This window comes from Salipiger bermudensis (assembly GCF_020171625.1).
GTDB lineage: Bacteria > Pseudomonadota > Alphaproteobacteria > Rhodobacterales > Rhodobacteraceae > Salipiger > Salipiger bermudensis_B.
Window position 1 is genome coordinate 1 of sequence record NZ_JAIUZY010000009.1, and the last position, 54,596, is coordinate 54,596.

Annotated in this window: 54 protein-coding genes and 2 pseudogenes (1 of these 56 running past the window's edge); 30 read left to right on the forward strand and 26 right to left on the reverse strand. The window is 66.4% G+C overall.

The window, feature by feature from the left end:
- Nucleotides 1–149 precede the first annotated feature (149 nt).
- A pseudogene (locus LCM15_RS15740) lies at nt 150–965 on the forward strand (IS110 family transposase); the annotation flags it as partial.
- Nucleotides 966–1,507: 542 nt separating this feature from the next.
- Here LCM15_RS15740 and LCM15_RS15745 read toward each other — a convergent pair.
- From LCM15_RS15745 to LCM15_RS15775, 7 genes and pseudogenes are all read right to left on the reverse strand, one after another.
- Entirely contained in the window at nt 1,508–2,563 is a 1,056-nt protein-coding gene (locus LCM15_RS15745) for an HlyD family secretion protein (protein ID WP_224858085.1), read from the reverse strand.
- A gap of 14 nt (nt 2,564–2,577) precedes the next feature.
- Nucleotides 2,578–4,371 carry an MFS transporter gene (locus tag LCM15_RS15750; RefSeq protein ID WP_224858087.1) on the reverse strand — a complete coding sequence of 598 codons (1,794 nt, stop codon included), beginning with the start codon at nt 4,369–4,371 and terminating at the stop codon, nt 2,578–2,580.
- A complete protein-coding gene (locus tag LCM15_RS15755) occupies nt 4,368–4,814 on the reverse strand; it encodes a MarR family winged helix-turn-helix transcriptional regulator (protein ID WP_224858089.1) in 447 nt (148 codons plus the stop codon). Before LCM15_RS15755 ends, LCM15_RS15750 begins: the two co-directional genes overlap by 4 nt.
- A gap of 435 nt (nt 4,815–5,249) precedes the next feature.
- Nucleotides 5,250–5,573, reverse strand: a pseudogene (locus LCM15_RS22905) (DUF4145 domain-containing protein); the annotation flags it as partial.
- A gap of 20 nt (nt 5,574–5,593) precedes the next feature.
- Nucleotides 5,594–6,010 carry a hypothetical protein gene (locus tag LCM15_RS15765; RefSeq protein WP_224858091.1) on the reverse strand — a complete coding sequence of 139 codons (417 nt, stop codon included), beginning with the start codon at nt 6,008–6,010 and terminating at the stop codon, nt 5,594–5,596.
- 88 nt (nt 6,011–6,098) lie between these two features.
- Nucleotides 6,099–6,308 (reverse strand): hypothetical protein, encoded by a 210-nt coding sequence (locus tag LCM15_RS15770; protein ID WP_224858093.1) that lies wholly within the window; start codon nt 6,306–6,308, stop codon nt 6,099–6,101.
- A complete protein-coding gene (locus LCM15_RS15775; protein WP_318246066.1) occupies nt 6,305–6,895 on the reverse strand; it encodes an Lrp/AsnC family transcriptional regulator in 591 nt (196 codons plus the stop codon). Before LCM15_RS15775 ends, LCM15_RS15770 begins: the two co-directional genes overlap by 4 nt.
- On the opposite strand from LCM15_RS15775, the gene LCM15_RS15780 reads away from it, so the two are divergent.
- Entirely contained in the window at nt 6,894–7,853 is a 960-nt protein-coding gene (locus LCM15_RS15780; protein ID WP_224858095.1) for a pyridoxal-phosphate dependent enzyme, read from the forward strand. The genes LCM15_RS15775 and LCM15_RS15780 overlap by 2 nt on opposite strands.
- Before the next feature lie 517 nt (nt 7,854–8,370).
- Here LCM15_RS15780 and LCM15_RS15785 read toward each other — a convergent pair.
- On the reverse strand, nt 8,371–8,514 hold the full coding sequence (locus LCM15_RS15785) for a hypothetical protein (RefSeq protein WP_224858097.1): 144 nt from the start codon (nt 8,512–8,514) through the stop codon (nt 8,371–8,373).
- Here LCM15_RS15785 and LCM15_RS15790 point away from each other — a divergent pair.
- Nucleotides 8,513–9,643, forward strand: coding sequence for a hypothetical protein (locus tag LCM15_RS15790; RefSeq protein ID WP_224858099.1), 1,131 nt, complete (start codon nt 8,513–8,515; stop codon nt 9,641–9,643). The two genes, LCM15_RS15785 and LCM15_RS15790, sit on opposite strands and share 2 nt — an antisense overlap.
- A gap of 506 nt (nt 9,644–10,149) precedes the next feature.
- On the opposite strand, the gene LCM15_RS15795 is transcribed toward LCM15_RS15790, so the two are convergent.
- Nucleotides 10,150–11,313, reverse strand: a complete 1,164-nt coding sequence (locus LCM15_RS15795; protein ID WP_224858101.1) for an ROK family transcriptional regulator — start codon at nt 11,311–11,313, stop codon at nt 10,150–10,152.
- 182 nt (nt 11,314–11,495) lie between these two features.
- Between LCM15_RS15795 and LCM15_RS15800 the strand changes: the two genes are divergently transcribed.
- From LCM15_RS15800 to LCM15_RS15810, 3 genes are all read left to right on the forward strand, one after another.
- Nucleotides 11,496–12,512 (forward strand): substrate-binding domain-containing protein, encoded by a 1,017-nt coding sequence (locus LCM15_RS15800; RefSeq protein ID WP_224858103.1) that lies wholly within the window; start codon nt 11,496–11,498, stop codon nt 12,510–12,512.
- Nucleotides 12,513–12,593: 81 nt separating this feature from the next.
- Nucleotides 12,594–13,658 carry an ABC transporter permease gene (locus LCM15_RS15805; RefSeq protein ID WP_224858105.1) on the forward strand — a complete coding sequence of 355 codons (1,065 nt, stop codon included), beginning with the start codon at nt 12,594–12,596 and terminating at the stop codon, nt 13,656–13,658.
- Nucleotides 13,655–14,431 (forward strand): ATP-binding cassette domain-containing protein, encoded by a 777-nt coding sequence (locus LCM15_RS15810; protein WP_224858107.1) that lies wholly within the window; start codon nt 13,655–13,657, stop codon nt 14,429–14,431. The genes LCM15_RS15805 and LCM15_RS15810 overlap by 4 nt, the downstream gene beginning before the upstream one ends.
- A 368-nt stretch (nt 14,432–14,799) precedes the next feature.
- Here LCM15_RS15810 and LCM15_RS15815 read toward each other — a convergent pair whose 3' ends face one another.
- The gene (locus tag LCM15_RS15815) at nt 14,800–16,875 is read right to left on the reverse strand and encodes a methyl-accepting chemotaxis protein (RefSeq protein WP_224858109.1); all 2,076 of its coding nucleotides are present in this window, start codon (nt 16,873–16,875) and stop codon (nt 14,800–14,802) included.
- A 565-nt stretch (nt 16,876–17,440) separates the two neighbouring features.
- Entirely contained in the window at nt 17,441–18,892 is a 1,452-nt protein-coding gene (gene xylB, locus LCM15_RS15820) for a xylulokinase (protein ID WP_224858111.1), read from the reverse strand.
- 283 nt (nt 18,893–19,175) lie between these two features.
- Here xylB and murJ point away from each other — a divergent pair, with 283 nt between their 5' ends.
- A complete protein-coding gene (gene murJ / locus LCM15_RS15825; protein ID WP_224858113.1) occupies nt 19,176–20,723 on the forward strand; it encodes a murein biosynthesis integral membrane protein MurJ in 1,548 nt (515 codons plus the stop codon).
- A gap of 35 nt (nt 20,724–20,758) precedes the next feature.
- Nucleotides 20,759–22,246: a phospholipase D-like domain-containing protein gene (locus LCM15_RS15830; RefSeq protein ID WP_224858114.1), complete on the forward strand. Its 1,488-nt coding sequence runs from the start codon at nt 20,759–20,761 to the stop codon at nt 22,244–22,246.
- A gap of 55 nt (nt 22,247–22,301) precedes the next feature.
- Here the strand turns inward: LCM15_RS15830 and LCM15_RS15835 are convergent, their stop codons facing one another.
- A complete protein-coding gene (locus LCM15_RS15835) occupies nt 22,302–22,988 on the reverse strand; it encodes a rhomboid family intramembrane serine protease (protein ID WP_224858116.1) in 687 nt (228 codons plus the stop codon).
- 77 nt (nt 22,989–23,065) lie between these two features.
- Between LCM15_RS15835 and trpS the strand changes: the two genes are divergently transcribed.
- A complete protein-coding gene (trpS, locus tag LCM15_RS15840) occupies nt 23,066–24,100 on the forward strand; it encodes a tryptophan--tRNA ligase (RefSeq protein ID WP_224858118.1) in 1,035 nt (344 codons plus the stop codon).
- Nucleotides 24,101–24,256: 156 nt separating this feature from the next.
- Here trpS and LCM15_RS15845 read toward each other — a convergent pair whose 3' ends face one another.
- Nucleotides 24,257–24,883, reverse strand: a complete 627-nt coding sequence (locus LCM15_RS15845; RefSeq protein WP_224858120.1) for a hypothetical protein — start codon at nt 24,881–24,883, stop codon at nt 24,257–24,259.
- A 78-nt stretch (nt 24,884–24,961) separates the two neighbouring features.
- Nucleotides 24,962–25,936: a DMT family transporter gene (locus LCM15_RS15850; RefSeq protein WP_224858122.1), complete on the reverse strand. Its 975-nt coding sequence runs from the start codon at nt 25,934–25,936 to the stop codon at nt 24,962–24,964.
- Nucleotides 25,937–26,175: 239 nt separating this feature from the next.
- Here LCM15_RS15850 and LCM15_RS15855 point away from each other — a divergent pair, with 239 nt between their 5' ends.
- From LCM15_RS15855 to LCM15_RS15875, 5 genes are all read left to right on the forward strand, one after another.
- A complete protein-coding gene (locus tag LCM15_RS15855; protein WP_224858124.1) occupies nt 26,176–27,108 on the forward strand; it encodes an ABC transporter ATP-binding protein in 933 nt (310 codons plus the stop codon).
- Between the two features lie 5 nt (nt 27,109–27,113).
- Entirely contained in the window at nt 27,114–27,875 is a 762-nt protein-coding gene (locus LCM15_RS15860; RefSeq protein ID WP_224858417.1) for an ABC transporter permease, read from the forward strand.
- 257 nt (nt 27,876–28,132) lie between these two features.
- Nucleotides 28,133–29,365: an MFS transporter gene (locus tag LCM15_RS15865; protein WP_224858126.1), complete on the forward strand. Its 1,233-nt coding sequence runs from the start codon at nt 28,133–28,135 to the stop codon at nt 29,363–29,365.
- Between the two features lie 291 nt (nt 29,366–29,656).
- Complete coding sequence (locus tag LCM15_RS15870; RefSeq protein ID WP_224858128.1) at nt 29,657–30,535, forward strand: 50S ribosomal protein L11 methyltransferase; 879 nt, start codon at nt 29,657–29,659, stop codon at nt 30,533–30,535.
- A 101-nt stretch (nt 30,536–30,636) separates the two neighbouring features.
- The gene (locus LCM15_RS15875) at nt 30,637–30,981 is read left to right on the forward strand and encodes a hypothetical protein (RefSeq protein WP_224858130.1); all 345 of its coding nucleotides are present in this window, start codon (nt 30,637–30,639) and stop codon (nt 30,979–30,981) included.
- Between the two features lie 130 nt (nt 30,982–31,111).
- Here LCM15_RS15875 and LCM15_RS15880 read toward each other — a convergent pair whose 3' ends face one another.
- A complete protein-coding gene (locus LCM15_RS15880) occupies nt 31,112–31,402 on the reverse strand; it encodes a DUF1127 domain-containing protein (protein ID WP_224858132.1) in 291 nt (96 codons plus the stop codon).
- A 324-nt stretch (nt 31,403–31,726) separates the two neighbouring features.
- On the opposite strand from LCM15_RS15880, the gene ruvC reads away from it, so the two are divergent.
- From ruvC to ruvB, 3 genes are read left to right on the forward strand one after another with little or no spacing between them, the layout of a single operon-like run.
- The gene (gene ruvC / locus LCM15_RS15885; protein WP_224858134.1) at nt 31,727–32,218 is read left to right on the forward strand and encodes a crossover junction endodeoxyribonuclease RuvC; all 492 of its coding nucleotides are present in this window, start codon (nt 31,727–31,729) and stop codon (nt 32,216–32,218) included.
- On the forward strand, nt 32,215–32,889 hold the full coding sequence (ruvA, locus tag LCM15_RS15890) for a Holliday junction branch migration protein RuvA (RefSeq protein ID WP_224858136.1): 675 nt from the start codon (nt 32,215–32,217) through the stop codon (nt 32,887–32,889). The genes ruvC and ruvA overlap by 4 nt, the downstream gene beginning before the upstream one ends.
- 17 nt (nt 32,890–32,906) lie before the next feature.
- Nucleotides 32,907–33,932, forward strand: a complete 1,026-nt coding sequence (gene ruvB, locus LCM15_RS15895; protein ID WP_224858138.1) for a Holliday junction branch migration DNA helicase RuvB — start codon at nt 32,907–32,909, stop codon at nt 33,930–33,932.
- Between the two features lie 19 nt (nt 33,933–33,951).
- On the opposite strand, the gene LCM15_RS15900 is transcribed toward ruvB, so the two are convergent.
- From LCM15_RS15900 to LCM15_RS15910, 3 genes are all read right to left on the reverse strand, one after another.
- Nucleotides 33,952–34,854: a DMT family transporter gene (locus LCM15_RS15900; protein WP_224858140.1), complete on the reverse strand. Its 903-nt coding sequence runs from the start codon at nt 34,852–34,854 to the stop codon at nt 33,952–33,954.
- A 403-nt stretch (nt 34,855–35,257) separates the two neighbouring features.
- A complete protein-coding gene (locus LCM15_RS15905; protein WP_224858142.1) occupies nt 35,258–35,797 on the reverse strand; it encodes a pseudouridine synthase in 540 nt (179 codons plus the stop codon).
- Nucleotides 35,791–36,246 carry a nucleoside deaminase gene (locus LCM15_RS15910; RefSeq protein ID WP_224858143.1) on the reverse strand — a complete coding sequence of 152 codons (456 nt, stop codon included), beginning with the start codon at nt 36,244–36,246 and terminating at the stop codon, nt 35,791–35,793. Before LCM15_RS15910 ends, LCM15_RS15905 begins: the two co-directional genes overlap by 7 nt.
- 78 nt (nt 36,247–36,324) lie before the next feature.
- Here LCM15_RS15910 and LCM15_RS15915 point away from each other — a divergent pair, with 78 nt between their 5' ends.
- The 8 genes from LCM15_RS15915 to LCM15_RS15950 all read left to right on the forward strand — a co-directional run bounded on the left by LCM15_RS15915 (nt 36,325) and on the right by LCM15_RS15950 (nt 43,426).
- A complete protein-coding gene (locus tag LCM15_RS15915) occupies nt 36,325–37,176 on the forward strand; it encodes a pseudouridine synthase (protein WP_224858145.1) in 852 nt (283 codons plus the stop codon).
- 85 nt (nt 37,177–37,261) lie between these two features.
- A complete protein-coding gene (locus LCM15_RS15920; RefSeq protein ID WP_224858147.1) occupies nt 37,262–37,462 on the forward strand; it encodes a hypothetical protein in 201 nt (66 codons plus the stop codon).
- A 17-nt stretch (nt 37,463–37,479) separates the two neighbouring features.
- Entirely contained in the window at nt 37,480–38,343 is an 864-nt protein-coding gene (locus tag LCM15_RS15925; protein WP_224858149.1) for a hypothetical protein, read from the forward strand.
- Between the two features lie 175 nt (nt 38,344–38,518).
- Nucleotides 38,519–39,409 (forward strand): 5-bromo-4-chloroindolyl phosphate hydrolysis family protein, encoded by an 891-nt coding sequence (locus tag LCM15_RS15930; RefSeq protein WP_224858151.1) that lies wholly within the window; start codon nt 38,519–38,521, stop codon nt 39,407–39,409.
- Nucleotides 39,410–39,446: 37 nt separating this feature from the next.
- The gene (locus tag LCM15_RS15935; protein WP_224858153.1) at nt 39,447–40,649 is read left to right on the forward strand and encodes a toxic anion resistance protein; all 1,203 of its coding nucleotides are present in this window, start codon (nt 39,447–39,449) and stop codon (nt 40,647–40,649) included.
- 3 nt (nt 40,650–40,652) lie between these two features.
- Complete coding sequence (locus LCM15_RS15940; protein WP_224858155.1) at nt 40,653–41,624, forward strand: DUF2927 domain-containing protein; 972 nt, start codon at nt 40,653–40,655, stop codon at nt 41,622–41,624.
- A gap of 65 nt (nt 41,625–41,689) precedes the next feature.
- On the forward strand, nt 41,690–42,115 hold the full coding sequence (locus LCM15_RS15945) for a globin domain-containing protein (RefSeq protein ID WP_224858157.1): 426 nt from the start codon (nt 41,690–41,692) through the stop codon (nt 42,113–42,115).
- Nucleotides 42,116–42,286: 171 nt separating this feature from the next.
- Nucleotides 42,287–43,426, forward strand: coding sequence for an SPFH domain-containing protein (locus LCM15_RS15950; protein WP_224858159.1), 1,140 nt, complete (start codon nt 42,287–42,289; stop codon nt 43,424–43,426).
- Between the two features lie 56 nt (nt 43,427–43,482).
- Here the strand turns inward: LCM15_RS15950 and LCM15_RS15955 are convergent, their stop codons facing one another.
- Nucleotides 43,483–43,770, reverse strand: a complete 288-nt coding sequence (locus tag LCM15_RS15955; RefSeq protein WP_224858161.1) for a cupin domain-containing protein — start codon at nt 43,768–43,770, stop codon at nt 43,483–43,485.
- Nucleotides 43,760–44,353 carry a hypothetical protein gene (locus LCM15_RS15960; RefSeq protein ID WP_224858163.1) on the reverse strand — a complete coding sequence of 198 codons (594 nt, stop codon included), beginning with the start codon at nt 44,351–44,353 and terminating at the stop codon, nt 43,760–43,762. The genes LCM15_RS15955 and LCM15_RS15960 overlap by 11 nt, the downstream gene beginning before the upstream one ends.
- Nucleotides 44,354–44,502: 149 nt before the next feature.
- Here LCM15_RS15960 and LCM15_RS15965 point away from each other — a divergent pair, with 149 nt between their 5' ends.
- The 3 genes from LCM15_RS15965 (at nt 44,503) to dtd (ending at nt 47,028) form a co-directional block, all read left to right on the forward strand.
- Nucleotides 44,503–45,588, forward strand: a complete 1,086-nt coding sequence (locus LCM15_RS15965) for a TFIIB-type zinc finger domain-containing protein (protein ID WP_224858164.1) — start codon at nt 44,503–44,505, stop codon at nt 45,586–45,588.
- A 103-nt stretch (nt 45,589–45,691) separates the two neighbouring features.
- A complete protein-coding gene (locus tag LCM15_RS15970) occupies nt 45,692–46,591 on the forward strand; it encodes a carbohydrate kinase family protein (protein WP_224858165.1) in 900 nt (299 codons plus the stop codon).
- Nucleotides 46,588–47,028: a D-aminoacyl-tRNA deacylase gene (dtd, locus tag LCM15_RS15975; RefSeq protein ID WP_224858166.1), complete on the forward strand. Its 441-nt coding sequence runs from the start codon at nt 46,588–46,590 to the stop codon at nt 47,026–47,028. The genes LCM15_RS15970 and dtd overlap by 4 nt, the downstream gene beginning before the upstream one ends.
- Nucleotides 47,029–47,094: 66 nt before the next feature.
- On the opposite strand, the gene LCM15_RS15980 is transcribed toward dtd, so the two are convergent.
- From LCM15_RS15980 to LCM15_RS16005, 6 genes are all read right to left on the reverse strand, one after another.
- Nucleotides 47,095–48,054, reverse strand: coding sequence for a 2-hydroxyacid dehydrogenase (locus LCM15_RS15980; RefSeq protein WP_224858167.1), 960 nt, complete (start codon nt 48,052–48,054; stop codon nt 47,095–47,097).
- Nucleotides 48,051–48,389, reverse strand: coding sequence for a tRNA-binding protein (locus tag LCM15_RS15985; RefSeq protein WP_224858168.1), 339 nt, complete (start codon nt 48,387–48,389; stop codon nt 48,051–48,053). Before LCM15_RS15985 ends, LCM15_RS15980 begins: the two co-directional genes overlap by 4 nt.
- Nucleotides 48,382–49,197 carry a pyrroline-5-carboxylate reductase gene (gene proC / locus LCM15_RS15990; protein ID WP_224858169.1) on the reverse strand — a complete coding sequence of 272 codons (816 nt, stop codon included), beginning with the start codon at nt 49,195–49,197 and terminating at the stop codon, nt 48,382–48,384. The genes LCM15_RS15985 and proC overlap by 8 nt, the downstream gene beginning before the upstream one ends.
- A gap of 340 nt (nt 49,198–49,537) precedes the next feature.
- Complete coding sequence (locus LCM15_RS15995) at nt 49,538–50,038, reverse strand: YbjN domain-containing protein (RefSeq protein WP_224858170.1); 501 nt, start codon at nt 50,036–50,038, stop codon at nt 49,538–49,540.
- A 305-nt stretch (nt 50,039–50,343) separates the two neighbouring features.
- The gene (locus tag LCM15_RS16000; protein ID WP_224858172.1) at nt 50,344–50,889 is read right to left on the reverse strand and encodes a DUF3859 domain-containing protein; all 546 of its coding nucleotides are present in this window, start codon (nt 50,887–50,889) and stop codon (nt 50,344–50,346) included.
- Between the two features lie 178 nt (nt 50,890–51,067).
- The gene (locus LCM15_RS16005; protein ID WP_224858174.1) at nt 51,068–52,666 is read right to left on the reverse strand and encodes a phosphoenolpyruvate carboxykinase; all 1,599 of its coding nucleotides are present in this window, start codon (nt 52,664–52,666) and stop codon (nt 51,068–51,070) included.
- 362 nt (nt 52,667–53,028) lie between these two features.
- Here LCM15_RS16005 and LCM15_RS16010 point away from each other — a divergent pair, with 362 nt between their 5' ends.
- The gene (locus LCM15_RS16010) at nt 53,029–53,730 is read left to right on the forward strand and encodes a response regulator transcription factor (protein ID WP_224858176.1); all 702 of its coding nucleotides are present in this window, start codon (nt 53,029–53,031) and stop codon (nt 53,728–53,730) included.
- A gap of 3 nt (nt 53,731–53,733) precedes the next feature.
- On the forward strand, nt 53,734–54,596 hold the start of the coding sequence (locus tag LCM15_RS16015; RefSeq protein WP_224858178.1) for a sensor histidine kinase. Its footprint extends 868 nt past the window's final position; only the first 863 of its 1,731 coding nucleotides appear in the window; the start codon lies at nt 53,734–53,736; the stop codon falls past the right edge of the window.

A 54,596-nucleotide genomic window follows, 5' to 3' on the forward strand; every position in this document is an offset into this window, starting at 1 on the left:
CTGACCGGATAGCCCCGCTCGGTGATCTGCGCGACGGCGTCTCTCTTGAAATCGTCGCTGAACTTGGTGCTGCTCATCATGGCCTCCTCGCCTCAAAATTAGCAAAGAAGGCGTCCACGATACACGGGGCTATTCAGTCCGCGGTTGAACTACCTGTCGTGCTGATGGAAACTCGGCAGGTGAAAGGCGCCTTGAAGGCCATGCCGATCAAGACGGACCGCCGGGATGCGGAAGGGATCGCACGCCTGCTGCACCTCGGCTGGTCCCGACCGGTTCACTGCAAATCAGTCTCCGCACAAGAGGTCCGCGCTGTGCTCAACGCCCGGAAGGCCGTGCAGCAAGGGTTCATCACGCTGGAAATGTCACTGCGCGGGCTGCTGCGGAACTTCGGCCTCAAGGTCGGCACCATATCGCGGAGCCGGTTCGAACAGCGGATCCGCGAACTTGCGGCAGGCAATCCGATGCTAGTAGCGGCAACCCAACCCATGCTTCGCGCACGGGCAGCGCTGCGGCGAGAACTGGCAGGCCTTCGCCATGTCCGCCAACTTGCTCATGACTATCCGGTCTGTCTGCGCCAAATGTCGATGCCCGGGATTGGCGTGGTCGTCGCACTGACCTACCGATCTGCGATCGTTGATCCCGGTCGCTTCACATCCTCGAAAAAGGTCGGGCCGTGGGTCGGTCTGACGCCATCTCGCAACCAGTCTGGCGAGCGCGACATCTCGGGCGGGCTCACCAAGGCGGGCGACGTCAACCTGCGTCGTGCCCTGTGTCAGGCTGCCACCGTCATGATGCATCGCGGGCGGGCAACATGGCTGCGAACCTGGGCGGCGAAACTCGCGCGCCGCCGGGGCACCAAGCGCGCAATGGTTGCGCTGGCCCGACGTATCGCCGTGATCCAGCACCGGATGTGGAAGGATGACACCGACTTCCGCTTCGATACGCCGGTGCTTTATGCCGGTTGACGACACAGCTTCCAGACTGCTGCCCGCCTAATCGCGGGCCTTCGAGGTCCCCACGGGACGCGGTTCCGGTGATGCCGTGCTCGGGACTGATACCGACCATGTCGAGCACGCCAATGAGATGGGCACACCGGAATTGCATTGAACCAGCATCATGTTGGCAGCCACCGCGCCGACCACGGACCGAAGCATGTACCCGGGTCGATCTCAAAAGAAGGCCGCCGAATAGGGAAGCGGATCAACGGCTCAAAGGACAAGTCCCCGGTTAAGCGGGACATTTGACATGTGCGAAAGACCTTGACTGGGACGCCCCTGCTACCGAAGTCCTGACCCTAGGTAATGGCAGGCTGCTCGATCGATCCGGTTCATGCGCAAATGCCTCTCGTTCGAGCGACGACATCAGCCATTCGCTCATCGTGCGGCAGTTGGAAGTTCCGGCTCACTCCCGACCTTCGCTGCGGCTCGCGCGCGTCTGACCCGCGGACGAACCCGGCTTTGAAGGCATGGCGCGATGGGGCTGAGGTGACTTGCCTCTCCACCAGCTTTCAAAAGCGCTCTTTCCCAGCGCCGGTTTCCACTCGGGCGACCACGGACATGCCCGGCACCAGACGCGCGGTGAAAGGTTGGTCCGGGTCGATCGCGATCCGCACCGGCAGCCGGTGGGCGATCTTGATGAAGTTGCCGGTGGCGTTCGAACTGCCGAGAATACTGAATTCCGAGCCGGTCGCGGGAGAGAAGCCGTCGATCCGCCCGGTGAGCCGCGCGCCGCCCAGGGCATCGACCGTGAAGCTGACCCTCTCTCCGACAGTCATCCCCGCCACCTGCGTCTCCTTGAAGTTGGCCACGATCCACTTGCGCTCGGGCACGAGCGAGGCCAACCGGGAGCCGGGCGTGACGTATTGTCCGACCCGCGCGGAAACTTCCCCCAGCTTGCCGTCAACCGGCGCGAGGATACGGGTGCGCTCGAGGTTGATCCGGGCCAGATTGACGGCGGCCTCAGCCTGTTCCACCGCGGCCGCGCGGGACTGCCGTTCGACGGCGACGGACTCGACGTTCTGCCGCGCGGTCTCGGCCTGCGCCTTGGCTTGACGCAGCGCGGCCCGGGCCTGGTCGAAGGTGAGTTGCTGGTGTTGCGCGTCACGCTCCGTGATGACATCCCGTCCACGCAATTCCGTCGCCCGATCAAGGTCGACGCGGGCCACGTCCAGTGCAGCCTGAGCCGAGTCTACCCCGGCCTCGGCGGATTCGACGTTGGCCTGCGCAGAGAGGCGCTCCTGCCGGGCGCTTGCGAGGCCGGCGCGCGCGGAGTCCAGTTGCGCCTCGGCTTGGGCGAGCTGCTGGGCATAGGTGGAATCGTCCAGCCGGATCAGCAGATCGCCCTTCTCGACGTCCTGGAAATCTTGGACCACGACCTCGGACACTTCGCCGGCCACTTGCGGCGCAAGAAAGGTCACCTTGCCACGGACATAGGCATCTTCCGTCATTCGGGCCGTGGGCTCGAACGGCGGCAAGCCCCAGGCATAGAGCACGCCCACCGTGCCCAGGACACCGACGGTGGCGGCGAGGACAGTGGCGATATGACGGGTGAATTTCGAAAGCATCTTGTAACCTCGTATCAAGCGGCCTGGGCCCGCGGCGTCTCCGCCAGCGGCGCGCGCTCTTCTGTTTCGATCTCTGCCTCTTCCGGAGCGGCAGTGGAGGCACGGACCTGCCATGCCTTGAGGGCCGCATGGCTCAAAAGCAGCGTCAACGCCCCGGCGGACGCGGCGGCGATGGTCAGGAACGCGTCGTTGTAGGCCATGACAGACGCCTGGGTCTGGACCTCCCCCGCCAACTGCGACGCAGCCTTGGCCGAGGCCAGGGCGGGATCCCCGAGCTGCGCCGACAGGGCGTTGCTCGTGGTCGCGAGGCGCTCGGCGACCAGCGGGTCGGTGACGGACAGGGATTCCGAGAGCCGCTGAACATGAAGCTGCTGGCGAACCCTCACGAAGCTGGAGAAGATTGCGCCGCCGAACATACCGCCGAGCTTCTGGGTCGTCAGGAAGACGATCACGAAAGTCAGGATGTAGTTCGGACCCTTGGCCAAGGCCGACATCAGGCCCGACAGCAATGCCGGTGGCAGGAACAGCGCCGAGGCCAGGCCCACCATCGCCTGCGACAGGTACATGTCCGAGGGGACGGTCTGTGCGGTCGAGCGCGCATCCATCAGGGAGCCCGCGATCAGCAGGGCAAGCGCGACGGTATGGAACTGAAACTCGCGCCCCGGCTTCAGCAGCACCGCGCAGATCGCGCCACCGAGCAACGTGGCCGCCATGACGACCAGCCAAAGGCCCTGCATTTCCTGGTTGAGCAGCCCCAGCGACCGGAACAGGCCCGCCGCGCCGGAGGTCTGTTCGCTCAGCACCAGCCGGAACAGCAGGATCGCAGCCGTGAAGTGCAAAATGGCGGGGCTGGCGAGCCAGCGGATATCCAGAAGCGGTTCGGCGCGGTTGAGCTCGATGCAGGCTGCGACGGCGAAGGCCGCGATGCCGCCGGCAAGCAGCAGGCCCAGCCAGGCGTGCTCCGTCCACCAGTAGATGGGGCCGGTCACGGCCGCCACGGCGAGACACCCGAAGCTTACCGCGATGAAGAGGAAAGAGATCACGTCGCCTGCCTCGATCTTCATCGGGGTGGGCGGGGTCTTCAGCGGCAGCAGGTAGATCAGGCCCAGCCCGATCGCGGCGAGCGTGACCTCCATGCTGGTCAGCGCATGCCATAGCCCGATCTCGAGAAGGTGCGGCGAGATCAACCGGGTGACCGGAGAGCCCATGAAGATGAAGGTCAGCGCCGCCGAGAGGCCGACATTCATCTTGCGCTGCGGCGGCAGGGGCTCGAGCATGTAGAGGAAGGCGAGCGAGGTCATCGGCGCGGCGGCGACCCCGGACAGGAACCGCACGGCAAGGTTGGGGCCGAACCCCTCGGCCGAGAAGTTCAGCAGCGCCGCAAGCACGAAGCAGACGATGGAGATTTCCGCGAAGCGGCGGATCCCGAACTGGCCGCGTATCTTGATCAGGGCCAGCGTGAGCGAGACGTTGGGCGCCATGTAGGCCGCGGTCAGCCAGGCGGTCTCGGCCTGGGTGGTCGCGAAGCTGCCCTGCAATTGCTGGGCATTGGCCGAGATCACCGACTGGCCGAAGCCCTGTGCCAGCGCGAGCACCACAGCGGTCGCGAAATAGCCGCAAGCGCGCCACGGCGGCATCGTCAGGCCTTGGGGCGGGGCTGCGGGCTCCTGAGCCTCGTCCGGGGTCTCCGGCGCTTCGCGCGGGACCTCTTCCGCGGCCCCCCCGCTCGGTTGCCGGTGCGCGCTGGTCTCATCTTGTGCAGCGCTGAGGGCCTGATCCCGCTGCGGGGTTTCGCTGCCTTCGGTCATGATCGCCCCGCCTTCGCGACGTTGTCGAGCATCCGGCAGACGACGCGATGCGTGATCGCAAGCTCCTCTTCCGAGATCCCCGCCAGGACCTCCGTACGCAACTGCGCAGTCAGAACCAGAACAGCCTCGGCCTGGCTTTGGGCCGCTTCCGTCAGGACGATGTGGCGCTGCCGGCGGTCGCCGGGAACGGCTTCCCGGCGCACCAAGCCGCCTGCCTCCATGCCGTCGATCAATCGCGCCATGGTCGGCGGTTCCACGTCCATCGCGTCGGCCAGCTCGCCCTGCGTCAGCGGACAGCTCTGCGTCAAGTGAAGCAGCAGCCGCGCCCGCGCTTCGGTCAGCCCGTATTCGCTTGCGCGGGCGTCGAAGAGGGTACGCACCTTGCGCGTCAGCGCGCCGAGCGTGCGGATGAGGCCTAGCTTGGGGTCTTCGGAACGGGACATCGCGATTCTATAGCCTGCTAATAGTTAGCACTGCATCTATATACGCGCTCCGAGGATTTCAATGCCAAAGCGAATATCAATGCTGCCGACCGTGGCTGCGCAGGGCATCCCACCAACCACGCCCGACTATCCGGTGCGAGGGTCCGAACCCCAAAGACGCATGGAAGGTCTCAAAGCCGCCTTGCGCCAGCGCGGCGCTCCGAGATGCCCGTCGAGAAGGTTCCGCCAACGCGCATGGCCCGAAGCCCACATTGGCCAGGATCACCGTTGCCGCAGCGCAGCTTCACCAAACCGAACCTTCTCGGCACCGCGTCGCACCGCCCATGGCGCCGAGGTCCGCAATGCGGACAAGGCGAACGTTGGTGTCACACTCATTAAGTTGCAATTAGACATACCGATCAACACTTGGGGGAACCCGCTATTTTTCGAAATATTTTAGGTTTCCGAGACGAGTGTCCCTCCGTCATCCGGAGCAGAGCACGCTGCGAGCTGAATGATTATTCTGCAACAAGCGGAGCTGAACAGCATTTTGATAAGAGATTCGAAGTCATCTAGCAGAAAATCTGGGAAGTAGGCGGACTGCAGTAGCTTCAAGTTTTCGTCCAACTTACGGACCTCTCCATTTTTACGGCTGAGGTCCCACTCGTGAGCACAAACATTTCGAATTTCTCGTATTGCATGAAGGTGTTTAACAAGATCTTCATCAATCATTTCTTGAGAGTAGGCGCCTTTTATCCGAGCCTCAAATGTTTCTCCGCATTTTGTACCGTTCCCATATGTTAGATTTTTTGCGGTGGATCTTTCTTTTTGAGCTGCTGCGCAATGAACAAATTCAACATGGTCTCAACCATTGATCCCCAGACAAGTGCGATTGCTCGGGGCGAGTTCCTGGCGTTTTCGGCGTTTGCTTCAATTATGAAATCATGGACTTCTGGCCATGCTGATACCCACTTAGGTAGTGTCAGAGATGTGCCGTGATCTTCTGTGTATTGTGACGCAGCGTAGGGCTGAATCTCACCGAATTCACCACTCACACACCGTCTAAAAACCTCACGACCATGCGCCTCCGTGTCGCTCGGCCTTGCCGTGAATGGCAGCTCTTTTGAGTAGGCTGTGGTGCGTAGCCTGCAATTTATTGCGCTATGTTCGACATCGGCCCAAGTGGGCTCTTGCACCGAAATGATATCGAATTCCATCTTTGAACCTCTCACGACACCCAGACCTCAATTCCTCGGCGTTTTAACAAGAGCAAAAAATCTGTGTGGCTCCACCGAAATGCGGCGCCTAGTCCAAGTGGTTGTTGAACGTTTGTTGAAAGTCGTTGAGATCAGTCATTTGCTGCGAAGCAGAAATTGGTAAATTGGGCTCGAACCGGACTTTCAGCAGTGCTGCGCGCCGAACACCGAAGCGGGATGAGCGGCTTTCCATACGCGTTTGGCCCAGCGGGTCATGCTCGCGCATCTTTTCCAAACCGCGACACTCGGCCTGCATCATCTGTCGATGCTTGGCCCATCGGTCGGCACGTCGAGAGTGCGCTTGTAGCTGGTCATCACCACCGAAGTTCGGAAGCGGCGCACGTTGGGCTGGTCGAAGAAAAGACGCCGGGTGAGAGCTTCAAAATCAGCCATGTCGCGGGCAACGCAAATCAGAACGAAGTCACCCTCGCCGGTCACGTAATGGCACTGCTGGACCTGGGGTTCGGCGCAGGCGGTGCGCGCGAAGCCGTCGATCTGGTCTGGCCGCTCGCGCTCAAGTTCGACCGAGACGACGAAGGTCATCGCCTGCCCAAGTGCGGCAGGATCAAGCACCGCGACGGTACCCGTGATGACACCGTTCCGGCGCAGCCGGGTTAGGCGCCTTTGCACGGTGGCGACTGACAGTCCCGTCTCTTCAGCGAGCCGGTCGAGCTTGACCTGCCCGTCGCGCTGGAGGTTCGCGAGCAGCGTGCAGTCGGCAGCATCTAACGTCGGCGTCATCATGAGGAGATGGTAGCACGGATGGCGGCTTGGACGGAAATCTTTCTCGTTTTCCGAGAAACGGTGCCACAAACCCAGCATATGACTATGGCAAACTACGCTCATGACCCTACTTGACCCCGCGCCCGTGCGCGCCCGCCTTGCCCGATGCCCCAACCATGCGCCGACCCCGCTCCACAGGCAGAGACCAGGCGGGCGACCGCTCTGGATCAAGGATGAAAGGACGCGCATGGGGCTCGGCTCGTTCAAGGCCTTGGGCGGGGCCTACGCAGTGCTGCGGCTGATCGAGGCAAGAGGACGGGCCGACGTGACCTTCGTCACCGCGAGCGCAGGGAACCACGGACTGTCGGTCGCGGCCGGCGCACGGGTCTTTGGAGCGAAGGCCCGCATCCACATCGCGCGCACGGTGTCAGAGCACTTCGCCGACCGCCTGCGCGCCGAAGGGGCCACAGTCGTCCGCTCCGGCGACACCTACGAGGCTTCCATCGCCGCAGCGATCGCGGATGCCGAGGCGACGGGCGCGATCCACCTCGCTGATGGATCCTGGCCCGGCTACACGGAGCCGCCTCGGCTGGTCATGGAGGGCTATACCGTGATCGCCGAAGAGCTGCGGGAGGCGTTCAAGACCGCCGGGCCTGGCGCTGACGCCTGGCCCGACATCGTCTACCTTCAGGCGGGCGTCGGGGGTCTCGCCGCCGCGATGGCGGCGCGCATCCGCGCCGCCTGGCCCGTGCAGCCGCGCATTGTCGTGATCGAACCTGAGGCGGCCCCTTGCCTGCGCGAGAGCATGCGCGCGGGTCGCATCATCACGGTCGACGGTCCTGTTTCCAAGATGGGCAGGCTCGACTGCAAAACGCCGTCCCTTCTGGCCTTCGACATCCTGCGCGAGACGGCGGATGCGTTTGAAACAGTGTCCGAAGCCGAGGCTGCGGCGGCCTTCGAGCTGATGGCAGCCGAGGGCCTTGCAACGACGCCCTCGGGAGCGGCGGGCGTGGCGGGCTGGATGCGGATGGGCGGAGAGCGCCCGCTCGTGATCCTCAGCGAGGGTCCGGTCGCTGGCTGACCCGACCTTCGGCGCGACCGCAATGCGTCCGAGCAGCCAAATCAACCTGATTGCGGCATTTATGGAAACGGGCGCGAACCGGACATCCGCTGCGCATCGCCCGAAGGTCTGCAGACCGCCGCGACCGATCGAACAGCCCCAGCCCAGAAAAAACCTGGCACGGAGGGCCGTGAGCAGACGTCGGCAGCGTATCGCTTGAGGGGAAGCAATGCGGGACGGAGTTGCCGCTCGCTGCGCCATAGAGAACGGCATGTCTGAAAACTGTATGATCACTGCACGTCGACCACGTCGATAGGACCTCGGCGAGATGTCTTGCCTGTCGCGCAACGGAGCCGGTTCGGCGGCCCCTCACCTCGCGTGCGACAGGCCAACGAAGCGCGGGGCCTGTGGCGCGCCCACCTGCCACCCAATCCAGCTGTCGAGAATGTCGGCAACCGGGTCCCCGCAATCCGATGGCCATGCCGTCGCGCCAACAGGTTTCCATGTATGACCTGGCCGAAAAAAACTGGAGAGGCCCCTAGCTTTGCTGTCCATGGCTCATGCGCCGCGCGCCTTCGAAAACCACGGGGTAAAAGAACCAGCCGGTTCCGATGGCAAGCAGCGGCAGGGAACAGCTTGCCTGCTTGTCGCGTTGAACGCCCAAACGAAAGGCGTCTGACATGAGTAAAATCCTAATCGGCAGCGCCTTTGCGCTTGCACTCTCCTCCACATCCCTGGCTGCGGCCCCGATCCACGCCGAGCGCGGCTTCGCTGAAGCAGTCAGCCCCCAACACCTCTGGCTTGCCAAGGGCAACAATGGCAACGGAAAAGGCAACGGCGGCAAGCCCGGCAAAGGAAACGGCCACTCGGGCAATGCCTCCGCGAAGCCGGGCAAAGGACATGCTCAGGCGGGCAACGGCAACGGCAACGGCAACGGCAACGGCAACGGCAACGGCAACGGCAACGGCAACGGCAACGGCAACGGCAACGGCAACGGCAACGGCAACGGCAACGGCAACGGCAACGGCAAGCCCGAACATGCAGGCGGCGGGAAGGCCAGGGCAAAAGGCAGCGATGTCACGCAGGCGGCCGGTGGCAAGGGCAATGGCGCCAAGGGCCGTCGCGGCTTTTCCGAAGCAGAGCGCGAGAGCGCTGTGCGCCGCCTTGTCTCGACACCGGCACCCGATGGACGTGATATGACACGTGTCTTGGGCGCGACGGCGCTGGCGTTGGCGACACCGCAGATGCTTGTATCAGACATCCCCGAAGATGAATTGATCACCTACCGCAACTGCCCCCCGGGCCTTGCCAAGAAAGACCCGCCCTGCGTGCCGCCCGGCTTGGCCAAGAAGGGCGTGACCTATGACGACTGGGCGTCTTACGACGAAGATCGGTACGATGATCTCTGGCTCGAGCGCCGCAACGATTGGCTCGGTTCAGATTTCGATGTCGAGCCGGATCCCGAGTACCTGTTGCTCCAGTCGGACCAGATCGCGGACCTCTTCGATCTCGAGCCCGCTCCGGATGGCCGGCGGTATGCTCTGATCGACGGCATGCCAGTCCTCCTTGATGACGACGACTACCGGTCTTTGCTTCTGGTGAACCAGCTTGCACAGGTGAGAGATATATCTGACGGTTCCAGCATTGCACCGGCTGCAGCCCTGACACAGCGTGAACTGATCGACCTTTATCGTCTGCCGCAGCTGGATACTGGCAGCAATTATGCGGTTCTGAATGGCCAGATCGTCGAATTGCAGGACTCGGAGTACGAACTCCTTCAGATGCTTCGTGTCGCGCGGGCTGTCTCGTAAGACCTTTCGAATCCTGTAGATCGGGGCGGAGACACGCTCGCCTTCGCCATTAGGAGCAGCCCCATCCGTCGGGCTGCTCCTGAGCTTTCGTCGACCATCGTCTCTCGTCTCACGTCTCAGTCCAGCGTCGCCGCGAGATCCTCGACGCCACAGGATCCGTTTAAGGCGCGCATATGCTGTGCGACCGCGCCGGGGTATTGGCCATAACTTCTGGTATTGCGGCCCTGACCCGACCGTCACGCCAGGCTCAGCTGATGACCGCTCCCAGCCTTTCGTGACAGTCGTGCAGAGCGCGGCGCACGAACACCCGCACGCCAAATCGGGCGGAGAGCGGTTGCTCGCTGCGCAGCCGAAGCTCCTTCGCGGGCCTGCCGAAATCGGCACGGAGCGGTTGGCAGCTCAGTTTCGCAGAGTGTCGCTTCAAAACCGCGTCGCACTCCGTTCGACCAGATCAATCGGATCGGTAGACACAGGCGGGCAGTCTACAATGCAATGACCGGAAGGCGTCACTCCACCAGGTGGCGTCCGACGATCGGACGATAGCCGGCGCCGAGCGCGCAAGCTTTGGTTCCCAGCGTGCCGGCGACGATCTGCGGGCGGTGGATACCCCTTGCGTCCCAGTCCGAGACGAGGGCGTTGACCCGCGACACCAACGTCTCCCGTACTTCGGAGGGAAAGCTGCCGTCGATGACGACGACGGGAAGATCGAGGACGGCCACGAGGGTCATGCTCGCCGCCGCGAGCTGGCGGGCCGTCTCTTCGATCCAGCTCGCCTTCAGATCGTCGAAACCGACCCAGGCGTCGGGCTTCAACAGCGACGCGCCCTCCCCGGGACTGCGCGCATCGAGGCGACGTTCGAGACTGTGGATCGAGGCGAGCTCGACCATCTGCGTCATGGCACCGTCCACCCCTGGCACGGGCAGCGACGCCAGCGCCCCGGCATTGCCGCGCGTCCCGAGATAGAGGCGCCCGTCGAGGACGATGCCGCCGCCCAGGAAGGCGCCGACATAGATGTAGCCGAAATCCGGCAGGTCTCGCGCCGCGCCGAAAAGATGCTCGCCGTGGCAGGCGAGCGAGCCGTCATTGCCGACGAAGGCGGGCAGACCGAGCGCCTCGGAGAAGGCCTCTTGCGCGGGGAAGTCGCGCCAGGCCCGCATCTCGGCCTGCGGGGCGTCGAGAAGATCCAGCCAGTTCCACAGGTCGAAGGGCATCCCGATCCCGATCCCAGCGATGCGCTCTTGCTGGTCCGGCGTGAGGATCTTGCCGAACGCCTCGAGCCCGCTCCGCGCGAGGTCGAGGCACAGGGAGGGCGTCGGATAGGCATAGGTGGCCGTGCGCTGGCCCAGCACCCGGCCCTCGAAATCGATGAGGATCAGGTCGGACCGCCGCCGGCCGATCCGCAGCCCGATCGAGAACGCGCCGTTCGGGTCGAGGCTGATTGGCCGCGACGGTTTGCCGATCCCACCCCGGACCGGCGCGCCGCGCTGGACGAGCCCCTCGGCCTCGAGCTTGCGGGTGATGACCGAGGCCGACTGCACCGAAAGGTCCATCCGCCGGGCGACCTCGGACGCGGGCGTCGGCCCCTCCTGCCGCAACAGGTTCAGGATCGCCCGTTCGTTGGCGCTGCGCTCCTGCGCGGCGGCCAAACGATCTTGCACAGCATCGTCCATATCGGCACCTCCCTCCGATCACTTTTGTAAACTAGACTTCGTAAATCAAGTTTAGAAAAGCATTGACGAGCGCTTTTTCGATGGTCCATGCTTTGTCTGCCGGCAGGAGGAGTCGGCCGCCTACGGCAGTTCGGCAGGTCTGACCCGTCGCACCCGGGCGCAAAACGTCAGGAGGAGACATCATGAAATACGCAACGGCACTCACGGCCATGGCGCTTGCCGTGTCCGGCGGCGCGGCGATGGCGCAGGACCAGACGACGGCCTGCCTGATCACCAAGACGGACACCAACCCGTTCTTCGTGAAGATGCGCGAAGGCGCGCAGCAGAAGGCCGAGGAGCTGGGCATCAAGCTGATGAACTTCGCCGGCAAGTATGACGGCGACCACGAGACCCAGGCCCAGGCGATCGAGACCTGCATCGCCGCCGAAGCCGACGGCATCCTGCTGCTGGCCTCGGACACCTCGTCGATCGTGTCCTCGGTCGAGCAGGCCCAGCAGGCGGGGGCCATCGTGATTGCCCTCGATACGCCGCTGAGCCCGGCCGATGCGGCGGACGCGACCTTCGCGACCGATAATTTCCGCGCCGGTGAGCTGATCGGGCAATGGGCCGCCGCCAAGCTTGGCGATGAGGCCGAGAACGCGCGCATCGCGTTCCTCGATCTGAACGTCAGCCAGCCCACGGTGGGCGTGCTGCGCGACCAGGGATTCATGCAGGGCTTCGGGATCGATATCAAGGATGCGGCCCGCTACGGCGACGAGGACGACCCGCGCATCGTCGGACACGACGTGACGCAGGGCAACGAGGAAGGCGGCCGCCAGGCCATGGAGAACCTGCTGGCGAAGGACCCCAACATCAACGTGGTCTACACGATCAACGAACCCGCCGCCGCGGGGGCCTATGAGGCGCTCGACTCGCTTGGCCGCGCCGATGACGTGCTGATCGTGTCGGTCGATGGCGGTTGCCCGGGCGTCCAGAACATCCGCGACGGGGTGATCGGGGCGACGGCACAGCAATATCCGCTGGACATGGCGGCCCTCGGGATCGAGGCGATCCACCAGTATGCGCAGGACGGCACGCTGCCGCAGCCGACCGAGGGCAAGGACTTCTTCGACACCGGGGTCGAGCTTGTGACCGACGAACCGGTCGAGGGCGTCACGTCGATCAGCGTGGACGAGGGACTGGAGCGGTGCTGGGGCTGACCCGGACCGCGAGACCCCAAGCCTGAAAGGGCCGAGGCGCACGCGCCTCGGTCGAAACGTCTGTCACGGGAGGGACGGCACATGAGCCAGGATGACGCTTACGAGGATGTCGTCAAAACGCGGCGTGAGGAGAACTTCGCCTCTTTCGAAAGTCGCGATAAAAGCTTGCTGCACAGGGTCCATGATGTCCTTCATGGCAATCCCGCGCTGGTGCCGCTGATCGTCCTGCTGGCGTCGATCCTCGTCTTCGGGGTGCTGCTGGGATCGCGGTTCTTCTCGCCCTTTGCGCTGACGCTGATCCTGCAGCAGGTTCAGATCGTCGGCATCGTCGCGGCGGCGCAGTCGCTGATCATCCTGACCGCCGGGATCGACCTGTCGGTGGGGGCGATCACGGTGTTCTCCTCTGTGGTGATGGGCCAGTTCGCCTTTCGCTACGGGATCCCCCCCTCCATCGCGGTCGTGGCCGGGCTTGCGTTCGGCACGCTCTGCGGCGCGCTGAACGGGCTGCTCGTCAGCAAGATGAAGCTGCCGCCCTTCATCGTCACGCTGGGCACGTGGCAGATCATCCTGGCGTCGAACTACCTCTATTCCCGCAACGAGACGATCCGCTCGCAGGACATCGAGACGAGCGCGCCCATCCTGCAGTTCATGGGCACGCGGTTCGAGATCGGCGGCGCGGTCTTTACCGTCGGTGTGGTCTTCATGATCCTTCTGATGCTCGGGCTTGCCTGGGCGTTGAAGAACACCGCCTGGGGGCGGCACGTCTATGCCGTGGGCGACGATGCCGAGGCCGCGGCGCTCTCGGGCGTCAATGTCCACCGCACCCTGATGTCGGTCTACATGCTGGGCGGCCTGATCTGCGGCCTTGCCGGATGGGCCCTGATCGGGCGGCTCGGGTCGGTCTCCCCGACCTCGGCCTACGAGGCGAATATCGAATCCATCACCGCCGTGGTGATCGGCGGCATCTCTCTGTTCGGAGGGCGCGGGTCGATCCTTGGCGCCTTATTCGGGGCGCTGATCGTCGGTGTCTTCTCGCTGGGGCTGCGGCTTCTGGGGGCCGATGCGCAGTGGACCTACTTCTTCATCGGCGTGCTGATCATCGTCGCCGTCGCCGTGGACCAATGGATCAGAAAGGTATCGGCATGACTGAGCCCGTTCTCTCTGCAAAGAACCTGACCAAGCGCTATGGCAAGGTCACCGCGCTGGACAACTGCGATTTCGAGCTCTACCCGGGCGAGATCCTTGCCGTGATCGGCGATAACGGGGCCGGCAAATCGACCTTGATCAAAGCGTTGTCGGGGGCCGTGACCGCCGACGAGGGCGAGATCTACGTCGAGGGGCAACCGGTCCGCTTCACGTCGCCTAACGACGGGCGCGAGGCCGGGATCGAGACCGTCTACCAGACCCTCGCCATGTCGCCGGCGCTGTCGATCACCGACAATATGTTCATGGGCCGCGAGATCAGGAAGAAGGGGTTCATGGGAAAGGTCCTGCGTCAGCTCGACCGAAAGGCGATGGAGGACTTCGCCCGGCAGAAGCTCTCGGATCTCGGATTGATGACCATCCAGAACATCGGGCAGCCGGTCGAAACCCTTTCGGGCGGCCAGAGGCAGGGTGTCGCCGTGGCGCGGGCAGCAGCGTTCGGATCGAAGGTGATCATTCTCGACGAACCGACGGCGGCCCTCGGCGTCAAGGAGAGCCGGCGCGTGCTGGAACTCATTCAGGACGTGAAAAAGCGGGGCATCCCGATCATCCTGATCAGCCACAACATGCCCCATGTCTTCGAGCTGGCGGACCGGATCCATGTCCACCGCCTCGGCCGTCGCCTCTGCGTGATCGATCCGAAGAAGTACAGCATGTCCGACGCCGTGGCCTTCATGACCGGCGCCAAGGAGCCGGACGACCCCCGCGCAGCCTGACGCGGGGGCGGGTGGCGCGACCTCCTGCCCCGAAAGGGCTGGATCTGCGAAATTGCGAGTTTCGCAAGCATGGGCCGTCCGATCGATTTCTTCGTCTCAGCAGGACAAGTCAGCGGTTACACCGGCGCGCGCTGCTCATCATGGCCTCCTTGCCTCAGAATTAGCGAAGAAGGCGTCCACGATACACCGGGCTATGCTGCCTTCGGCAGACCGCGCGCGGGACAGGCCGGCAAGAACAGCTGAAAGCGCTTCGGCTGCTCTCCGGTGAGCAAAAGAGGTCTTTCATGTCCGGCACTTTGCTCACTGCCGCCGACTCTCGAAAACTGCCCGAAATTCATAGGTCCCGAGTCCAAGCCATGCGGCGGCCTTCACGCCGCTTGGCGTTTGGCGGTGCCGGGAGCGATGCGGAACTGCGCAAGGAGACGTTCCAGGTCCTCTGCCCCGCCAGAAAGCGCTGCACAGGCCGCGCTCGTTTCCTCGAACATTGCGGCGTTGTGTTGTTGGGTTTTGTCGAGTTCGCCCACCGCCGTGTTGATTTCGACGATGCCGCCGGCTTGCTCGTCACTTGAGGATGCGATCCGGCTCACCTGGCCGGATATCTCGTCGATGCTGCCTATGATCTCCTGCAGGGCCCCACTTGCGCGTCCGACGAGTTCGACCCCGTGGCTGACTTGATCCCCCGAGTCGGAAATCAGCCCGCCGATCTCGCGCGCGGCGTCGGACGTGCGCTGCGCGAGGGTCCGCACCTCAGAGGCAACGACCGCAAACCCCTGCCCCGACGAGCCCGCGCGCGCGGCCTCGACCCCGGCATTGAGTGCCAGCAGGTTGGTCTGGAAGGCGATGTCATCGATCACGTTGATGATGCTGCGGATGCGGTCGGACGACTCCTCGATCTGACCCATTGCCTCCACAGCCTCCCCGACCACCGTGGAACTGGTGCGTGCCTTCTCGTTGACGCCCCCGACCAGCTTGTCTGTTTCACGTGCAGCGTTCGCCGCTGCGCGGACGAGGTCTGTCATCTCGGACAGGGCCGCAGCGGTTTGCTCGAGCGTGGCGGCAGACCGTTCCGTGCGCAGCGACAGATCCCCGGTCGCGCCGGTAATCTCGTTGACCGTATCCACGATGCTGCGGGTCGAATCGGTGATCTGCCCCACCAGCTCGGAGAGACGCCGCAACATCTCGTTGAAGTCCTGCCTGAGCGACTCGTATTCAGCGGGAAAGGCCTGTTCGATATGCGCCTCGAGGTCACCGCGGGCCACCTTGCCAAGGCCGCCGGCAAGCTGTGCGACGACGGCCGCTTGCACGTCCTGACGCTCCGCCTGCCGCGCCTCGAGCGCGGTTTTCTCGAGAAGCCCGTGCCGCAGGGTTTCCACCGAGGTCGCCATCGCGCCGATTTCGTCGCTGCGCCCCGTATAGGGCACCTCGTTGCCGTAGGTCCCCTGGGCCAGTTCGCCGACCGTCTCGAGCATCCGCGCCAGCGGCTTGCGCAGGAGCGTGCCTGTCACGACATGCAGCGTGAGCAGAGCAAGCGCCAGCGTCGCCAGCCCCTCGAGCCCGGTGCTGATCAGTTCCTGACGCACCGGTGCGACGAACGCGGCCTTCGGAACGTCGAGGAGGGCAACCCAAGTCGTGTTCATGCCGGGGGCCGTGAACGGATACACAAGACGCAAATCCCCGTTGGGCAGTTCGATCTGCCGGGGGGCGCCGTCCTCGAGCGCGGCGGTGACGAGATCCGCGCCGGGCCCGTCATACGGCGTGGTCAATCGCTCCGGATCCGGCGTTGCGAGCATCTGCCCGCTGCTGCTCACGAGTTGCGTGAGACCGCCGTCGAAGGCGCTCATTCCGCCAAGCATGTCCACCAGCGTATTGAGGGTGATATCGACCCCGCTGATCGCCACGATCTGACCGTCGATGCGCACCGGCACCGCCACGCTGGTGATGAGAAAGCCGCCCTCTGCAATATAGGGGTCGGTGATCACGCTGGCATCCGTCTCGAGCGGGGTGGTGAACCACGCCGCTTCCGGGTTCACCGGGAAGGGAATGTTGGTCAGGCCGTCGCTGCCGCTCTTGGTCCACCACACCGACAGAACCGAATCGTCATTCCGTGCGCGATCCCCGTCGATCCTGCGGTTGATCGCGCCGTCCGGCAAACCCGCGATCCACGCGCCGAAGATGCGCGAGTATTGCGACGGCACCGCCCGAATGGCCCGCAGCAGCCCGGTATCGGTGGCCTCCCCGGTCTCGAGGTATCCCGACAGGGCGCCGGCGAGCGCGGTCCCGGCGGCGGTTGCGACGGTGACTTCCACCGCGACCTCGCTGGCGATGTTCGCAGCCTTTGCCTGGGCCAGTTCGAGCACCTGCTCGCGCGCGGTGGTCGCGGCCTGCCAGCCGCTGAGAGCGGTCAATCCGAGGACGAGGGCCGCGATCGCGGACCCCGTTGCCATGAGGAGCCGGTTTGAAACGGAATGTCGCAGTCTGAGCATTTCTGTCCCCGAAGCCTGAAAGTCCCCGAGCACTACCGCGTGAAGTCTCAATACTCCCTTAAAGCGGCTGCGCATGGGCCCGGAGGTGCTCTCGCGGGTGCGATGCGGCGCCGCGTCGGGAGGGGGATCAGAGAGAGGGACGGTCCATCCCTGCGGGCAGACCTAGGTCGTCGCCAACGATGGCGGGTCTTAAACCGTTGGGAAGGTCTGGGCGCCATCCAGAGCAGAGGCCGGCGACACCTCTCTGCACCGCGGACACGGCGCTCATCGAGACACGCCGGTTGGCCGAGCTGGTTCTTGAGAGCAGACGCAACGCCGAAGAACCGGGGCAGGATCAACGTCGGGGGCCGATCGCCGATCCGGCATTATCAAACCAACGCTGCAACGTCTCTTCAGCCTTCAGGATCACCGCCCCGCGCGAGGGCGAAGTCCATCCTTCGGGCGAACGTCACCCACGAAACCCGGGCCGGCGACAGGCACCACCGGCCCGCCGACGCGGCGCGCCCGCCTCGGCAGACCTGCCGTGCTACTGGATCTCGCGCGTCGGGCCGTAAGCGGCGCGGAAGCGTGTGTAGGCCTCGTCGAACGCTTCGGTGAGCGCGGGCTCCGGCGCGATCTCTTCGCTGATCTCCGGAGCAGTCATCACCTCGCTGACCGAGGCCTCGCCCGCCGCCACCATGCCAAGCCGCGCCGCACCCAGCGCCGCGCCGAACTCGCCGCCCGCGGGCAACTCGAGCGTCACGTCGAGCACCGTTGCGATGAGCTTCAGCCAGTAGCGCGAGCGCGCGCCGCCGCCGATCGCCAGCAGACGCTCGAGCCGCAGCCCGGTGGCCTCGAGCGCGCGCTGGCTGTCGCGCAGCCCGAAGGCCACGCCCTCGAGCACCGCGCGGGCCATGTCGTCGCGCGTGGTGTCGGCGCCGAGCCCGGTGAAGCTGCCACGGATCCCGGCATCGTTGTGCGGCGTGCGTTCGCCCGAGAGATAGGGCAGGAAGCGCACGCGCCCGGGGGCCTGCAGGGCCTCGCCCAGCGGCGCGGTGAGCTCGGCCGGCGTGGTGCCGGTGATCCGCGCCAGCCAGTTCAGGCTGTCGGTGGCCGAGAGCATCACCCCCATCTGGTACCAGCGCTCGGGCACCGCGTGGCAGAAGGTGTGCAGCGCCGTCTCGGGCGCCGGGTGATAGCCGTCGCGTGCCGCCAGAAGCACCCCCGAGGTGCCCAGAGACACGAAGCCCTGCCCCTCGTTCATCGTGCCGATGCCACAGGCCGCCGCGGCGTTGTCGCCGGCCCCGCCGGCCACCACCACCGATGCGTTCACCCCCCAGCGCGCCGCGAGGTCCGGGCGCAGCGTGCCGCCGGCCTCAGAGCCCTCGACGAGGGCCGGCATCTGGTCGCGGCGCATGTGCCCGGCGGCGAGCAGCTCTTCGGACCAGTCGCGCGCGCCGGTGTCGAGCCACGAGGTGCCGGCGCTGTCAGACATGTCGGCGAAAAATGCGCCGGTCAGGTAGTGGTTGAGGTAGGCCGTGGGCAGCAACACCTTGTCGATGCGGGCGAAATTCTCGGGCTCATGGGCGCGCACCCACTCGAGCTTGGGCGCGGTGAAGCCGGGGAAGACGATGTTACCGGACAGCGCGCGCACGCCCTCGGTGGCATCGAGCCGCGCCGCCTCGGCATGGCTGCGGGTGTCGTTCCACAGGATGCAGGGCCGGATCACCGCGCCCGACGCATCGAGCAGCGTCGCGCCGTGCATGTGCCCGGACACGCCGATGCCGCGCAGCCCGGCGAACTCGGGATGCGCCGCGCCCAGCTCTGCGACCGCGCCTTCGAGCGCCGTGATCCAGTCGGCAGGGTCCTGCTCGGACCAGCCCGATTGCGGGTGCGCCGCGTCGTAGTGCCGCTCGGTGGCACCCAGCGGCTGGCCGGTGTCGCTGACCAGCAGGGCGCGCAGCCCCGAGGTGCCCAGATCGATGCCGAGATAGGCCATGAGTTCTCCCTTTTCGCCGGGCGGTCTCCGCCGGGTCGGCGCGCAGCCGCCCGTCCCCCTGCTCCGGTCCTGATGTTAGCGCCATCGCGGCGCCTGTCCTCCCGCGAAGTTCTGCCCGCCGAGGGGCGCATTGGTCAAGCAGGGATGTCTGGAGCGCGGCCCACGCTCCGCTGCCCGGTTCCCCGCCGAGCCGATATCTCCCCTCTTCCGCCAAGTGCCGCGATCAGCTACGCAGTGGCAAAGGCCGTCGTGGACGAACGGCCATGCGAGGACGCAAGCAGTCATGAAACCCATCCGCCTGATCTCGGGCATTCTCACCGTCGGCTTCTGGACGCTGGCCAGCCGTGTGCTGGGCGTCGCGCGAGAAATCCTGATCCTCGCCTATATCGGACCCGGCCCGCTGATGGACGCGTTTGTGGCCGCGTTCCGTCTGCCCAACATGTTTCGCAGGTTCTTTGCCGAGGGCGCCTTCAATGCCGCTTTCGTGCCGATCTTTTCCAAGAAATACGAGGGCGACGAGGACCCGCTGCGCTTTGCGCGCGACGCGCTGAACGGGCTGGCCTTCGTGCTGCTGATCCTGAGCGCGCTGGCGCTGATCTTCATGCCGGCGCTGGTCTATGCCACCGCCGGCGGCTTTGCCGGCGACGCGCGCTTCGAGCTGACCGTGGGCTTTGGGAGGATCATCTTTCCCTACATCCTGTTCATCTCGCTGGCGGCGCTGTTTTCGGGCGCCCTGAACGCCACCGGACACTTTGCCGCCGCCGCCGCGGCGCCGGTGCTGCTGAACATCTTCGTCATCATCGCCATGGTCGTGGCGGCGGTGATCGGCGGCGACGTGATCCAGTGGCTGGTCTGGACGATCCCCTTCGCCGGCGTGGCGCAGCTGGTGCTGGTCTGGGTCGCGGCAGAGCGCGCCGGGGTGAAGGTGCGCCCCGGCCTGCCGCGCCTCACGCCCGACATGAAGCGGCTGGTGCGCGTGGCGGTGCCCGCAGGGCTCGCGGGCGGGGTGATGCAGATCAACCTGCTGGTCGGCCAGCAGGTGGCCTCGCAATTCGACAAGGCGGTGGGCTGGCTCTACGCCGCCGACCGGCTCTACCAGCTGCCGCTGGGCGTGGTCGGCATCGCGGTGGGCATCGTGCTGCTGCCTGACCTGTCACGCCGGCTCAAGGCCTCGGACGATGCCGGCGCCCGGCACGCGTTTTCCCGCGCGGGGGAGATGGCGCTGGCGCTGACGATCCCGGCGGCGGTGGCCCTGACGGTGATCCCCCTGCCGATGGTATCGGTGCTTTTCGAGCGCGGCGCGACCTCGGCAGATGACAGTGCCGCCATCGCGCTGGCGGTGGCGATCTACGGGCTCGGCCTGCCGGCCTTCGTGCTGCAGAAGGTGCTGCAGCCGGTGTTCTTCGCCCGCGAGGACACCCGGACGCCGTTCCGCTACGCGGTCTGGTCGATGGTGGTCAACGCCGCCATCGCGGTGGGGCTCGCGCCGCTGATCGGCTGGATCGCCCCGGCCATCGCCACCACCGTCGCGGGCTGGGTCATGGTGCTGATGCTGGGCATCGGCGGACGCCGCCTCGGCGACGCCGCGCGCTTCGACGCCCGCTTCCGTCGGCGCATCTGGGGCATCCTCGCCGCCTCCATCCTGATGGGCGCGATTCTGTGGGGAACCTATCTGCTGCTCGACCCGTTGCTGCATAGAGACTACTGGCGCTACCCGGCGCTCGTTTTGCTGCTTGCCGTCGGCATGGTGTCCTACGGCGTCGCAGGACAGCTGCTGGGAGCCTTCAGACTGGCCGACTTCAAAGCGGCGCTGCGACGCAAACGGGCCTGAAAGGGTCCTGGCAACGGACCTTGCACGGACGGAAAATGACACTGACCTCTCTTATCACGGCTGCCGAAGGCTTCCCCGCGCTCGAGAGGCTCGCGGCTTCTGCGCAGCATGAGCTGGTGATGTCGTTCCGGATCCTAGATCCGGACACCCGGCTTCGCGCGCCCGAGCTGAAAGAGCGCGGTCTGGAGACATGGGCCGACCTCCTGGCGATGCTGGCGAAGCGGGGCGTGAAGATCCGCATGGTCCTGTCGGATTTCGACCCGATCTTCGCCTCGGACCTGCACCGGCTGGCCTGGCGCTCGGCCAGCGGCTTCGCCTCCGCCGTGGAGGGCGACGTGCAGATCGTCTGCGCCCCGCACGGGCAGATGGCAGGCCCGGTCTGGCGCCTGTTCATGCGCGGACGCATCGCCCGGATGCTGAACAAGCTGCGCTCCGAAGAGAGCGGGAAGCTCACCCCGGTGCAGCGCGCGCTGCTCAAAGGACCGGCGCGGCTGCGCCCGGTAACCATCCACCAGAAATTCGCCGTCGCCGACAACGCCCGCTGCATCATCGGCGGGCTCGACATCAACGAGCGCCGCTACGACACGCCCGAGCACGACCGGCCGCCGGAAGAGACTTGGCATGACGTCTCGATGCAGGTCGATGACCCGGATTTCTCTGCCGCGCTGCGGGTGCACTTCTCGGACACTTGGAACGATGCGTTGGCCTGCGGCGTCTCCTGCATCGGTGACGGCGCCGAGGAGATGCCGGCCAAGACCCGACCGCAGCCGCCCGCCGACCTGCGCCTGATCCGCACCGTCTCCTCGCCCTGCCCCGGCCCGGCCCGGCTTGCGCCGCGCGCCAAGGTGCAGGATCACGAGAAGGCGCTGATCGCGATGATCGGCGAGGCGCAGCATCATATCTATATCGAGACCCAGTTCCTGCGCCACCGACCCATCGTAGATGCGCTGGTCAAGGCGGCAGAGCGTGCGCCCGAGCTTCAGCTGGTGATCGTGCTGCCACCCGCCGCCGAGCGGGTGCTGTTCGACAGCGACATGGGCTGGGACGCGCGCCACGGCCACGGCCTGCAGACCGAAGCCGCGCACCGGCTGACCAAGGCCTATGCCGAGAACCTCGCCATGGTTTCGCCCGGGCAGTCGAAGCCCGCCAAGGACGGCGAGGCCGACGTGCTCCATTCGGGGCCGATCTACGTGCACTCCAAGGTCACGTTGGTCGATGACCGGGTCGGCATGGTGGGCTCGGCCAACCTCAACGGGCGCTCGATGCACTGGGACACCGAGGCCTCGGTGATGTTTCGCCGCCCCGAAGACGTGAAGGCCCTGCGCGATCGGCTTGCGGAAATCTGGCTTGGGCCGCGGCTCGGCGCGCAGAGCACCACCTCGGCCCGCACTTGGCGGCAGGCGGCTCTGGCCAACGCCGCGGTGGAGCCGGCCGAGCGCGAGGGCTTCGTGCTGCCCTACCCCACGGCCAGCGGCAAGGATTTCTCGCGCCGCGTGCCGGTGCTGCCCGACGACATGTTCTAATCGCGCTGCGCCGCCCAGTTGCGGCGCAGCGTCTCTTCCGACTGCGCTGCCCCGCTCAGTTGCGGCGCAACTTCTCGAGCAGCCGCGACCAGCCGCCCGGCACCAGCAGCAGCGTCAGCGTGAAGCCGGTGGCGAAGCCGGCGATATCGGCCACCCAGTCCTTGCTACCGCCGAAAATCAGCCCGAAGACCAACTGAATCGCCACCAGCATCCCGATCAGCGAGAACGCCCGCACCTGCTGGGCTCCCATCTGTCCCAGACGCAGCCAGAGCAGGTAGGTGAAGCCGCCAATCAAACCGTAGACCGCCGGAAAGGCCCCGATCAGCGGGACCTGCGTATCGACGATTAGCCCGTAGGCCAGCGCGCCGGCAAAAGTCGAGGCGAAGAAGATCACCACCGTGCGCAGCGATCCCAGCGCCTCGGCCACCATCTTGCCCATCGCCAGCAGCATGACCCCGGCAAAGAGCGCATGGGTGAAGTTCGCGTGGACGAAGGCATAGCTGAAGAAGCGCACGAGGTGCCCGGCGGGGAACTCTCCCGTCGACAGCATCCAGCGCAGCACCTGCCCGAAGAAGGCGAAGCGCTCCATCGCCTCGAGCCGCCAGCCCAAGGCCGAGGGCCCGCCGATCAGCCCGTAGGCGCCCAGAGAGAAGGCGGCCTCGACGCCCACGACGACGATGAACAGCGCCATGACCACCGGCGGTACCGGATTGAGGGGCGGTTCGTTATGCGGATGCACCATTGGCGGGCTCTTTCTTGACGGCATGTCGGGGCATGGGTAAGCCAGCCCCACCCGAATTTCCAGACGGAGTTGAGCCCATGTCCGAGGCGGCCCAGAACAATCCCGCCTTCACCCCGCGCGTGTTTTCCGGAATCCAGCCTTCCGGAGGCCTGACGCTCGGCAATTATCTCGGCGCGATGAAGCGCTTCTTGGACATGCAGGGAAGCGGCATCGAGACGATCTACTGCGTCGTCGACATGCACGCGATCACCGTCTGGCAGGATCCCGAGGCGCTCCGGAAGCAGACCCGCGAGCTGACCGCCGGCTATCTCGCCGCCGGGCTCGACCCGACGAAGTCGATCCTGTTCAACCAGAGCCAGGTGCCCGAGCACGCGCAGCTGGCGTGGATCTTCAACTGCGTCGCGCGTCTGGGCTGGATGAACCGGATGACCCAGTTCAAGGACAAGGCCGGCAAGAACGCCGAGAAGGCCTCGCTGGGGCTTTATGCCTATCCCGCGCTGATGGCCGCCGACATTCTGCTCTACCACGCCACCCAGGTGCCCGTGGGCGAGGACCAGAAGCAGCACGTGGAGCTGACCCGCGACATCGCGGCGAAGTTCAACCACGACTACGGCACCGAGTTCTTCCCGATGACCGAGCCGGTGATCGAAGGCGCGGCCACACGGGTGATGAGCCTGCGCGACGGCTCGAAGAAGATGTCGAAGTCCGACCCCTCGGACGCAAGCCGCATCAACATGACCGACGATGCCGATGCCATCGCAAAGAAGATCCGCAAGGCCAAGACCGATCCCGAGCCCCTGCCGTCGGAGCCGGCGGGTCTTGCCGAGCGTCCCGAAGCGCGCAACCTCGTCAATATCTACGCGGCACTCTCCGAGCAGTCGGTCGACGCGGTGATGGCGGATGTGGGCGGCAAGGCGTTCTCGGAATTCAAGCCGATGCTGGCGGATCTCGCGGTGGCCAAGCTCGCGCCGATTTCGACCGAGATGGCCCGCTACATGGAAGACCCGGCCGAGATCGACCGGATCCTTGCCGATGGCGCATCGCGCGCCCGCAAGATCGCCGCACCGATCCTGAAGAAGACCTACGAGATCGTCGGCATGGTGGGCGCCTGAGCCCACCTTTCTTCAAGCGGGCGGGCGCCTGAGCTCACTTGACCACGTGCGCTGGCGACAGGCGCTAACGGACCGCCCGAAGATTTTTCCTCCGAAAAATCTTCCCCCAGGGGTGATGCGAAGAGTTTTCGGACGAAAACTCTTCGTGCCCTGCCCTCAGCCCTGAACCGCGATCCGGGCCGAGAGCCGCAGCGCATGGCTGGCGTCGCGCGCCTGCGCCGGCATCACCGGATCGTAGGCAGCCCGCAGGAGCGCGCCGATCTCGGGGCGCAGCACGACGCGGCCATCCTCGAGCACGCCCAGCGCCGAGCGCTCGGCAAAGGCGCGCTCGGACCAGAGCAGCATCACCTGCACCACCTGCGCCAGCGCCAGTTCCTCGACGGGCTGCGCCGCCAGCGGCTCGTCGACCCGCAGGAACACGAACGCCGCCTTGATCGCGCCCTGCTGGTCGAAGCGAAAGGCCCGGTACTGGTTCGCATTCGCCGCCTGTAGCTTCTCCACCAGCGGCTCGAGATCCTCGATCAGCCGCCCGAGGTCGGGCACCTCGCGCAGCTCGGCCCAGTCGCGGAATAAGAACACCATGACATTCGCACCAAGCTCGGGATCGGTCTCGGCCATCTTGGCACCGGCCAGCGCGCAGACCGCCTCGAAGGCCCCCTTGATGACCGACAAGGTCTCGTCCTCGACCCCGAACACGATCGGCACCAGCGGCCGCCCCCAGCGGGCGCAGAGGTAGCTTCCGTCATTGCGGGTGAAGAGCGGTTCGATCTCCTGCGGCTGCATGTGGTCTCCTTGGATGGCAGTGGCGATGGCATTGGGCGCCGCGCTTATAGGGCAAGCGGGAGGGCGGTTGAACCCGGATCAGCGCCGGCCCCAGAGCCTGCGCCGTCCGGGCGCCGGGCGTCCCGTCCTGCGCTCGCGCAGGAAGACGAAAAGCCCTGCCCCCACGATCAGCGCACACCCGACCCAGACATTCGCCCCGGGCCATTCCCCGAAGATCAGCCAGCCCCAGAGAATCGCCAGCGGCAGCCCGATATACTCGAACGGCGCAATCGTCGCCGCCGCCGCCAGCCGGTAGGCGGAGCTTAGTGCGTAGCCCACGAAGCCCGACAGCGTCCCAAGCGCCAGCAGCACCAGCGCATCATGCCCGCTGGGCATCACCCACGGGCGCAGCAGAAAGCGCAGCGCCTCGCTCTCGACACGGTCGGCATAGCGCCCGTCGCCCGCCACCAGCCAGAAGCCGAAGGCCACGACGAGGAAGGTCGCCTGCAGGTAGACAGCCAGCGCCGAGGCCCGCGTGGTCAGCCCCAGCCGCCGGGTCAGCACCTGCAGCATGGCGTAAAAGAACGCCGCGATCACCGGCAGCAGCAGCACTAGGCGCGACACCTCGAGATCGTCCTTCCACGGCTGCTGCATCACCAGCGCCCCGAGAAAGCCGACCACCACCGCTGCCAGCCGCAGCGGCCCGACCTTTTCGCCAAGGAACGGGATCGAGAGCAACGTGATGAACAGCGGCGCCACGAAGAACAGCGCCGTGACCTGCGCCAGCGACAGCACCGCGAACGCGGCGTAGAAGGTCATGTTGGCAAGCACCACCAGCAGGCCGCGCAGCATGTGCAGCACCGGCGTCTTGGTGCGCAGGAGATGCCAGCCGCCCTCGAGCTTCACCAGCGTCAGGGTGATCAGCAGACCGATGCCCGCCCGCGCCGCGACGATCTCGTGCAGCGGGTAGTCGCCCGAGAGCAGCTTGATCAGCATGTCGTTGACCGAGATCGCGGCGACGCCGAAGCAGATGAAGGCAATGCCCAGCCCGGGACGGTCGGAAAGCGTGTTCATGGCCAGAGTGCTAGTGTGGCGCGGCGGGCGGCACCAGCGCAAAGCGCGCGCTCAGGGCCGGGATCTGCGCCCCGGGGGCATTGGCCTCCCGCCGCCCGCCAGAGGTTCGGGTCCTGACCTGCACGCAGAGCCGCACAGGATGCCCCAAACGCACAGGGGGGCCTGCGCGCGCGCACGTTGTGTTGCGGCGCGGACAGGCTAGGTTCCGCCCTCAGGACGACAGGACAGGAGGGACCGCGATGGCGATGGTCGAACTGCGGCAGGTCCGCAAGGTCTATGACAGTGGGTTCGAGGCGCTCAAGGGCGTCGATCTCGAGATCGAAAAGGGCGAGATCCTCGCCCTGCTCGGCCCCAACGGCGCCGGCAAGACGACGCTGATCTCCACCGTCTGCGGGTTGGTGATGCCGAGCTCGGGCAGCCTGAAGGTGGGCGGGCACGACGTGGTGAACGACTACCGCGCGGCGCGCTCGCTGATCGGGCTGGTGCCGCAGGAGATCAGCCTCGAGCCCTTCGAGAAGGTCGACAACGCCGTGCGCCTGTCGCGCGGGCTGTTCGGCAAGCCCCGCAACGACGCGTTGATCGAGGAGATCCTCCGCCGCCTGTCGCTCTGGGACAAGCGCAACACGCCGATCCGGGCGCTCTCGGGGGGCATGAAGCGCCGGGTTCTGATCGCCAAGGCGTTGAGCCACGAGCCCGACGTCCTGTTTCTCGACGAGCCCACCGCCGGCGTCGACGTCGAGCTGCGCCGCGACATGTGGGAGATCGTCGCCGACCTGAAGGCGCGCGGCGTCACCATCATCCTGACCACCCACTACATCGAAGAGGCCGAGGCCATCGCCGACCGCATCGGCGTCATCAATCACGGCGAGATCCTGCTGGTCGAAGAGAAGGCCAGCCTGATGAAACGTCTGGGCCGCAAGGAATTGCGCATCGAGCTGGCCGAGCCGGTCACGGCGCTGCCGGACGCGCTTGCGGGCCGCAGCCTGCGCCTCGAAGAGGAGGGCCGCGTGCTGGTTTATGACTACGACACCACCGCCGAGCGCACCGGTCTGGCGAAGCTGATGGCCGAGCTCAGCGCCGCGGGTCTCAGCGTGCGCGATGTCGACACCCGCAAGAGCACTCTGGAAGACATCTTCGTCGATCTCGTCAAGCAACAGGAGGGCGCGGCATGAGCGGCATGAACTGGCGCGGCATCTGGGCGATCTACCGGTTCGAGATGATGCGGTTCTTCCGCACCCTGCTGCAGAGCTTCGTCTCTCCGGTGATCTCGACCTCGCTCTATTTCGTGGTCTTCGGCACCGCCATCGGCGGCCGCATCGATCAGGTCGAGGGCGTCAGCTACGGCGCCTTCATCGTGCCCGGTCTGATCATGCTGTCGGTGATCACGCAGGCAATCTCCAACGCCTCGTTCGGGATCTACTTTCCGAAGTTCATCGGCACGATCTACGAACTGCTCTCGGCGCCGCTGAACTTCCTCGAGATCGTCATCGGCTATGTCGGTGCCGCCGCCACCAAGGCGCTGTTCATCGGGGTGGTGATCCTTCTGACCGCGTCGTTCTTCGTCGACATCCAGATCCTGCACCCGCTGGCGATGGTGGCCTTCCTGCTGCTGACCTGCCTGAGCTTCGCGCTGCTGGGCTTCATCCTCGGGCTCTGGGCGGGCAATTTCGAGCAACTGCAGCTGGTGCCGCTGCTGGTGGTGACGCCGCTGGTGTTCCTCGGCGGCTCGTTCTACTCGATCTCGATGCTGCCCCCGGCGTGGCAGACCGTGGCACTGTTCAACCCGGTGGTCTACCTGATCTCGGGCTTCCGCTGGGCCTTTTTCGGCATCGCCGACGTGCCGGTGGGGCTGAGCCTGCTGGCCATCGCGGGCTTCACCCTGCTCTGCCTCGGGGTGATCTGGTGGATCTTCCGCACCGGCTGGCGGCTGCGCTCATGACGCGGCGCGCCGGCCGCTGATCCGGCCGGCGCGCGCAAGCACCCACAGACATCTCCCGGACGCCGGCGCCCCTGCGCCCGGTCCGGAGGCCCGAACAGACCGAGCCTCGGCGCGGTGATACAGAACGGCCGGTCGGCCCCGCGTGAGGGCCCGGCCCGCTGCCATCATGGCGCTGACCTTGGACCGCACCGAGTGCTGTGCGCTGGCGCGCAACGCGCCGTCTCGCCAAGGGCCGCCAAACAGCCTATGGCTGTGACATGCCCCGTGTCGTGCCCCTTGCCGCGGCGGGCGCCCTGCCTGTCTGGCGGCGGCCCGTGACGCTTCTCTTCCTCATGGCCATCGCCATGCCGCTCAGCTTCGCGACATGGTCGGCGCTGCTCAACAACTTCGTCATCGACGCGGCACAGTTCGACGGCTCCGATATCGGCTGGCTGCACACGGTGCGCGAGATCCCGGGCTTTCTGGCGATCGGGGTGATCCTCGTGCTGCTGGTGATGCGCGAGCAGGTGCTGGCGCTCTCGGCGCTCACCCTGCTCGGCGCCGCCACAGCCGCCACCGCGTGGTTTCCCTCGATGGCCGGCATCCTGATCATCACCATGCTGAGCTCGATCGGCTTCCATTACTACGAGACGGTGAACCAGAGCCTGCAGCTGCAATGGCTGCCCAAGGACCGGGCGCCGCAGATGCTGGGCTGGCTGCTGGCGGCGGCCAGCGGCGCCACCTTCGTGGCCTACGTGGTCATCGTGATGACCTGGGAGTCGCTCGGCCTGTCCTACAACAGCGTCTACATGGCCTCGGGCGGGCTGACGCTGGTGATCGTGGCCTATTGCTCGGTCGCCTTCCCTCAGTTCGAGAGCCCCAATCCCCAGCGCAAGCGCTTCGTGCTGCGCCGGCGCTACTGGCTCTATTACGCGCTGCAATTCATGTCCGGCGCGCGGCGGCAGATCTTCGTGGTCTTCGCCGGCTTCATGATGGTCGAGCGCTTCGGCTTCGCGGTGCACGAGGTCACCGGGCTCTACCTGATCAACCTGATGGTCAACCTCGTGGCGGCGCCGCTGCTCGGCAAGGCGGTGCATCGCTTCGGAGAGCGCCGTGTGCTGATCTTCGAATATGTCGGCCTCACGCTGGTGTTCCTTGCCTATGGCGGGCTCTACTGGTTCGGCTGGGGCGTGCTGCTGGCCTCGGTGCTCTACGTCATCGACCACATCTTCTTCGGCCTCGCGCTGGCGCTGAAGACCTATTTCCAGAAGATCGCCGACCCCGGGGACATCGCCCCCACCTCCGCTGTCGCCTTCACCATCAACCATATCGCCGCCGTGGTCCTGCCCTTCCTGTTGGGCTATCTCTGGCTGGTCTCGCCCGGCGCGGTCTTCGGCCTTGCCGCCGGCATGGCGCTGATCTCGCTGAGCCTCGCGCTGATGATCCCGCGCCACCCCGCGCCGGGCAACGAAACGGTCTTCGCCGCCCCCATGCCGGCCCCTGCGGAATAACCGCGCCGCAAGCGCCACGCTCCAGGCTTCTTTGGTTCAAAAATACCTCGGGGGTGAATTGGCCGCAGGCCAAGAGGGGGCAGAGCCCCCTCCCTTTCTTCGTAGGCGCACCTCCGGTGCGACAGGGGGCAGAGCCCCCTCCCTTCTCTCAAAGACACTCCCCCGAGACAGCGGCGCAGCTCCCACACATCCCCGCGCCAACACGCCTCGAACGCATCGCAACCGATCCAACCTTCCCACCGCGGCCCAAACGCTGTATCCGGCTCCGCAGTCAATCCCGGAGCCCTTCCCATGCCCAAGACCTGGACCGCCTTCACCAAACTTCCCGCCAAGGACTCTGCCGAGGCGCTCGGCGAGGCGATGGAAGAGCTCGAGCCCGCGCCCTCCGGCGTCGGCGTGTTCGAGATCGAGGACGGCAGCGGCACCTGGGAGGTCGGTGGCTACTTCACCGAGGCACCCGACGATATCGAGCTGGCGCTGCTGGCCGCGGCCTTCGGTGCGCAGGACTTCGTCGTCTCCGAGGTTCCGGATCAGGATTGGGTCGACAAGGTGCGCCGCGAGCTGACCCCGGTCGAGGCCGGGCGCTTCTTCGTCTATGGCAGCCACGACGCGGACAAGATCCCCGAGGGGGCCGAGCCGCTGCTGATCGAGGCCGCCATGGCCTTCGGCACCGGCCACCACGGCACCACGCTGGGCTGCCTGCGCGCGCTCGACAGGCTCGCCACGGGCGGTTTCACCGGCCGCAACGTGGCCGATATCGGGTGCGGCACCGCGGTGCTCGCGATGGGCGCGGCGCGGATCTGGCCCGACCCGGTGATGGCATCGGATATCGACGAGGTCGCCGTCGAGGTGGCCGAGGCGAACGTGCGGGCCAACGGGCTCGAGGGCAAGGTGGCCTGCGTCGAGGCCGCGGGCTTCGACAACCCCGCGCTTGCGGACCGCGCGCCGTTCGATCTGGTTTTCGCCAACATCCTCAAGCAGCCGCTGATCGATCTCGCGCCGCACATGGCCGCGCATCTGCAGCCCGGCGGCTACGCGATCCTGTCGGGGATCCTCACCCGTCAGGCCGACGAGGTGGTCGAGGTCTATGCACAGAACGGCATCAATCAGATCCACCGCGAAGAAATTGGTGACTGGGTGACGCTCACGCTGCAGCGGGCTGACGGCTAAGCCGCGAATTACCGGGAAATCCGCGGCAGAAGCCACATTCCCGCCCCATTGCGACCTTAGAGCCGACCCAGCCGGTGGGGGCCGGAGTGTAAGAGGTTGCCATGGATAAGGCTCTGAACGACTTCGACAAGCGCCAGCGGGCGGTTGTCCAGAAGCATCACAAGCTCGCCAACGGCTACATCACCAAGCTGAACCGGAACGGGATCTACGAGCACAAGCCGATCCGCCGTTTGCCGCTCGTCTCGCTCAAGAGCCTGCTGGTTACGGTCTTCTGCATCCTCGCTTTCAAGGGCCTCCTGATCGCCGGCCTCGGCATCGAGGACTATGCCGCGCGGCTCGCGCATCTGTCCCAGGGCAGCACGGTCGAGCGCGCCGGGGCGTGGCTGATGGGCGCCGACCCGGCGAGTGAGTGGATCGCCACCGTTCTGGGCGCGCTCTTCGGCTGAGGACGCGCCCGCGCCCGACGCGTTTCCCACCGCCAGACATGAAGAAAGCCGCGCTCTTCCTCGGAAGAGCGCGGCTTTCTGGTCTTGGCCGTGAGTGGCGGGGGTGGCCCCTCAGGGAGGGGCCGTGGTCTCAGTAGTTGCCGCGTGCGACGGCGTGGATGTCTGCGCGGGTCAGACCGATATCGTCGAGTTCGCGATCGGACAGGGCCTCGAGGCTCTTGCGGGTGAGGCGCGCGTCGTTCCAGTCGACGATCGCGTCGGCAAGGCTCGCGAAGAAGCGGCTCACCGAGGCTGCGATGGCGTAGGAGGCGGATGCACCGCGCTCGGGGGTCGCGCCGTAGCCATTGAGGAAAACGGTGCCGATGCGACCGGCCATACCGGCGGCACCAGCGTTCTGGCGGAAGGAGTCGTATGCCGACATGGGTCAGTGTCCTTGACTTGATGTTTTCAGAGTGCCTGAATTCTATGCGAGGCATCTAGTGAAGCTCCAATCAGGCGACAACTCGCAGAAATTGCATGGTCCTTATGCGTTTTGCGAATAGCTCAGAAAATAAGTAAACATCCGCTTTTCACGCCTATTTTTCGGTCGTTCTGAGGTCGCTGGGAAACCCCGGGATGTCGCAAACAGGCTCCGCCGCCCGTTCGACGGGCGCAGCAGCGTCAGCGGCCAACGCGCTTCTTGCTTGGCGAATGTTCGCGTTTCGTGCTACCCGATGGCAAACAGGCAACACAAAGGCGGGCAGGAATGAGGGTTCTCGGCATTGATCCGGGTCTGAGACGGCTGGGATGGGGAATCATCGACGCCGAAGGCAGCCGCCTGAGGCATGTCGCGAACGGGGTCTGCGAGTCGCAGGGCACGGACGATCTCGCCACGCGCCTGCTGGCGCTGCACCGCCAGCTCACCGAGGTGCTGACCCGCTTCGCGCCCGAGATTGCCGCGGTCGAGCAGACCTTCGTCAACAAGGACGCCGTCGGCACGCTGAAGCTCGGACAGGCCCGCGGCGTGGCGCTTCTGGTGCCGGCGCAGTTCGGCCTGCCGGTGGGCGAATACGCCCCCAACAAGGTGAAGAAGACCGTGGTCGGGGTCGGTCATGCCGACAAGCGCCAGATCGAGCACATGGTGAAGATGCAGCTTCCCGGCGTGCAGATCGCCGGTCCCGACGCCGCCGACGCGCTGGCCATCGCGATCTGCCACGCCCATCACGTGGGGCCGCAACTGGCGAGGAAACTGGCATGATCGGGCGCATCGCGGGACGCATCGAATACAAGGGCGAGGATCACGTTCTGATCGACGTGCGCGGCGTCGGCTACATCGTCTATTGCTCCGACCGGGTGCTCGCGGGATTGCCCGGCCCCGGCGAGGCGGCGGCGCTCTATACCGACCTCATGGTGCGCGAGGACCTGTTGCAGCTCTACGGCTTCCCGACGCTGGTCGAGAAGGAGTGGTTCCGCCTGCTGATGACGGTGCAGGGCGTGGGCGCCAAGGCGTCGCTGGCGATTCTCGGCACGCTCGGCCCCGACGGCGTCAGCCGCGCCATCGCGCTTGGCGACGGCACCGCGATCAAGGCCGCCAAGGGCATCGGCCCCAAGACCGCACAACGCGTGGTTCACGAGTTGAAGGACAAGGCCCCGATGGTCATGGCGATGGGCGCCGGCCCGGTGGCCAGCCCCGGCAACGACGTGCTCGAGGACGCCGCGGCGGCCCCCGCCGCCCCCCGCGCGCCCGCTCCGCGCCCTGCCCCCCCGGCGGCGCCGGCCCAGTCCGAGGCGCTCTCGGCGCTGTCCAATCTCGGTTATGCGCCGGGCGAGGCGGCTGGCGCCGTGGCACAGGCGGCCGGCGATCTGCCGGAGGCCACCACCGCCGAGCTGATCCGCGCGGCGCTGAAACTGCTGGCGCCGAAGGGATAAGGCGGTAAGGAATGGATATGACCGACCCCGATCCCACCCTGCGCCCCGAGCCGATGCCCGAGGATCGCGACCGCGCCCTGCGGCCGCAGATGCTGCAGGATTTCGTCGGACAGGCCGAGGCGCGCGCCAACCTGCGGGTCTTCATCCAGTCCGCCCGGCAGCGCGCCGAGGCGATGGACCACACCCTGTTCCACGGCCCTCCGGGCCTCGGCAAGACCACGCTGGCGCAGATCATGGCGCGCGAGCTCGGGGTGAACTTCCGCATGACCTCCGGCCCGGTGCTGGCCAAGGCGGGCGATCTCGCGGCGATCCTCACCAATCTCGAGCGCAACGACGTGCTCTTCATCGACGAGATCCACCGCCTGAACGCCGCCGTGGAAGAGGTGCTCTACCCGGCAATGGAGGATTACGAGCTCGACTTGGTGATCGGCGAGGGCCCGGCGGCGCGCACCGTGCGCATCGAACTGCAGCCCTTCACGCTGGTCGGCGCCACCACCCGGCTCGGCCTGCTGACCACGCCGCTGCGCGACCGCTTCGGCATCCCGACCCGGCTGCAGTTCTATACCGTCGAGGAACTCAACAGCATCGTCACCCGCAACGCCGAGAAGCTCGGCGTCCGGGCCGAACCCGACGGCGCGCGCGAAATCGCCCGCCGCGCCCGCGGCACGCCGCGCATCGCCGGGCGGCTGCTGCGGCGGGTGGTGGATTTCGCGGTGGTCGAGGGCAACGGCGTGGTCACGCGCGAGCTGGCCGATGGAGCGCTCACCCGGCTGGGGGTCGACGGGCTCGGCCTCGACGGCGCCGACCGGCGCTATCTCGGGCTCATCGCCGAGCATTACGGCGGCGGCCCGGTGGGCATCGAGACCATCGCCGCGGCGCTGTCGGAAAGCCGCGACGCCATCGAGGAGGTGATCGAGCCCTACCTGCTGCAGCAGGGCCTGATCCAGCGCACGCCGCGGGGCCGGATGCTGGCACAGCGCGCCTGGACCCATCTCGGCCTCGCCGCGCCGCAACCGCCCGGACAGTCGACCCTGTTCGACTGAGCCTTCTTCCCGGGCCGCTTCAGAGCACCGCGACGAGCACGAGGATCGACAACCCGAGCACGCCGATCCCCGCCAGCTCCCTGCGGGTTACCCGCTCGCGGAAGAATAGCACCGAGGCCAGCAGCGAGAAGATCAGCTCGACCTGCCCCAGCGCCTGCACATAGGCGGCGGTCTGCAGGGTGAAGGCGGTGAACCAAGAGAGGCTGCCCGCCATCGAGGTCAGGCCCAGCCACAGCGCCACCTTGCGGGCCTGCCAGACGGCGGTGATCTGACCGGGCTCGACGGCTCTCAGCCAGACCGCCATGGCGATGCATTGCGACAGCACCACGCAGCTCAGGGTGACCGAGGCCCGCAGGATCGGATCCTCGCCGCCGATCTCGAGCGAGGCGGCGCGGTAGCCGACGGCGGAGAACGCGAAGAAGAAGCCAGAGGCAAGCCCCAGCGCCACCGCGCGGTTGGCGATCCGGCGCAGGAATGCGCCGCTGACATCGGGCGTGTCGGAGAGCAGCAACACCCCGACGAGCCCGATCAGGATGGCGCCCCATCCGGCTGGCGAGAGCGCCTCGCCCAGCAGCACGAAGCCCACGATGGCGGTCTGGATGACCTCGGTCTTCTTGAAGGTGATGCCCACGGCGAAGTTGCGCTGCCGGAACAGCGCCACGACGCAGATCGTGGCGAGGATCTGCCCCAGCGCCCCGATCCATGCGTAGAGCCAGAAGGCAAGGCCGAGCCGTGGCCAGCCCTGCCCGGTGGTCGAGAGATAGGCCGCGGTGAAAAGCAGCGCCGCCGGCAACGCGTAGGCGAAACGGGCGAAGGTACTCCCGGTGGAACTCAGCGCGCCCATGCTCAGCACCTTGTGCAGCATGAAGCGCAAGGTCTGGAAGAAGGCGGCAGAGAGCGTCACGGCGATCCAAAGGTCCATGGGCGCAGCTTTGACGGCCAAGACCGGAAAAGGCCAGTGCGATCGCAGGATTATAGGCCTGCAAACGACTTCAGGCCCATTGCCGCGCCATCTCTGCTCCCTTCGACCGGCCTGCCCCGACCAGGGCCGGTGGCCGGGGCCAGCCGCCTCTCCCTCCGGACCTGCGCCCTTTAAAAAGATTGAGGGCGCTGTCCCCTGTCGCTCCGGAGGTGCGCTTTAAAAAGAAAAGAGGGGGGGGGCGCTGCCCCCTCTTGGCCCGCGCCCAATTCACCCCCGAGGTATTTTTGAACCAAAGAAGCCATGAGCGCTGTGCCCTTGGCTTCTCTTCGTCAAAAATACTCCCGCCGGAGGCATCCGACCGTGTCGTCGCGCACAGGCGCCGGGACCGGGGTCCGGCAGCGCCTCAGAGGCTGCGCCACTCCCCCGGCGCGAGGCCCTCGACCGACCAGTCGCCGATCGACCAGCGCACCAGCCGCAGGCAGGGCAGACCGACATGGGCGGTCATCCGGCGCACCTGCCGGTTGCGGCCCTCGGTGATGGTCAACTCGAGCCAGGCGTCCGGCACCGACTTGCGGAAGCGCACCGGCGGCACGCGGGGCCAGAGATCCGGCGGCGGCAGCCGGCGGACCTGTGCCGGCCGGGTCGGGCCATCCTTCAGCGTCACGCCGCGGCGCAGGCGGGCGAGCTGATCCTCGGACGGGTCGCCCTCGACCTGCACGAGGTAGGTCTTGGGCTTCTTGAACTTCGGATGAGCGATGCGGGCCTGCAGGCGGCCGTCATCGGTGAGCAGCAGCAACCCCTCGCTGTCGCGGTCGAGCCGGCCCGCGGGGTAGACCTTGGGCACATCGACATAGTTCGACAGCGTCGCGCGCGGGCTGTCCGCGGTGCCCTTGTCGGTGAATTGCGACAGCACGCCGAAAGGCTTGTTGAGCAGGATCAGCATTGGCGGCGCTCCGCGAAGAAGCGCTTCAGCAGCGCCTCGGCGGGCGCCGCCGAGATGCCGTCGTAGATCTCGGGCACATGGTGGCACTGGGCATGGGCGTAGACCCGGGCGCCGTGGGCGACGCCGCCCGACTTGGGATCGCCGGCCCCGTAATAAAGTCGCGCGACGCGCGCGAAGGAGATCGCCGCGGCGCACATCGGGCAGGGTTCCAGCGTGACGTAGAGATCATGCCCCGGCAGCCGCTCGGAGCCGGCGGCGCGGCAGGCGGCACGCAAAGCGAGAATCTCGGCATGAGCCGTGGGATCGTCGAGCTCGCGGGTGCGGTTGCCGGCGCTGGCCACCACCGCGCCCGAGGGCGCCACCACCACCGCGCCCACCGGCACTTCGCCGCGGGCGGCGGCGGCGCGGGCCTCGGAGAGGGCCTGATCCATGTGACTGCGAAAGCTCATGGCGCCGGGTGATAGCCGAGCCGCGGCGCTTTGGCGAGACGCTTCCCCCGGGCGCGGCTTTGCAGTATGGCTCGGCGCATGAAAAAGCCCCCTGCCCGCCCCTACGCGCCCGCCAAGGCCCCGACCGACACGCCGCCGGGCGACCGCATCGCCAAGGTGCTGTCGCGCGCCGGCATCGCCAGCCGGCGCGAGGCCGAGCGGATGATCGAGGAAGGCCGCGTCACGGTGAACGGCGAGACCATCGCCAGCCCGGCGCGCAACGTCACCGACAAGGACCGCATCACCGTCGACGGCAAGCCGCTCGAGGCACCGGAGGCGCCGCGCATGTGGCTCTATCACAAGCCCGCCGGACTGGTGACCACCACCAAGGACGAGCAGGGCCGCGAGACCATCTTCGACAAGCTGCCCGAGGACCTGCCGCGGGTAATGACCGTGGGCCGGCTCGACCTCAACTCGGAGGGCTTGCTGCTGCTGACCAATGACGGCGGCATCAAGCGCAAGCTCGAGCTGCCCTCGACCGGCTGGCTGCGGCGCTACCGCGTGCGGGTCAACGGCAAGCCCACCGAGGAGATGCTCAAGCCCCTGCGCGACGGCATCACCGTGGATGGCCAGAGATTCCAGCCGATGCAGGTTGAGCTCGACCGGCAGCAGGGCTCGAACGCCTGGCTTACCGTTGGCCTGCGCGAGGGCAAGAACCGCGAGATCCGGCGCGCCATGACCGATATCGGCCTGACCGTGAACCGGCTGATCCGGATCTCTTACGGGCCGTTCCAGCTGGGCCAGATGAAAGTTGGCGAAGTGGTCGAACTGCGCGGTCGAATCGTCCGCGATCAACTTGGGCTAGAAGGGGCGAAACCCGCTCGCCCGGAGCCAAGCCGCCGCCGCAAACCCCGCCCCATTCCGGACAAATCTCGGCGCGACAAGCGTTAACCATATATTAACGCTGCCCTATTCTCGATTTTAAATTCACATTTCACGCCGCTTTTTTGCCGATTTCGATCGGCAAAATACTGCCATGATGACGACGATCCTCGCCTTTGCGATTCTTTGCGTGAGCACGCTGCTGGTGCTGGGTAACCTCAGCATGGTAGCGCGCGACACCTTTGTCGCCGTGACCCAAGCGGCGGGGCGGCTGCGGCACAGCGGCAACCCGGGTGCCAAGCTCGCCTACGCGGCGCTCTGGCTGTTGATCTTCGCCCTAAGCATTCTACTTTGACGGGAATGGTGCGGGACATGAGCGACATGACAGAGCGACATCGGACAGGACGGACGGCCGGCGGGATCGGGCCGCTCGAGACGGGTCTCGCCGTGCTGACTCTTGCCGCCTTCCCTGTCCTGCTGCTGCTGTTTCAGGGCTCCGCCACATCCGTTTTCACTGCCGTTCTCGAACTGGTGCTGTTCCTCGCGGCGCTGCGCCTGATCCGTCGCGGGCAAATCCTGAAGATCGCCTATGACAAAGCGGAAACGGCGCGCGCGCCGCGCCTGCCGCGCAAGGTGATCGGCGCGCTGCTGATCGGCGTGATGGTGATGATCCTCGCCGGGCACCACTTTGTCGGGCTCCTGGTCCCCTTCGGGTTCGGCGTGCTCGCCACCGCGCTGACCCTTGCCGCGTTCGGAGCCGACCCCCTGCGGGACAAGGGTTTGGACGACACCCTGCCCGAGCCGCTGGCCACCGCCCGCCGCCCGCGTCCCGACGTCCAAGCCGCGCTGGATCGCATCGACGCCACGCTCGACGGCATGGTCTGCGAGATCGCGGCCCTTGGCGACGCACAGCTCACCCGCCACACCGAGGCGCTGAAAAGCGCCGTCATGGGCCTGATCCGGGCCCTCGGCGAGGATCCCGACGGCATGGAGCGGCTGCACCGGCCGGTGGTGAAGTTCGTCAAACTGCTGCGCCGCGAGAACGACGACCTGCTTGCAGCGTGGAACACCGATCATCGCGAGCGCGCGCGGCGGCGGTATCTCACCCGCATCACGGCGCTCGGCCAGACCTTCGAGGAATTTGCCCGGAAATCAGGCAGGAAAGCCGGGCGCGACGCGTTCGAGCTCGAGGCGGACCTGCTTTGGAACCGCAAACCGCTGCACCGCGCCGCATAAGCGGAGCCCCGCCGAGCGTCCCCCTAGCAACTCCTCCCCTTTGCACCTAAGTTTTCCGTGAACCGAGGAAATACTGGAGGCGGCATGTCCGGCACGGCCCTGCAGAAAGTGGCCTATGTCCTCCTGATCGTGCTCCTGTTCGGGGTGACGTCGGGATGGCTCGGGGGGCTCTGAGATGGCACAGCGCTACGGCGGCAAGTACAGCCCCGACGCCGCCCCCGAACAGACGGACGACCCGATTCGCCCCGGTCATTACCAGGGCGCCCGGGTCGATCCGGTGGGGGCACGCTCGAACGTCCTCTTCGTCCCGCCCATCGTGCTGGCCGCCACCTCGCTCGGAGACGGCGCCGCAGGGCTGGTGACCGGCCTGATCGGGGCCGGCGCGCTCTTGGCGGGGGCGTGGCTTCTGCGCGACGGGCTGCGGGCACAGTCCGCGTTCGATGAGCGCCGCGTGGCGCGCCGCCCGGCCATCCCGCGCAAGATCTTCGCCGCCGGCCTCGCTGGGATCGGGGTCGCCTTCGCCGCCTTCAAGTCCGAGCCCGGGCTGGTGGCGCCGGTGCTCTACGGGCTGTCGGCTCTGGCCCTGCACCTTGGCGCTTTCGGCATCGACCCGCTGAAGAGCAAGGGCATCGAAGGCATCGACAGCTTCCAGCAGGACCGCGTCGCCAAGGTCGTTGACGAGGCCGAGACCTATCTGTCCGAGATGCAGGACGCCGTGCGCCGCGCCGGTGACCGGCAGGTCGAGGCACGGGTCGAGCGGTTCCGCCAGAAGGCTTCCCTGCTGATCCGCACCGTCGAGGAAGACCCGCGCGACCTCACGGCGGCCCGGCGCTATCTGGGGGTCTACCTGATGGGCGCGCGCGACGCGGCGGTGAAATTCGCCGATCTCTACAGCCGCACGCAGGATCGCGGGGCGCGAGACGACTTCATGATGCTGCTGACCGACCTCGAAGAGAGCTTCGGCCAGAAGAACGAGAAACTCCTGCTCTCCAACAATGCCGATCTTACGGTCGAGATCGACGTTTTGCGGGACAGATTGAAACGCGATGGCGTGCGGCTGAGTTGAGCCTGTGCCGGGTCAGAACAGTACTAGGGGATATGCGATGTCCGAGAAGGTGAAAGCGGAGGCGGAGCAGACCGTCGCCATGGTCGACGAGGTTAATGCCGTGGTGCTGCCCGAGCCGGGCGAAGCGCGGGCCGTGATGTCGCTCGCAGAGGCGTCTCCCGAGGTTGGCGAAGAGATCCGCTCGCGGATGGACGAGATCGACATGAGCGACACCAACTCGATCGTCGCCTTCGGCGCGGGCGCACAGGTCGAGCTGCAGGAAATCAGCCAGTCGATGCTTGCGGGGGTCCGCAACAAGGATGTCGGCCCGGCCGGTGACAGCCTGCGCGAGATCGTCACCACCATTCGCGGCTTCTCGGTGTCCGAACTGGACGTGCGCCGCGACCGCAGCTGGTGGGAGAAGCTGCTGGGCCGCGCCGCGCCCTTCGCCAAGTTCACCGCCCGCTACGAGGAGGTGCAGGGCCAGATCGACAACATCACCGACAGCCTGCTCAAGCACGAGCACACGCTGCTCAAGGATATCAAGTCGCTCGACCTGCTTTACGACAAGACGCTCAATTTCTACGACGAGCTGGCGCTCTACATCGCGGCGGGCGAAGAGAAGCTCAAGGCGCTCGACGCCCATGACATCCCGGCCAAGGAAGCCGAAGTGCAGGCCGCAGCCGAGCACGATCAGGTGATGAAGGCGCAGGAGCTGCGCGACCTGCGTGCCGCACGCGACGATCTCGAGCGCCGGGTGCACGACCTCAAGCTCACCCGCCAGGTGACCATGCAGTCCCTGCCCTCGATTCGTCTGGTGCAGGAAAACGACAAGAGCCTCGTCACCAAGATCAACTCGACGCTGGTCAACACCGTGCCGCTCTGGGAAACCCAGCTGGCGCAGGCCGTGACCATTCAGCGCTCGGCAGAGGCCGCCGCCGCGGTGCGCGAGGCCAACGACCTGACCAACGAGCTTCTGACCGCCAACGCGTCCAACCTGCGCGACAGCAACAAGACGATCCGCACCGAGATGGAGCGCGGCGTGTTCGACATCGAGGCGGTGAAGCAGGCCAATGCCGACCTGATCGCGACGATCCAGGAAAGCCTGCAGATCGCCGACGAGGGCAAGGCCAAGCGCGCCGCCGCCGAAGAGGATCTCAAGACCATGGAGAACGAACTGCGCGACACGCTCGCCTCCGCCAAGTCGCGCCGCGACGGCACGGGCGACACGGCCGGCACCGCCGTGCCGGGCAACGCCTGAGCGATGCGCGCGCGCTGGCGTCATATCGGACTGGCCTTCGGGCTGCTCGCAGGTCTCGCGGCCTGCGACGACCAGACTCTGGCGCCCCGCCAGACCGACGTGCCGCCCAGCGCCCGCCCGGAAGGGCTGATCCCGCCCGAGCCGGAGGCGCCGCCACGCCGGCGCTCGCTCGCCAGCCGAGATCTCGAGACATACTACGCCAGCGTGCAGGCCGACCTGCTCGCGCAGGGGCTGTTGCGCACCGATGGCGGTGGCCCCGACACGCCCTTCACCGACACCATGCTGCTGCGCAATTTCGAGCGCATCGCGCTGGCCGAGGAGTATGAGCGCGGCGCCGGGCTGCGCCCCTCCCGCGGGGAGCTCGGGCGCATCAAGAAGTGGAACAAGCCCGTGCGCGTCGCGGTCGAGTTCGGCGAATTGGTGCCCGAGGAACAGCGGGTGAAGGACAGCAACATGGTGTCGCAATACGTCAGCCGTCTGGCCGGGATCAGCGGGCATCCGATCGCCATGGATGGCAGCGACACCAACTTCCACGTCCTCTTCATGTCCGAGGACGACAAGGCCGAGATCGCGCCGCGCATCCGCGCGCTTGTGCCGGATGTGAACCCTGCCTCGTTGAGGATCTTCGAGAACCTGCCGCGCTCCATCCACTGCCTCGTGATCGCCTTCTCCGAAACCCCCGGCGGCTACGACTACGGCGAAGCCATTGCGGTGATCCGCTCGGAGCATCCCGACCTTCTGCGCCGCTCCTGCATCCACGAGGAGATGGCGCAGGGGCTTGGTCTGGGCAACGACTCGCCGCAGGCGCGGCCGTCGATCTTCAACGACGACGACGAGTTCGCCCTCCTGACCACCCATGACGAGATGCTGCTCAAGCTGCTCTACGACCCGAGGGTGAAGGCAGGCATGGATGCGGACGAGGTCCGCCCCATCGTGGCCGCCCGCGCCGCCGAGCTTCTGGGCGGCTCGTCCTGAAGCACGCTTAACCGGGTGTTCACTTCTCACGCGTAGCACCGCTCCGGTATGACCGGGACGGGACGATGTTGGACGACGCCACCAAACAGCAGGTTCTCTCCAGTGCGCTGCGGCTGCGGCTTGCAAGCAGCGCGCTGACGCTGGATTTCTATGACCGTCTCTTCGACCGCGCGCCCGAACTGCGCGCGATGTTCCCTGCCGACGTCACTGCGCAGGCCGACAAGCTCTTCGACATGGTGCTCGTGCTGGTGCAATCGCTCGACCAGCTGCAGATGCTGGGGCCCGAGATCGAGGCGCTCGGCGCGCGCCATCTCCATTACGACGTGACAGAGGATCAGTATGCGCTGGTCTGCGAGGTGCTGCTCGATACGCTGGCACAGCACGTCGCCGACTGGTCCGAGGCTGATCGCAACGCCTGGTCGGTGCTGCTGAACCATGTCTGCGACCTGATGATCACCGGCGCCCGCAATCATGCCAGCTCTGCCGCCTGACCCCCGCGCCACGCCTCACGGCGCCGACGGAGGGCGGCACATCCGGCCTACGCTTTGCGCCCGGAGGCGGCGGCCCTGCCGCCCTCCCCGGCAGTTTCCCACCGCCGCCGCTTGTCTCCTGACAAGCCGTGGTTAAGTTGAGGGCAAACGCAGTTTCAGCGGGGCACCGCCATGGGCATTCTCGACTTCCTTTCCGGCCAGTTCATCGACGTCATCCATTGGGTCGACAACACCCGCGACACGATGGTCTGGCGCTTCGAGCGCGAGGGGCACGAGATCAAGTACGGTGCCAAGCTCACCGTCCGCGAGGGGCAGGCGGCGGTCTTCGTCCACGAGGGGCAACTGGCCGACGTGTTCACCCCCGGTCTCTACATGCTCGAGACCAACAACATGCCGATCATGACCAGTCTGCAGCACTGGGATCACGGCTTCCGCTCGCCCTTCAAATCCGAGATCTATTTCGTCAACACGACGCGGTTCAACGGTCTGAAATGGGGCACCAAGAACCCGATCATCTGCCGCGACCCCGAATTCGGCCCGGTGCGCCTGCGCGCCTTCGGCACCTACTCGGTGCGCGTCACCGACCCGGCCCGCTTCCTCAGCGAGATCGTCGGCACCGACGGCGAGTTCACCTCGGACGAGATCAGCTTCCAGATCCGCAACATCATCGTGCAGGAATTCTCGCGCCTGATCGCCGGTTCTGGCATTCCGGTGCTCGACATGGCGGCCAACACGCAAGAGCTTGGCAAGATGCTGGCCGATGGCATCTCGTCCACCATCGCCGAATACGGCCTGTCGCTGCCCGAGCTCTATATCGAGAACATCTCGCTGCCCGCGGCGGTCGAGGCCGCACTCGACAAGCGCACGTCGATGGGCGTGATCGGCAATCTCGACGCCTATACCAAGTTCCAGGCCGCTGAGGCGCTCGGCAAGGAAGGGTCTGCCGCCGGGCAGGCCATGGGCACCGGGTTCGGCGCCGGGCTCGGCATGTCGATGGGCGCGCAGATGACCGGGGCGCAGGCCGGCCCGTGGGGCGCCCGCCCTGCCGCCGCGCAGCCGCAGCAGCCCGCCGCCGCGGCCCCGCCGCCGCCTCCCCCGCCGCCGGTCGAGCATGTCTGGCACCTCGCAGAGAGTGGCCAGACCAGCGGCCCGTTCTCCAAGGCCCGGCTCGGGCGCATGGTCACCGAAGGCGGCCTGACGCGCGAAACCTATGTGTGGACGCAGGGGCAGGACGGCTGGAAACGCGCCGAAGACGTGGCCGAGCTTGCGCAACTCTTCACGGTGATGCCGCCGCCGCCCCCCGGGACATGAAAAACGCCGCCACGATCGGTGGCGGCTCATCTCGTTCTGCTCGGGCAAACGTGGTCTCAGGCCACGAATTCCACCTCGATAAAGCTCATCGGGGCATCGCCGTAGTTGATCACGTTGTGTTCGGTGCCGGCGTCGCGGCGATAGGCCTCTCCGGCCTTGGTCACTACCTCGCGCACCTCGCCGCCGGGCAGTTGCAGCCGCATGGTCAGATCGGTCAGCGCCACGATGACGTAGTCGTAGTCATGCACGTGCCAGCCGGTCTCGGCCCCCGGCGCGAAATCGAAGCGGGTGACGCGGGTCTTCGCGTCCGAGATCATCTGGGTGGCGGTGGCTTCATTGCACATCTGTCTCGTCCTTCTGGTACAGCGGGTAGATCCTGTCCTCCGACAGCGCGCTCATCAACATCGGAGCTTGGCAGGCATCGGACGGAAAGCTCAGCGAGTCATCGCGCATCGCCGGGAACGGCCGCCCGGGCGGGACCTGCGATTCGAAGATCAGCGTGCCGTCGATGCAGAGATCCTGCGCCGCGTTGCCGATGTTGAAGCCGAAACCGCCGGCGCCGCAATCGTTGCCGACCCCGTTCATGTTCCACGCCTGCGGCATCGGCGTTCCCTCGCCGAACACGGCGAATTCCGAGCTTTGCGGTAGGAAGGTCAGCATCCAGCTGGTTTCCTCGTTCAGCATCGAGAGCGCCCATCGCCCCACCGGATCGCCATTGCGGCTGCCCTCGATGAAAAAGCAGGTCAGGTCGCTGCCGGTCACGACGCCGTCGTCCTGCAGCGCCGCGTCGAAGGACATCCCCCCGCGCATCACGTAGCCGCCCCCGCCCTGCCACTCGAAGCGGTAGCGTGCTTCTTCGGCGCCGGTCACCCCGGCAGAGATGCAGAGCAACAGCCCTGCCAGCGCGGCACTCCTAAGGTGTCTCATGGCGATCTCTCAGCCTTCTTCTATCCTCTCGCGACCCGTCGGCCGGGCCTGTCCGGCGCCACCCTAGACAGCCGTTTCGGAAAGGAAAACCGGTTCCATCGCCCAGGCATCCGACCTAGGGTCGCCCTGCCGGAAACAGAGGGGTCGTGATGACCGAGGAACACCGTTTTCCCTGCCAGCAATGCGGCGCCGACTACCGCTATGATCCCGCCAAGGGGCAGCTGGTCTGCGACCATTGCGGCGACGTGCAGGAGATCTCCGAGCACGGCCCTTGGGGCAACGCGATCCGCGAGCTCGATTTCCGCGCCGCCATCGACGACCTTCTGCCGCTGCAGGAGATGGAGGACCTTCGCGTCACCCAGTGCCCCAATTGCGGCGCCGAGGTCGAGTTCGACGCCGACACCCACGCCACCGAATGCCCGTTCTGCGCCACGCCGGTGGTCACCGATACGGGCACGCATCGCCAGATCAAGCCGCGCGGCGTGCTGCCTTTCATCCTCGACGAGCGCGCCGCCCACGACGCCATGACGGGCTGGCTGGGCCGGCTCTGGTTCGCGCCCAACGGGCTCAAGGACTACGCCCGCAAGGGCCGCAGGATGCAGGGCATTTACGTGCCCTACTGGACCTTTGACGCGCAAACGCAATCGGCCTATCGCGGCCAGCGCGGCACGGTCTACTACGAGAGCCGCACGGTGATGCGCGACGGCAAGCGCCAGACCGTGCAGGTCGCCAAGGTGCGCTGGCGCTCGGTCTCAGGGCGCGTGGCGCGGTTCTTCGACGATGTGCTGGTGCTGGCCTCGCGCTCGCTGCCGAAGAAATTCACCGACGCGCTCGAGCCGTGGGATCTGACGCGGCTCGAGCCCTACCAGCCCGAGTTTCTCGCCGGGTTCCGCGCCGAGGGCTATCAGGTCGATCTCGACGAGGGCTTCCGCGAGGCCCGCGCCATCATGGACCGGCAGATCGAGCGCGACGTGAAGTTCGACATCGGCGGCGACCGTCAGCGCATCCAGTCCGTCGACACGCAGGTCGCCGCCGTCACCTTCAAGCACGTGCTGCTGCCGGTCTGGCTGGCCGCCTACAAGTATCGCGGCGAGACCTACCGTTTCGTGGTCAACGGCACCACCGGCCGGGTGCAGGGGGAACGACCCTGGTCGACCTGGAAGATCGCGCTTGCGGTGGTGCTGGGGCTGATCGTCGCCGGCATCGCGGGCTTCATCTTCGCGCAGGGGCAATAGCGCGCAACAGAGCTGCGCGCCTTGCCCGCCCCGCACCAATCCGGGCCTTGTTTCCAGACCCGCGACGCGGCAAGTTGCGGCGCTAACAGAGGGAGGACCGACGATGATCCTGTGCTGCGGCGAATCGCTGATCGACATGCTGCCCCGAACCGCAAGCACCGGGGAACCGAGCTTTGCGCCCGTCGCCGGGGGCGCGGTGTTCAACACCGCCATCGCGATCGGCCGTCTCGGCGCGCCGTGCGGCTATTTCGGGGGCCTCTCCACCGATCTCTTCGGCTCCGTCCTGGCCGAGGCGCTGACCGCCTCGCGGGTCGATTTCGCGCGCGCGCCGCGCTCGGAAAGGCCCACCACGCTGGCTTTCGTAACGCTGACCGATGGCCACGCCCAGTACGCCTTTTACGACGAGAACACCGCCGGGCGGATGCTGTCGGAAGACGACCTGCCCACGCTCGGCACCGAGACCGAGGCCCTGTTCTTCGGCGGCATCAGTCTGGTCTCCGAACCCGCCGCCGACAGCTACGCGGCCCTTTGCGCGCAAGCGGGCGAGCGGCTGGTGATGATCGACCCAAACATTCGCCCCGGCTTCATCACCGACGAGCCGCGCTATCGCGCCCGGCTGGAGGCGATGCTCTCCCGCGCCGACATCGTGAAGATCTCCGACGAGGACATGGCCTGGCTCGGCACCACGCCCGCGGCGCTGATCGAAGGCGGGGCGGCGCTGGTGCTCGAGACGCGCGGTGCGGAGGGCGTGGTGGCCTATAGCGACGACGGCGAGATCGCCGTCGCGGCGGAGCGCGCCGAGGTGGTCGACACCGTCGGCGCAGGCGACACGTTCAACGCGGGCCTGCTCGCCGGGCTCTGGCGCGACGGGCTGCTATCGCACGGCGCGGTCCGCGGCGCGGCGCTCGAAGATTTGCGCCCGGCCATCGCGCTCGGTGCCAAGGCGGCGGCGGTCACCGTCAGCCGCGCCGGAGCCAACCCGCCGTGGGAGACCGAGCTGTGAGGGCGCTGATCCAGCGCGTCTCGGAGGCGCAGGTCGCGGTCGAGGGGGCGGTTCTGGGCGAGATCGGCCCCGGCCTTCTGGTTCTGGTCTGCGCCATGCAGGGCGATACTGAGGCACAGGCCGACAAGCTCGCCGCCAAGATCGCCAAGCTGCGCATCTTCCGGGACGAGGCGGACCGCATGAACCTGTCGGTGCGCGACGTCTCCGGCGCAGCGCTGGTGGTCAGCCAGTTCACGCTCGCCGCCGAGACCAAGGGCAACCGCCCGGGATTCTCCACCGCCGCCGCCCCGGAGGACGGCAAGCGCCTCTACGAGCATTTCGCAGCAAAGCTGCAGGCCGAGGGCCTGCCCGTGGCCACCGGCCGCTTCGGCGCAGACATGAAGGTGTCGCTGGTCAATGACGGACCGGTGACGATCTGGCTCGACACCGAAAGCTGAGCCTCTAGCGACAGGCGGCGGCGCCGGGATGATGCGCCGCCCTGCCGCACGGGCCTCTCGCGCGGGTCAGCCCCCGACCCGGTTCGGCACCGCGTCGCCGGCAAAGAACGCCCGCAGGTTCTCGACCGCCATCCGACCCATGTCCTCGCGCACCTCCAGCGTCGAGGTGCCCAGATGCGGCAGCAGCACCACGTTGTCGAGCGCCCTGAGCGCCTCGGGCACCTTGGGCTCGAACTCGTAGACGTCGAGCCCCGCCCCGCCGATCGCCCGCGCCTCCAGCGCCGCGATCAGCGCGGCCTCGTCGACGATGTCGCCGCGCGCGATGTTGACCAGATGCGCCGTCGGTTTCATCGCCGCAAGCACGCCTGCATCGACCATATGGTGGGTCTCTGGGCTTGCCGGAAGCGAGACCACCAGCACATCGACCTCCGCCGCCAGCGCCTCGGGCGAGGCGTAGCGCTCCGCCGGGAACTCGAGGCTCTTCTCCGAGCGCGAGGCATAGGCCACCGACATGCCGAAGCCGAAATGGCAGCGCCGCGCGATGGCCTGCCCGATGCGGCCCATCCCGAGAATACCCACGCGCTTGCCGGTCATGTGCAGGCCGAGCATCTGCACCGGGTGCCAGCCCTGCCAGTCTCCCGAGCGCACCAGCCGCTCGCCCTCGGCAGCGCGGCGGCAGCTCATCAGCATCAGCGTCATGGCGATGTCGGCGGTGGCGTCGGTGACGGCGCCGGGGGTGTTGGTCACGGTGATCCCCGCAGCCTTGGCCGCTGCCACGTCGATATGATTGAAGCCCACGCCGAAATTGGCGAGGATTTTCGCCCGCGGCGAACCCGCCGCCTCGAAGACCTCCGCCGAAAACCCGTCGCCCAGCGTCACCAGAGCGCCGTCATACTCCGACAGGGCCGCGACCATCTCGTCGCGGCTCAGCGGCGCGGGGCTGTCGCGATAAGTGACGTCGAAGAGCGCGCGCGCCTCGTCGACGACCCGCTCGGGCAGGTTGCGGCCGATCAGAACGCGGTTCAATGCAGCCGCGCCCCGAGGGGCACCTCCCCGTCGGGGCCGGCCAGCACCACGGCCCCGTCCGCGTCGGTGAAGCCCAGTGTCAGGCATTGCGACATGAACGGGCCAATCTGGCGCGGCGGGAAGTTCACCACCGCCATCACCTGCCGCCCCACCAGCGCCTCGGGCGTGTAATGCTCGGTGATCTGGGCCGAGCTCTTCTTCTCGCCGATCTCGGGGCCGAAATCGATCCAGAGCTTGATCGCGGGCTTGCGCGCCTCGGGGAAGGGTTCGGCGCGCACCACCTTGCCGACACGGATGTCGACCTTGAGGAAATCGTCGAAGCTGATCTCAGCCATTGGCCAACTCCCGCGAGCGGTCGGCGGCGGCGGCGACGGTGGCTTTCATCAGGGGGGGCAGACCCGCCTCCTCATCCATCAGCACCTCGAGCCCGGCCTGCGTGGTGCCGTTGGGCGAGGTCACGTTGCGGCGCAGCTGGGCGGGATCGTCCGCCGCCTGCATCGCCAGCGCACCGGCGCCCGCGACGGTCGCCTTGGCAAGCTGCAGGGCAAGCTCGGGGGCCAGCCCCTGCGCCTCGCCCGCCGCGGCCAGACACTCGATCATGTGGAACACGTAGGCCGGGCCCGAGCCGCTGACCCCGGTGACGGCATCCATCTGCGCCTCGGCCTCGAGCCGCACCACCTCGCCCACGGCGGACAGAAGCTCCTCGGCCTGGGCCATCTGCGTCTCGGAGGCCGGCGCGTTGCCGACGATGGCGGTGATGCCCTGCCCCACCGCGGCGGGCGTGTTGGGCATGGCGCGAATGATCGGGGTGTCGGCCCCGAGCGTCGCCTCGTAGCTGGCGATGGTGACCCCGGCGGCCACCGACAGGAACAGCGTGGTGCCATTGCCGAGCGGCTGCAGCACCGGCAGCGCCTCGGCCATCATCTGCGGCTTCACCGCCACCAGCACGATGGCCGGGTCGGCGGGCAGCTCCGCGTTGAGGTTGACGCCCTGCGCCTGCAGCCAGTCCGAGGGGTGCGGGTCCATCACCCAGACAGACCTGGCCGGCAGCCCGCGCTTCAGCCAGCCCTCGAGCATCGCCGATCCCATCTTGCCACAGCCCAGCAGCACCAGCCCGCGCCGCGCGATTTCACCGTTTTCCATCTTCGTCGCTCTCCCGTTCTTGGCGTCAATCTGTCGCGAGACACGACCGGTTGCAAGCAGCCGGGACATCGGGTGTGCGCGTGGGCCGCCCTGCGCAGGCTGGGCGCCTGGGCGGGCGGTGGCGTGGTTCTCGCTATGGGCGGAAATGAAGGGGCGGGGATCACCTCGCCGGGGTGACATGGGCCGCGTCCGGCAGCAGCCAAAGCCATCGCCGGTCTCAGATATCTCTCCCCGAAACGGACCTCGAGGATCAGGCTTTTGTCAAAGGGCGGCCCGGCAGGCACCTAGGCCCCGACACCTGCCACGCCGCCCAAGATTTTTCGTCGAAAAATCTTGCCGCTCAGGCCCGGCCGTAGGCCTCGGCGATGGCGATCTGCACCGCCTCGGAGGCGGGCTTGTTGGCCCAGGCCACCAGCTGGAACGCCGGGTAGTAGCGCTCGGAGGCCAGCACCGCGGCGGCGATCATCGTGTCGATCTGCTCGGGGCTGGCGCTCTGGCCGCCGGCCAGGACGAGGCCGTAGCGATAGACCATCAGCTTGGGCTCGGCCCAGAAGCTGAACGAGCCCGCCCAGCATTGATCGTTGATCGTGTTGAGCGCGGTGAACAGCTCCGGCAGCGACTCTTCCGGCGGCTCCATCTCGAAGCTGCAGATCAGGCGCAGGGTCTCGTCATAGGGCGACCAGGCAAGGGTGATCGAATAGGTGCGCCACTGGCCCTCGACGGCCATCGCGATCTGGTCTTCGCCCACCCGGTCGAAATCCCAGTCGTGGTGTTCGGCCAGCGTCTCGACGATGTCGATCGGGTGAATCTCGTCGCTCAGAAACTCTTCGGACAGTGCCATGCGCCACCTCATTTTTTCGCTGTAGCACCGGGGAACGGGCCGCGCCCCAAGCGCTAGCTGACTGCTCTAGGGGCTGGGAGTTGTATCCCTCCCCTTACCAGATATCGTGCCTGTGGCATGCACCTACTGTAAAGCGAAATATTAGAGACACACCCAATAAGTTGTGGACGGCTTGTGGCAAAGCCCAAGATAAGAGCTGTGGACATGTGGAGCGATCTGGGGATGAATTCAGCACCGCAGCGCGCAACCCCCAGCCCCACCGGCGGCTGAAGCCCGTCGCGAGGGATCCCCGGATCTGTGGACAGTCAGGAGACGAAATCCTGCCCGTAACACACCGAAAGCACCGCCGGGGCGGCCAGCTCCGAGACGACCTCGAAATGCTGCTCCATCAACCGCTCGCCATCCGCCTCGAGCGCCATGACCCACGGGCCCGGCACCATCTCGTAGGGGTACTCGAAGGTGAACATGTTGAGGCTGGCGCGGCCCTCGGAAAGCGGCGAGGTCCAGCTCTCGGTGGTGACGCCCTCCGGCCCCATCGGCGGATGGGTGACGAGGATGGTCACGTCTCGGTCGCCGGCGCCCGGGCGGAGGGTGAACTTCACCCCGAAGCTGATGCCCGCCTTCGCCGGCACCACGCGGGTCGTCACATCCATGTCGCGGGTCTGCTCGATGAGATTGATCGCCCCCATGATGGTGTCCGGCGCCTCGCGCGCGCCCTCCGGCGTGACCTGGCAGATGACGCCGTGATCGATGACCACCACGGGATCGCGGGCGTAGGACTCGCCCGGCGCGGCGTGAGCCATCGAAACCAGCGCGAAAGCGGCGCAGAGGGCGGACAGCAGGCGAACCATGGCGATCTCCGGCGAAGGGTGTCTCTTTGCAATACCGGCTCCGTGGACCTGCGCAAACCCCTCCGCGTCCGCGTCCTGTGCAAGCGGTGGCATTCCGCCCGCGCGCCCTGCCCCGCAGACACGCAAACGCCCGCCGCAGAAGCGACGGGCGCTGCACATCCAGCGAAGGCGGGCCGGCTCAGCCGATGGCGGCGGCCTTCACGTCCTCGTCGATATAGGGGACATACTGCTCGAAGTTGTCCGCAAACATCTTCACCAACCGCTCGGCCTGCGCGTCGAACGCGTCTTTGTCGGACCAGGTGCGGCGCGGATCAAGCAGCAGCTCGGGCACGCCCTCGACCTTAACCGGGACCTCGAAGCCGAAGTTCGGATCCTTGCGGAACTCGACCTTGGCGAGCGAGCCGTTCAGCGCGGCGTGCAGCAGCGCGCGGGTCGCCTTGATCGGCATCCGGTGGCCGGTGCCGTAGGCGCCGCCGGTCCAGCCGGTGTTAACGAGCCAGCAGGTCGCGCCGTGCTTGGCGATCTTGTCGCGCAGCAGGTTACCGTACATCTCCGGGCGCAGCGGCATGAAGGGCGCGCCGAAGCAGGTCGAGAAGGTCGGCTGCGGCTCGGTGATGCCACGCTCGGTGCCGGCCACCTTCGAGGTGAAACCCGACAGGAAGTGGTACATTGCCTGCGCCGGGGTGAGCCGCGCGATCGGCGGCAGCACACCGAAGGCGTCGCAGGTCAGCATGATGATGTTCTTCGGATGGCCGCCAAGCGCCGTCGACGACGCGTTCGAGATATACTCGAGCGGGTAGGCGCAGCGCATGTTGGCGGTCAGGCTGTCATCGTCGAAATCAAGCTCGAAGGTCTCTTCGTCAAAGACCATGTTCTCGATCACGGTGCCGAATTTCGAGGTCGTGGCGTAGATCTCGGGCTCGGCATCGGCGGAGAGGTTGATGGTCTTGGCGTAGCAGCCGCCCTCGAAGTTGAAGGTGCCGCGATCCGACCAGCCGTGCTCGTCATCGCCGATCAGCACGCGCTCGGGATCGGCCGAGAGCGTGGTCTTGCCGGTGCCCGACAGGCCGAAGAAGATCGCGGTGTCGACCGGGTTGTTCGGCGCGTGGTTGGCCGAGCAGTGCATCGCCATGATGCCCTTAAGCGGCAGCATGTAGTTGAGCAGCGTGAAGACCGACTTCTTGTTCTCGCCGGCGTACTCGGTGCCGCCGATGAGGATGGTCTTGCGGTCGAAGTTCATCGCGATGACGGTGTCGGAGCGGCAGTTGTGACGCTCGGGATCGGCCTTGAAGGTCGGGCAGTTGATAACCGTGAAATCCGCCATGAACGACTCGAGCGTGTCGCGCTCAGGGCGGCGCAGCATGTGGCGGATGAACAGACCATGCCAGGCCAGCTCGGTCACCATCCGCACCTTGATCGAGTAGGCCGGGTCGGCCCCGCCGATCAGGTCCTCGACGAAATACTCGCCACCCTTCATGTGCTCGAGCATGTCGGTGTAGAGATTGTCGAACCCTTCGGGGGTCATCTCGCGGTTGTTTTCCCACCAGATCTTGTCGGCGACGGAGTCGGTTTTGACCACGTGCTTGTCCTGCGGCGACCGACCGGTGAACTTGCCCGTGGTGACGTAGAAGGCGCCGCCCTTGCCAAGCGTGCCCTCGCCGCGTTTGAGGGCGGCCTCGATCAGCGCCGGCTCCATAAGATTGTAATAGACATTCCCCAGGCCTTCGATCCCTTGATCTTCAAGCCGGAAATCCGGGTTCACCCGTCCAAATGTCATCTGCCAAGCTCCTGTAGCCGCGCCACACGCGGCGGTCGTCAGTCACAGCGGAGACGTCGCAAAGCGCGTCCGCTCACCGGTGATGACCACCACCGGCAAGAGGTGCTTTAGCACGGCGTTTCCGGATCGGAACAGGACGCATGTCAAAGTTAGCGCAACCAAGTTTCGTTTAGCGTTAGCACGCGGACAGGTTGCTTCTCCAACATCGGCACGTTGAGACATTTTAGCCATTCCTTATCGGTATTCGTTCGAAATAAGGCAGTGAGAAGGCCTGATTCGCAGTTTGGCATTGTTGCAAAGAACAATGTCCCGCATACTCGTTAAAAAATCAGGCAGTCCGTGCAGTACAAGGAAACAATCCCATGTCGAAAATTGCCCTCGTGGACGATGACAGGAACATCCTGACATCGGTTTCGATGACACTTGAGGCCGAGGGATTCGAGGTCGAGACCTATAACGACGGTCAGGCCGCGCTGGACGCCTTCAACAAGAAGATGCCCGACATGGCGGTCTTCGACATCAAGATGCCCCGCATGGACGGCATGGACCTGCTGCAGCGGGTGCGCCAGAAATCGAAGATGCCGGTGATCTTCCTGACCTCCAAGGACGACGAGATCGACGAGGTGCTCGGTCTGCGCATGGGCGCCGACGATTACGTCAAGAAGCCCTTCTCGCAGCGCCTGCTGGTCGAACGCATCCGCGCGCTGCTGCGCCGGCAGGAAGCCGTTGCAGGCGAGGTCGTGGGCGACACCGAAGACACCAAGCTGATGACCCGCGGATCGCTCACCATGGATCCGCTGCGCCACTCGGTGACCTGGAAGGGTCAAGACGTGTCGCTCACCGTGACCGAATTCCTGCTGCTGCAGGCCCTGGCGCAACGCCCCGGCTTCGTGAAATCCCGCGACCAGCTGATGGACGTCGCCTATGACGATCAGGTCTATGTCGATGACCGCACCATCGACAGCCACATCAAGCGCCTGCGCAAGAAGATGCGGACGGTGGATGCGGATTTCTCCGCCATCGAAACGCTGTATGGTATCGGGTATCGTTACAACGAAGAGTAAGACATGGCGCTGGCCGAGAGGATCTCGACGCGCGACGAACACCCGGGCGAACGGCGTGATGCCGATGTCGTCCTTGGAGATGATTTCGTCGCCCCCGACAGCACGGTAGAGAAAGAGCTGCGCGACACCCGCGCGCGGCGCAGCCTGTTTTCGCTCAACCGCTCCCCGCTGACCCGCAAGATCATCACCTTCAACCTGATCGCGCTGAACGTCATGGTGGCGGGCATCCTCTGGCTCAACTCGTCGCGCGATACGCTGGTGATGCAGCGGGGCAATGCCGTGGCCTCCGAGGCCGAGCTGATCGCCGACGTGATCGAGGCCTGGCTGCCCGATGGCGCACCGGTTTCGCTCGGGAGCGACGCCGCGACAGACATCAACGGTCTGCTGCAACAGCTCGAGCTGCGCGAGGGAACCGAGTTGCTCGTGTTCGACGCCGACAATTTCCTTGTCGGCGAGACCAGCGGCGTCCACCCGCCGCTGCTGTCGATCGACACCCGCGAGGCCGACCGCCCGACCGTGATCTCGGATTTCCTCGACGCGATCTGGCGCGGTGTCGCCGGGATCTTCTCGTATCGGGAGACCGAACCCGAAACGAGCCTCGAGGACCGGATGCGCCGGATGATCGAGGGCGGCGACCCGACCATGACCCGGATGCAATCCAGCGAGGGCCCCGGCGGAGAGACCGTGTTCACCGGCTTCTCGCCGATCCGGCAGGGCGACGCGGTGATTGGCACCGTGGCCCTGATGTCGACCGAGGCCGAGATCGACGCCGCGGTCAGCGCCGAGCGGGAGCGCGTGCTGCAGATGTTCGTCATCGCCACGCTGGTCTCGATCGGCCTGAGCCTCGTTCTGGCCTCGACCATCGC

What these genes read in the sequence shown, in the direction of transcription:
- LCM15_RS15970 (WP_224858165.1), top strand. Translation starts at nt 45,692, where the DNA reads ATGATCCTGTGCTGCGGCGAATCGCTGATCGACATGCTGCCCCGAACC.
- LCM15_RS15915 (WP_224858145.1), top strand. Translation starts at nt 36,325, where the DNA reads ATGAAAAAGCCCCCTGCCCGCCCCTACGCGCCCGCCAAGGCCCCGACC.
- LCM15_RS15805 (WP_224858105.1), top strand. Translation starts at nt 12,594, where the DNA reads ATGAGCCAGGATGACGCTTACGAGGATGTCGTCAAAACGCGGCGTGAG.
- LCM15_RS15790 (WP_224858099.1), top strand. Translation starts at nt 8,513, where the DNA reads ATGAGTAAAATCCTAATCGGCAGCGCCTTTGCGCTTGCACTCTCCTCC.
- LCM15_RS15955 (WP_224858161.1), bottom strand. Translation starts at nt 43,770, where the DNA reads ATGTGCAATGAAGCCACCGCCACCCAGATGATCTCGGACGCGAAGACC.
- proC (WP_224858169.1), bottom strand. Translation starts at nt 49,197, where the DNA reads ATGGAAAACGGTGAAATCGCGCGGCGCGGGCTGGTGCTGCTGGGCTGT.
- LCM15_RS15815 (WP_224858109.1), bottom strand. Translation starts at nt 16,875, where the DNA reads ATGGCAACGGGGTCCGCGATCGCGGCCCTCGTCCTCGGATTGACCGCT.
- LCM15_RS15765 (WP_224858091.1), bottom strand. Translation starts at nt 6,010, where the DNA reads ATGGAATTCGATATCATTTCGGTGCAAGAGCCCACTTGGGCCGATGTC.
- LCM15_RS15745 (WP_224858085.1), bottom strand. Translation starts at nt 2,563, where the DNA reads ATGCTTTCGAAATTCACCCGTCATATCGCCACTGTCCTCGCCGCCACC.
- LCM15_RS15810 (WP_224858107.1), top strand. Translation starts at nt 13,655, where the DNA reads ATGACTGAGCCCGTTCTCTCTGCAAAGAACCTGACCAAGCGCTATGGC.
- LCM15_RS15965 (WP_224858164.1), top strand. Translation starts at nt 44,503, where the DNA reads ATGACCGAGGAACACCGTTTTCCCTGCCAGCAATGCGGCGCCGACTAC.
- LCM15_RS15945 (WP_224858157.1), top strand. Translation starts at nt 41,690, where the DNA reads ATGTTGGACGACGCCACCAAACAGCAGGTTCTCTCCAGTGCGCTGCGG.
- LCM15_RS15795 (WP_224858101.1), bottom strand. Translation starts at nt 11,313, where the DNA reads ATGGACGATGCTGTGCAAGATCGTTTGGCCGCCGCGCAGGAGCGCAGC.
- LCM15_RS15880 (WP_224858132.1), bottom strand. Translation starts at nt 31,402, where the DNA reads ATGTCGGCATACGACTCCTTCCGCCAGAACGCTGGTGCCGCCGGTATG.
- LCM15_RS15930 (WP_224858151.1), top strand. Translation starts at nt 38,519, where the DNA reads ATGGCACAGCGCTACGGCGGCAAGTACAGCCCCGACGCCGCCCCCGAA.
- LCM15_RS15960 (WP_224858163.1), bottom strand. Translation starts at nt 44,353, where the DNA reads ATGAGACACCTTAGGAGTGCCGCGCTGGCAGGGCTGTTGCTCTGCATC.
- LCM15_RS15785 (WP_224858097.1), bottom strand. Translation starts at nt 8,514, where the DNA reads ATGTCAGACGCCTTTCGTTTGGGCGTTCAACGCGACAAGCAGGCAAGC.
- LCM15_RS15755 (WP_224858089.1), bottom strand. Translation starts at nt 4,814, where the DNA reads ATGTCCCGTTCCGAAGACCCCAAGCTAGGCCTCATCCGCACGCTCGGC.
- LCM15_RS16000 (WP_224858172.1), bottom strand. Translation starts at nt 50,889, where the DNA reads ATGGTTCGCCTGCTGTCCGCCCTCTGCGCCGCTTTCGCGCTGGTTTCG.
- LCM15_RS15985 (WP_224858168.1), bottom strand. Translation starts at nt 48,389, where the DNA reads ATGGCTGAGATCAGCTTCGACGATTTCCTCAAGGTCGACATCCGTGTC.
- xylB (WP_224858111.1), bottom strand. Translation starts at nt 18,892, where the DNA reads ATGGCCTATCTCGGCATCGATCTGGGCACCTCGGGGCTGCGCGCCCTG.
- LCM15_RS15770 (WP_224858093.1), bottom strand. Translation starts at nt 6,308, where the DNA reads ATGATGCAGGCCGAGTGTCGCGGTTTGGAAAAGATGCGCGAGCATGAC.
- LCM15_RS15865 (WP_224858126.1), top strand. Translation starts at nt 28,133, where the DNA reads ATGCCCCGTGTCGTGCCCCTTGCCGCGGCGGGCGCCCTGCCTGTCTGG.
- LCM15_RS15850 (WP_224858122.1), bottom strand. Translation starts at nt 25,936, where the DNA reads ATGAACACGCTTTCCGACCGTCCCGGGCTGGGCATTGCCTTCATCTGC.
- LCM15_RS16010 (WP_224858176.1), top strand. Translation starts at nt 53,029, where the DNA reads ATGTCGAAAATTGCCCTCGTGGACGATGACAGGAACATCCTGACATCG.
- LCM15_RS15905 (WP_224858142.1), bottom strand. Translation starts at nt 35,797, where the DNA reads ATGCTGATCCTGCTCAACAAGCCTTTCGGCGTGCTGTCGCAATTCACC.
- trpS (WP_224858118.1), top strand. Translation starts at nt 23,066, where the DNA reads ATGTCCGAGGCGGCCCAGAACAATCCCGCCTTCACCCCGCGCGTGTTT.
- LCM15_RS15995 (WP_224858170.1), bottom strand. Translation starts at nt 50,038, where the DNA reads ATGGCACTGTCCGAAGAGTTTCTGAGCGACGAGATTCACCCGATCGAC.
- LCM15_RS15830 (WP_224858114.1), top strand. Translation starts at nt 20,759, where the DNA reads ATGACACTGACCTCTCTTATCACGGCTGCCGAAGGCTTCCCCGCGCTC.
- LCM15_RS15935 (WP_224858153.1), top strand. Translation starts at nt 39,447, where the DNA reads ATGTCCGAGAAGGTGAAAGCGGAGGCGGAGCAGACCGTCGCCATGGTC.
- LCM15_RS15780 (WP_224858095.1), top strand. Translation starts at nt 6,894, where the DNA reads ATGACCCTACTTGACCCCGCGCCCGTGCGCGCCCGCCTTGCCCGATGC.
- LCM15_RS15855 (WP_224858124.1), top strand. Translation starts at nt 26,176, where the DNA reads ATGGCGATGGTCGAACTGCGGCAGGTCCGCAAGGTCTATGACAGTGGG.
- LCM15_RS15900 (WP_224858140.1), bottom strand. Translation starts at nt 34,854, where the DNA reads ATGGACCTTTGGATCGCCGTGACGCTCTCTGCCGCCTTCTTCCAGACC.
- ruvA (WP_224858136.1), top strand. Translation starts at nt 32,215, where the DNA reads ATGATCGGGCGCATCGCGGGACGCATCGAATACAAGGGCGAGGATCAC.
- LCM15_RS15875 (WP_224858130.1), top strand. Translation starts at nt 30,637, where the DNA reads ATGGATAAGGCTCTGAACGACTTCGACAAGCGCCAGCGGGCGGTTGTC.
- LCM15_RS15940 (WP_224858155.1), top strand. Translation starts at nt 40,653, where the DNA reads ATGCGCGCGCGCTGGCGTCATATCGGACTGGCCTTCGGGCTGCTCGCA.
- LCM15_RS15860 (WP_224858417.1), top strand. Translation starts at nt 27,114, where the DNA reads ATGAACTGGCGCGGCATCTGGGCGATCTACCGGTTCGAGATGATGCGG.
- LCM15_RS15925 (WP_224858149.1), top strand. Translation starts at nt 37,480, where the DNA reads ATGAGCGACATGACAGAGCGACATCGGACAGGACGGACGGCCGGCGGG.
- LCM15_RS15950 (WP_224858159.1), top strand. Translation starts at nt 42,287, where the DNA reads ATGGGCATTCTCGACTTCCTTTCCGGCCAGTTCATCGACGTCATCCAT.
- LCM15_RS16005 (WP_224858174.1), bottom strand. Translation starts at nt 52,666, where the DNA reads ATGACATTTGGACGGGTGAACCCGGATTTCCGGCTTGAAGATCAAGGG.
- ruvB (WP_224858138.1), top strand. Translation starts at nt 32,907, where the DNA reads ATGACCGACCCCGATCCCACCCTGCGCCCCGAGCCGATGCCCGAGGAT.
- LCM15_RS15800 (WP_224858103.1), top strand. Translation starts at nt 11,496, where the DNA reads ATGAAATACGCAACGGCACTCACGGCCATGGCGCTTGCCGTGTCCGGC.
- ruvC (WP_224858134.1), top strand. Translation starts at nt 31,727, where the DNA reads ATGAGGGTTCTCGGCATTGATCCGGGTCTGAGACGGCTGGGATGGGGA.
- LCM15_RS15775 (WP_318246066.1), bottom strand. Translation starts at nt 6,895, where the DNA reads ATGAGCGTAGTTTGCCATAGTCATATGCTGGGTTTGTGGCACCGTTTC.
- LCM15_RS15750 (WP_224858087.1), bottom strand. Translation starts at nt 4,371, where the DNA reads ATGACCGAAGGCAGCGAAACCCCGCAGCGGGATCAGGCCCTCAGCGCT.
- LCM15_RS15835 (WP_224858116.1), bottom strand. Translation starts at nt 22,988, where the DNA reads ATGGTGCATCCGCATAACGAACCGCCCCTCAATCCGGTACCGCCGGTG.
- murJ (WP_224858113.1), top strand. Translation starts at nt 19,176, where the DNA reads ATGAAACCCATCCGCCTGATCTCGGGCATTCTCACCGTCGGCTTCTGG.
- LCM15_RS15910 (WP_224858143.1), bottom strand. Translation starts at nt 36,246, where the DNA reads ATGAGCTTTCGCAGTCACATGGATCAGGCCCTCTCCGAGGCCCGCGCC.
- LCM15_RS15870 (WP_224858128.1), top strand. Translation starts at nt 29,657, where the DNA reads ATGCCCAAGACCTGGACCGCCTTCACCAAACTTCCCGCCAAGGACTCT.
- LCM15_RS15920 (WP_224858147.1), top strand. Translation starts at nt 37,262, where the DNA reads ATGATGACGACGATCCTCGCCTTTGCGATTCTTTGCGTGAGCACGCTG.
- LCM15_RS15845 (WP_224858120.1), bottom strand. Translation starts at nt 24,883, where the DNA reads ATGCAGCCGCAGGAGATCGAACCGCTCTTCACCCGCAATGACGGAAGC.